The sequence below is a fragment of the Pseudonocardia sp. ZF1 genome (assembly GCF_056835605.1).
Map to the genome: position 1 here is coordinate 4430491 of NZ_JAJNBY010000001.1, position 56224 is coordinate 4486714.

Consider the following 56224-nt stretch of genomic DNA (forward strand, 5'->3'; position numbering starts at 1 on the left):
GGCGGTCACGCTGGCCAACGACGTGAGCTACGGGCTCAGCGGGTCGGTGTGGAGCGGCGACATCGAGCGCGCGCAGGAGATCGCCGACCGGCTCGAGGTGGGCATGGCCTACGTCAACGAGCACGGAACGACGCTGCCCGGGCTGCCGTTCGGCGGGGTGAAGCGCTCCGGCTTCGGTCGCGAGCTGGGCCGCTGGGGCATGGGCGAGTTCGTCAACACCCGGCTGCGTCGCACGGCGAAGCCCCGGGGCTGAGGCTCCGGCCCTCGCCGGGATCAGCCGCGGCGGGCCGTGACGAGCAGGTCACCCAGCTCGTCGAGGGCCGCGGCGGCGACCCGGACCATCGAGGCGACCCGGTCGGGCTCCTGGTGGTCGGCGGCGAACGGCAGGTACTGCACGTGCGCCGCCGCCCGCGCCCACGCCGTCTCCACCGCGACCATCGCGGGCGGGTCCGGCGCGCCGAGCGCGGTGTGCAGGGTGTCCCGGTAGACCGCGGGCACCGGCGACGACGGCGCGTCGGCCGGGCCGTCGGACGGCGGCGCGGCCAGCACCACGACGTCGAGCGACCCCACCGCGACGCGGGCGTTGCCCCAGTCCAGCAGCACCGCACCGGCCGGACCGGCGACGACGTTGCCGCGGTGGGCGTCGCCGTGGCACAGGGTGCGGGGCAGGGCGCGCAGCGCGGTGCGGGCGCGGTCGTCCCCGGCCCAGGCCACGACGGACGCGGCAGCGGTGTCGTGCCCGGCCGCCCTCAGCCGGTCCGCGGCGTGCCCGCACAGCCGCGCCCACCAGGCGTCGTCGACGACGGGGACGCCGCGCGGCCGGTTGCGCCGCCAGTGCGCGTGGACCAGCGCGAGGGTGCGCCACACGTCGTCGGGTACCGGGGCCCCGGCCGGCAGCGGCGCGCCGGGCTCGTGATCGAGCAGCACCCAGCCGTCGCCGGAACCGAGCATCCGGGGCAGCCGGACGGGCCCGTTCACCACCGCGACCGCACGCAGCGCGGCCGTCTCCACCGCCCCGGTCCGCTTCAGGACGACCGCGGTGCCGTCGTCGAGGTCGATCCGCTCGGCCCCGCCGGAGGCGTACCCGCCGGTCAGCGGCGTGCGTGCCCGCACCCCGAGGTCGCGACGGCGGCGCCTTGCGAGCGGGCGCAGCCAGACGTCGTCGGCAGGGGTCACCGGCGCAGCACGAACAGGACCAGCAGTGCCACCGCGACCGCGACCAGCAGCGACAGCACCGACCACGGCAGCGGGCGTCGCTGGTAGGTACGCCCGGCGTCGAGGGCGATCCGCCCGGCCCCGGCGAACACCAGCGCCGCGGCCCCGGCACCGAGCAGCAGGTCCAGCTCCAGGGAGTTCGCGCCGTCCGAGGCGAACAGCGGCACCGACAGGGCCGGCACCAGCGCCACCACCACGGCGACGCCCTTCGTCGCGAGCAGGCCCGCCGCGGCGAACGGCGTCAGCAGCCCCAGCACGAGCAGCACGCCGAGGACCAGCTGGCCGACCGCGAGCACCCAGGCCAGCGGGCCGGCGAAGGACGTGAACCCGGCGTCGGCGAGCGCGGTCGCGCTGGCGTCGAGGCCGATCCCGCCCGCGACGCCGAACAGCGTGCGTGCGCCCGCCGCGGCGAAGGACGCCCCGACGACCAGCCGCAGCACGAGCAGCCCGATGTCGGAGGAGAGGTGGGCGGGGACCGGCATGCGCTCCGGGCGGGTCTTCTCCGCCGGTTCGTCGCCGGAGATGTTGCCCCAGTCGTACTGCTGCGTGGGCCCGCTCATGGTCGGCGACAGTACCGGCGCGCGCCTAGTAGGCGCCGGTCACGAGGTTCGGCGGCGCGTCACCGGCGGCGAACGCCGCGAGCTGCTCGGCCGCGACGCCGTAGGCGCGACGCATCGCCAGCGGCACACTGCCGCCGACGTGCGGAGTGAGCAGCAACCCGGGCGCCGACCACAGCGGGTGGCCCGCGGGGAGCGGCTCGGGGTCGGTGACGTCGACGGCGGCCCGGATCCGTCCCGAGGTCAGCTCCGCGACCAGCGCGTCGGTGTCCACCACCGGCCCGCGGGCGCCGTTGACGAGCAGCGCCCCGTCGGGCATGGCGGCCAGGAAACCGGCGTCGACCATGCCGCGGGTCTCGTCGGTGAGCGGGACGATCAGCACGGTCGCGTCGTGGTGCGGCAGCAGCGCGGGCAGCTCGTCCCAGCCGTGGACGCCGTCGCGGGCGGTGCGCCCGACCAGCGCGGTCTCCACCTCGAAGGGCTCCAGACGGGCCCGGGTCTTCTGCCCGACGTCGCCCGCGCCGACGATGAGGATCTTCTTGCCGGCCAGCTCCTCGGTCTGGTGGTAGTCCCACTCGCCGCGGTCCTGGGCACGCACGAAGCGGTCCAGGTGCCGGTAGACGGCCAGCAGCACCGACACCACCCACTCGGCGGTGGCGCCGCCGTGCGCGCCGCGGCCGTCGGAGAGGCCGACGCCCTCCGGCAGCCGCCCGATCCACGTCTCGGCGCCCGCGGTGAGCAGCTGCACCAGCTCGAGGTTCGGGACCTGCTCGATGATCCCGACGGCGTCGGAACCCGCCAGGAACGGCGCGACCAGCACGCGGGCGTGGGCGGCCTCGTCGGGCAGCGGCTTCTCCGGGTCGTAGACGACCGGGTCCAGCCCGTCCACACCGGACAGGATCTCGGCTCCGACGGTGTGCGGCACCAGGACGGTCACGGGGCTGCTCATGACGCCCGACCGTACTCACCGGGCACTCACCTCGCGGGGCCTAGCCTGGTTCCTCGTGACCGCCCGGCTGCTGCTGATCGTCGCGACGCTCGTCGTGCTGCTGGGCGGCTGCGCCACCTTCCCCGACGCGGGCTCCCGCGACTGGCGCCCCCAGGCCGAAGGAGAGGGCGAGCTCGGCGGGCCGCCGCAGGTGGCGCCGGAGGAGCGGACACCGCCGCCGAGCGGAGCGCCGTCGCCGCAGCAGCAGCAGGGGGCCGCGCCGGCGCCGCAGCCGTGCGTCGACCCGGACCCGCAGGTCGTCGCCGCCTGTCTGGGGCCGGTCGGGGCGGTGGCGGTGCTCCCGCAGGGCGACCGCGCACTCGTCGCCGAGCGGCGGACCGGGCGCGTGCTCGAGGTCCGCCGCGACGCCACCCCGCAGCCGGTCGCGACCGTGCCGGTCGACCCGGCCGGCGGGCTGACCGGGCTGGTCCTGTCCCCCGGCTACGCCGAGGACCGGCTGCTCTACGCCCTGTCCGAGGGACGGGTCTGGCGGATCGCACCCGGTGAGGCGCCGAAGCCGGTGCTGGAGGGGCTGCCGCCCGGCGGGGCGCTGGCCGTCGACGCCGACGGCTCCTCGCTGCTCGTCGCCACGCCCGCCGGGGCGGGCCCGCTCGCCGGGGCGGTGCTGCGGATCGACACCCTGGGCCGTCCGGCCCCGGGCAACCCCGACCGTGCCTCGCCGGTCCTGGCCCGCGGGCTCACCGCGCCGGGCGGGGTGTGCGTCGACCCCGCGGCGCGGACCACCTGGGTCACCGACCGCACCCCGGGGCGTGACGTCCTGCACCGCGTCACGCCGGGCACGCTCGGCGCGCCCGCCTGGACCTGGCCGGACCGCCCGGGCGTCGCCGGGTGCACGGTGCTGCCGGGCGCGGTCGTCGTCGCGCAGAGCACCGGCAGGGCGCTGTTCGTGCTCAACCCGGGCGCCGAGGGCACCTTCACCGGCGACCCGAAGCCGGTCCTGGAGGGCACCTACGGCCGGATCGGCCCGGTCACCCTCGCCCCGGACGGCCTGCTGTGGCTGGGGACGGTCAACCGCGACGGCGGAGCCCCCGGCGCCACCGACGACCGGGTCGTACGCATCCAGCCGCCGACCGGCGGCGGTGCCAGCGCCATCTGACGCCGCCCGGTACCGATCCTGCATCCACCTGTCGCCCACTGTTGCCCGGTCTAATATATCAATGTTAGAACAGGCGCCGCGCTGTATGCCGGGACGTCCCGGCACGCGCCCGGACGGCGAAGGGGCCACATGATCGAGAAGCCGCGCAGGAGCCGTCGCCGGATCCTCGACACCGCGGTCGAGGACGAGGCCACCGTCCGCCGGGCCGCCACCGCGGCGTCGGTGGGCAACGTCGCCGAGTGGTACGACTTCGGGATCTACTCCTACCTGGCCGCGGTGGTGCTGAACCGGGTCCTCTTCCCGGACGCGGGCCGGTGGTCGCTGGTGCTGACCCTCGCCGCGTTCGCGGCGGCGTTCGTCGCCCGCCCGTTCGGCGGGTTCGTGTTCGGCCACCTCGGCGACCGGGTGGGCAGGCCGCGGGTGCTGGCCGCCACCGTGCTGCTGATGACCGTCGCGACGGTGCTGCTCGGGCTCGTCCCGTCGCACGGCACGATCGGCGTCGCGGCGCCGGTCCTGGTCGTGCTCATCCGGATGCTGCAGGGCTTCTCCGCGGGCGGCGAGTACACCGGCGCGCTCACGGTGGTCGCCGAGTACGCACCCGACCGGCGGCGCGGCTTCTTCGGCAGCTGGCTGGAGTTCGGCACGATCGTCGGCTACTCGCTCGGAGCCGGCGTCACCGCGGCGCTGGTGGCCCTGATGCCCGACGACGACCTGCTCGCCTGGGGCTGGCGGATCCCGTTCCTGCTGGCGCTCCCGCTCGGCATCGCCGGCGTCTACCTGCGGCTGCGCCTGGAGGACACGCCGGCGTTCCGCCAGCTCATGGAGCGCTCCCCCGCGCTGGTCACGATGACCCACGGCCGCGCGTTCGGGATCCTGGTGAAGCGCTACCGCTCCGCGGCGCTGGTCACCGCCGGCCTGGTGATCGCCTGGAACGTCACCAACTACGTGCTGACCGCGTACGTGCCGACCTACCTCACCGGCACCCTGCCCCGGTCCGGCGCGGCCGGCACCAGCCGGGAGGTCGCGACCCTGCTGCAGGTCGGGGTCACCGTGGTCGCGCTGGCCGCGGTGGTCGTCGTCGGGCGCTGGAGCGACCGGATCGGACGGCGCCCGCTGCTGGCGGCCGGGAGCATCGGGCTGGTCGTGCTCGGCCTGCCGATCGTGTGGCTGCTGCAGCTCGGGCTCGCCGGGCAGGCCACCGGCCTGGTCCTGCTGGCCGCGATCCTGGTCTGCTTCGCGGGCGTCTGCCCGTCGACGCTGCCCGCCCAGTTCCCCACCCTCATCCGCTACGCCGGACTCGGGCTGACGTTCAACCTGGCGGTGTCGCTGTTCGCCGGGACGGCGCCCGCGGTGATCGAGGCCGCGGTGACCGCCACCGGGAACCTGGACTGGCCGGGCTACTACCTGATCGGCGCCGGGCTGGTCGGGCTGGTCAGCGTGTGGTTCCTCGTCGAGCCCGCCGGGAGGCCGCTGCCGGGCGCCGCTCCGCTGGAGTTCACCGGGGACGTGCCCGAGGCACCCGGCGAGGACCCGGGCGCCGCCGGCCCCGACGCGACGGCGACCCGCGCCTCCGGCTGAGCGGCCTGGCCGCTCGGCCGAGCAGCGCGACGGTGGCCGCCGGAGCAGCCGCACGCGGCGAGCAGGCCCGCCGTGCCGACCGCAGCGAGGAACTGACGGCGGGTGGCGTTCTCAACGGCCGGGCCCCGGGCGGACGGTGTCCGGCCGCCCGGGGCCCGTGCGTGTGGTGCAGGGGGGTCAGGCCCCGACCCGCTCGACGATCAGCTCGCGGACCCGCTTGGCGTCGGCCTGGCCCTTCGTCGCCTTCATGACCGCGCCGACGATCGCCCCGGCGGCCTGGACCTTGCCGCCGCGGATCTTCTCCGCGACGTCGGGCTGCTCGGCCAGCGCCGCGTCGACGGCGGCGATCAGCGCGCCCTCGTCGGAGACGACCTTCAGCCCGCGGGCCGCGACGACCTCGTCCGGGCCGCCCTCACCGTCGAGCACGCCGTCGACGACCTGGCGGGCGAGCTTGTTGGTCAGCTCCCCCGTGGCGACCAGCTCGACCACCCGGGCGACCTGCTCCGGCGTGATCGCGAGGTCGACGAGCTCGACGGAGCGGGTGTTGGCCTGCTGGGCGAGGTAGGACACCCACCACGAGCGGGCCTCCTGCGTCGGCGCACCCGCCGCGACGGTGGCCTCGACCAGCTCCAGCGCCCCGCCGTTGACCAGGTCGCGGATCTCCTCGTCGGAGATGCCCCACTCGGTCTGGATGCGCTTGCGGCGCTCCCAGGGCAGCTCGGGCAGGGTGCCGCGCAGCTCCTCGACCCACTCGGCCGAGGGCGCGATCGGGACCAGGTCGGGCTCCGGGAAGTACCGGTAGTCCTCCGAGGTCTCCTTGCGCCGCCCGGCGCGGGTGTGGCCGGTGGACTCGTCGAAGTGCCGGGTCTCCTGCACGATCTCGCCGCCCGCGTCCAGCACGCCGGCCTGGCGGCCCATCTCGTGCCGGACCGCGCGCTCGACCGACCGCAGCGAGTTGACGTTCTTCGTCTCGGTGCGGGTGCCCAGCGCGCCGCCCTTCGGCGAGAGCGACAGGTTCACGTCGGCACGCATCGAGCCCTGGTCCATCCGGACGTCGGAGACGCCCAGGGACTGGATCAGGTCGCGCAGCGCGGTGACGTAGGCGCGTGCCACCTCCGGGGCGCGTGCCCCGGTGTCCGGGATCATCTTCGTGACGATCTCGATCAGCGGGACGCCCGCCCGGTTGTAGTCCAGCAGCGAGTGGTCCGCGCCGTGGATGCGACCGTCGGAGCCGCCCACGTGCAGCGACTTGCCGGTGTCCTCCTCCATGTGCGCGCGCTCGATGCCGATCCGGACGACCTCGCCGTCGTCCAGGGTCAGGTCCAGGAACCCGTCGACGGCGATCGGCTCGTCGTACTGGGAGGTCTGGAAGTTCTTCGGCATGTCCGGATAGAAGTAGTTCTTCCGGGCGAACCGGCCCCACGGCGCGATCGAGCAGTTCAGCGCCAGGCCGATCCGGATCGCCGACTCCACCGCGGCCCGGTTGACCACCGGCAGCGCGCCGGGCAGGCCCAGGCAGACCGGGCAGACCTGGGTGTTCGGCTCGGCGCCGAACTCCGTCGGGCAGCCGCAGAACATCTTGGTGTTCGTCGACAGCTCGACGTGCACCTCGATGCCCAGCACCGGGTCGTAACGAGCGACGACGTCGTCGAAGTCGACCAGCTCCACGGACGTGGTCATGCCCTCACCCCAGCAACCTCCGGGACACGGGCGATCAGCGGACCGCCCTCGTCGGCGTCGCGGGCGGCCTCGAACGCCGCCCCGACGCGGTACATGACGGCCTCGCCGAGCGCGGGCGCCATGATCTGCAGACCGGTCGGCAGCCCCTCGGAGATCCCGTTGGGCACCGACATGCCGGCGACCCCGGCCAGGTTGGTCGGAATGGTGGCCAGGTCGTTCAGGTACATGGCCAGCGGGTCGTCCACCTTGTCCCCGATCGGGAACGGCACGGTCGGCGCGGTCGGCGACACGAGCACGTCGGCCTGGGCGAACGCCGCGTCGAAGTCCCGGCTGATCAGCGTGCGGACCTTCTGCGCCTGCCCGTAGTAGGCGTCGTAGTAGCCGCTGGACAGCGCGTAGGTGCCGAGCATGATCCGCCGCTTGACCTCGGGCCCGAAGCCCTGCTCGCGCGTGTTGGCCATGACCTCCTCCGCGGAGCGGCCCTCGGCCGCGCGCAGGCCGTAGCGCATGGCGTCGAACCGGGCGAGGTTCGACGACACCTCGCTCGGCAGGATCAGGTAGTACGCGGCCATGCCGTACTCGAAGTGCGGGCAGGAGACCTCGACGATCTCGGCGCCCAGCTTCTCCAGGCTGCGCAGCGACGCGTCGAACGCCGACCGGACGCCGGGCTGGTAGCCCTCGCCCCCCAGCTCGCGCACGACGCCGACCTTCAGACCGGACAGGTCCCCGGTCGCGCCCTGGCGCGCCGCCTCGACGACGGCCGGGACCGGCCGGTCGATCGAGGTCGAGTCGCGCGGGTCGTGGCCGCCGATGACCTCGTGCAGCAGCGCCGCGTCCAGCACGGTGCGCGCGCACGGCCCGCCCTGGTCCAGCGACGACGCGCAGGCGACCAGCCCGTAGCGGGAGACCTGGCCGTAGGTGGGCTTGACGCCGACGGTGCCGGTGAACGCGGCGGGCTGGCGGATCGAGCCACCGGTGTCGGTGCCGATCGCCAGCGGCGCCTCGAACGCGGCCAGCGCGGCCGCCGAGCCGCCGCCGGAGCCACCCGGCACCCGGGAGGTGTCCCACGGGTTGCGGGTGACGCCGTACGCGGAGTGCTCGGTGGAGGAGCCCATCGCGAACTCGTCCATGTTGGTCTTGCCCAGGATCGTGATCCCGGCGGCGCGCAGGCGCGCGGTGACCGTCGCGTCGTAGGGCGGCTGCCAGCCCTCGAGGATCCGCGAGCCGCAGGTGGTGGGCATGTCGGAGGTGGTGAACACGTCCTTGAGCGCCAGCGGCACCCCGGCCAGCGGGGACTCCGGCGCCTCGCCCGCGGCGATCCGCTCGTCGACCAGCGCGGCGCAGGCCAGCGCGGACTCGGCTCCGACGTGCAGGAACGCGTGCACCTCGCCGTCGACGGCGGCGATCCGGTCGAGGTGGGCCTGCGCGGCCTCCACGGCGGAGACCTCACGGGAGTGGATCTTCTCGGCGAGCTCGGCGGCGGTCAGCCGGATCAGGTCGCTCACTGCTCCTCCCCCAGGATCCGCGGGACGCGGAAGCGCCCGTCCTCGGCGGCCGGGGCGCCGGCGAGCGCCTGCTCCTGGCTCAGGCCGGGGCGGCGCTCGTCCGGGCGGAAGACGTTCTCCAGCGGGACGGCGTGCGAGGTCGGCGGGATGTCGTCGGCGGCGACCTCCCCGACCCGGGCCACCGACCCGATGATGACGTCGAGCTGGGACGCGAAGGTGTCCAGCTCGGAGTCGGTGACGGCCAGGCGGGCCAGCCGGGCGAGGTGTGCGACCTCGTCCCGGGTGATGACCCCGCCCGTCCGCTCCGCGGAATCGGCGGTCATGCCCCTCCTCGGGATGGTGTCCGATGATGACGACGGCGGGTGGACGGTCGTGGCGGTGCCGTGGCAGCGGCGACGACGGTGCGACCGCCGGTCCGGCTGCCGACACGACCCGGACGCTCCCGCGCGCGCCGGTCTACCCGCCGAGTCTATTCCCGCCGGTCCACCGGCCGATCGCCCCCCGGTGACCGGGCGCGCACACCCCGCTGCGGGTGGCGGGTGACCGAGGCGCCCGTGGGTGGCAGGATCATCGTTCCCGCCCGGAACCGCTCCCCGCCGCTCCGGTGCGGTGCTTGCGCGTGCCGACGAGGCGCCCGCTGTCGAGGGAGAGGATCCACTCCGTGTCGTTCCTGCTCCGGGTCGTCCTCCCGGACAAGCCCGGCAATCTCGGCGCCGTCGCGTCCGCACTCGGCGGGGCCGGGGCGGACATCCTGAGTGTGGACGTCGTGGAGCGTGGCGACGGCCAGGCGGTCGACGACATCGCCGTCGAGCTGCCGACCAACCGGCCGCCGGACGTGCTCATCACCGCTGCCGAGTCGGTGCCCGGTGTGTCGGTGGAGTCGGTGCGCCCGCACACCGGGCAGCTGGACACCCATCGCGAGCTGGAGCTGCTCGACGAGATCGCCGGCGACCACGCGCACGGGCTCGACCTGCTCGCCGCCGAGGTGCCGAGACTGTTCCGCGCAGGGTGGGCGCTCGTCGCGGTCAGCGAGCACGGCCGCTCCTACCGGATCGCGGAGAGCTCCGCGGCGCCCGAGACCCGGTCCGGGGACCTGCCCTGGCTGCCGCTGGACCGGGCGATCGCCCTCGACGAGAGCCACTGGGTGCCCGAGCCCTGGCGGGCGATGGACACCGAGCTGGCCGCCGCGCCGTTCGGGACCGGGGCGCCACCGAAGACCCTGGTGGTCGGGCGGCCGGGTGGGCCGGTGTTCCGGCCGTCGGAGCTGGCGCGGCTGGCGCACCTGGCCGGGATCGTCGCGACGGTCCTGAAGGCCTGACCCGCCGCGCCACCGCCCCCCTCCCCCAGGCCCGGGGCTGCCCCCAGGGGAACGTTCGTAGCGCTCTAAGCCACGAGAGTTCCCCTGGGGGCAGCGCCGGGAGTGGACGAGCGGCCGGGGCGACGGCCCGGCGGGTCAGACCCGGATCGACAGGGCGGTGCGGACGAGGTCGTCGTTGCCGGTCGCGAGCCAGCCGTCGGGGCGGACCAGGACGTCCTCGAAGCCGATCCGGGTGTCGATGTTGACCCGGGTCGCGTACTCCAGCACCGGCCAGGCGCCCTCCTCCTCGCCGTGCAGCAGCACGGGGACGGGGGGCTGACCGAGGGCGCGCAGGATCCGGATGCCCTCGGCGACGGCGGTCTCGGGGTCGATCACCGTCGACTCCGCGATCACCCGCCGGGTCCCCGGGGGCAGCCCGTTCTGGCGGAGGGTGACGGCGTCGCCGCTGGTCCAGACGCCGAGCTCGACGGCGATGCCGACCGACCACGCGGCGTGGCAGACCTCGGTCCAGCCGAGCTCGTGCACGTTGACGCCGCACACGTCGGGCTTGCCGGAGCCGAGCCGGCCCCAGGACAGGACGGTCTCGACACGGTCCTTCGGGTCGGGCTGGATCCAGCGCCCGGTCGGGACCCCGATCTCGATGCCCGGGGCCTCCTGGCGGATCAGCGAGACGACGTCGCCGACCACGGCGGGCTCGATCGACTCGGCACCGCTGTCGTCGCGCGGGTGCACGTGCACCGAGGTGACGCCGAGCCGGGCGACGGCCCGGGCGTCGCGGGCGAGGTGGCGGGCCAGGGTCGGCAGCGCCGGGTGCGCGTCCGCCGGTCGTGAGCCGTTGAGCGCCGCCTGCAACACCGTGTGTTCCCCGATCCGAGTGGTCGTGCCCCCGCGGGAGGACCCCGCCATGCAACCGAGAGTAGGCGGTGATCGACCCGCGCCCGCGGCCGGGCGCGGGCGCGCCCGGGGGACGTCGACGTCCGGCCACCGGGCCGCGCCGGACGACGAACACGCCCGGTGAACGGTCGCTCACCGTCGGCGTGGCGCACGTCGTGTCGCCGGACGGCGTGGACCGGACGGCGCCGGTCCTGCGGTCAGGCGTCGGCGGCCTGCTCGCGCGCCGCATCGGGACCGCGGTCGAGCAGGACCGAGAACCCGGCCTCGTCCAGCACCGGCACCCCGAGCTCGACGGCCTTGTCGTACTTCGAGCCGGGCGCCTCCCCCGCGACGACGAACGCCGTCTTCTTCGACACCGACCCGGCCGCGCGCCCGCCGCGGGCCATGATCGCCTCCTTGGCCTCGTCGCGGGACCAGTTCTCCATTGAGCCGGTGATCACGATCGAGAGGCCCTCCAGGAAGCGGGGCACCGAGTCGTCGACCTCGTCCTCCATCGCGACGCCCGCCGCCCGCCACTTCTGCACGACCTCGCGGTGCCAGTCGACGGAGAACCAGTCCCGCACCGCCGCCGCGATGGTCGGGCCCACACCGTCGACCCCAGCGATCGGGGCGAGTGCCTCGGCCACCGCCTTCGCCCGGGCGCGCGCGGCCGCACGCTCCTGCTTCGCGGCCTCGGCGGCCGCGGCGTCCGCCTCGGCGGCGTTCTCGTCGGCCTTCTCCGCGCCGTCCACACCCTCGGCGCCGTCCACGGCCTGCGGGGGTTCCGCCGCCCCGGCGGCGGTCGCAGCCTCCGCCTCCGCGGTCTCGACGTCGCCGGCCGCCTCGGCGGCGGCGCCCTCGGCCGTCGGCGCCGCGGCCTCGGCCGCGGCGTCGTCCTCCCCCGCCGTCCCGTCGGAGACGATCGCGACCCCGGCCGCCTCGGTGTCCGCCCTCGCCTGCGCCGCGGCGCGTTCCAGGGCCTCCATCGACCCGAACTCGCGGCCCAGCGCCTGCGCGGCGGTCGGCCCGACGTGGCGGATCGACAGTCCCACCAGCACCCGCCACAGCGGCCGGTCCTTCGCCGCCTCCAGGTTCGTGAGCAGCTTGCGGCCGTTGACCGTCAGCTCGCCCTTCTGGTTGCGGAACAGCTCGGTCCGCAGCAGGTCGTCCTCGGTCAGGGCGAACACGTCACCCTCGTCGATCAGCACGCCCGAGGTCAGCAGCGCCACCGCGGCCTCGTAGCCGAGCCCCTCGATGTCGAACGCGCCGCGGCCCGCGACGTGGAACAGCCGCTCCCGCAGCTGAGCCGGGCAGGAGCGGGCGTTCGGACAGCGCCGGTCGACGTCGCCCGCCTTCTGCTGCACGAGCGCGGTGCCGCACTCGGGACAGTGCGTCGGCATCACGAACTCGCGCTCGGAGCCGTCGCGCACGTCGGTGACCGGGCCCAGCACCTCGGGGATCACGTCGCCCGCCTTGCGGATGACCACCCGGTCGCCGATCAGCACACCCTTGCGGCGCACCTCGTCGGCGTTGTGCAGGGTCGCCATCTCGACCGTGGACCCGGCGACCTTCACCGGCTCCATCACCGCGAACGGGGTGACCCGGCCGGTGCGCCCGACGTTGACCCGGATGTCGAGCAGCCGCGTGGTGGCCTGCTCCGGCGGGTACTTGTAGGCGATCGCCCAGCGCGGGAACCGGGAGGTCGCACCGAGTCTGCGCTGCAGCGCCACCTCGTCGACCTTCACGACGACGCCGTCGATCTCGTGCTCGACGTCGTGCCGGTGCTCGCCCCAGTGCTCGACGTACTCGATCACCTTCTCGATGCCCCGCAGCACGGTCGTGCGCGGGGAGATCGGCAGGCCCCAGGCGACCAGCGCGTCGTAGGCGTGGGACTGGGTGTCGGGGGTGAACCCCTCCCGCTTGCCCAGGCCGTGGCAGATCAGCCGCAGGTTGCGCGAGCCGGTGACCCGCGGGTCCTTCTGCCGCAGCGATCCGGCCGCGGTGTTGCGGGGGTTCGCGAACGGTTCCTTGCCCGCCTCGACCAGCGAGGCGTTGAGCCGCTCGAAGTCCTCCAGCCGGAAGTAGACCTCGCCCCGGACCTCGACGAGCCCCGGCACCGGGAACTCGTCGGTGCCGGTGAGCTGCTCGGGCACCTCGGCGAGGGTGCGCATGTTGAGCGTGATGTCCTCGCCGGTGCGCCCGTCACCGCGGGTCAGCGCGCGGGTGAGCCGCCCGTCGGTGTAGAGCAGGTTCACCGCCAGTCCGTCGATCTTGAGCTCGCACAGGTAGTGCAGGTCCTCGCCGACCTCCTTCGTCACCCGCTCCTGCCAGGTGCGCAGGTCCTCGGGCGAGAAGGCGTTGTCCAGCGACAGCATCCGCTCGAGATGGTCGTGCGCGGTGAAGTCGGTGGAGAACGTGCCGCCGACGCGCTGGCTCGGCGAGTCCGGCGTGACCAGCTCGGGGTGCGCCTTCTCCAGCGCGAGCAGCTCGTGCCACAGCTCGTCGAACTGGCCGTCGGAGACGACCGGCGCGTCCAGCACGTAGTACCGGAACTGGTGGTCGGCCACCTCGGCCGCCAGCTGCGCGTGGCGCTCGCGGGCCTGTGGGTCGTCGGACTGGGAGCTCACGACGCGCAGGTTAGCGGCGACCCCCGACAGCCACCCGGCGCCGAGGGTTCCCGGACGGGTGGCGGCCCGGGTCCGGTACCGCGGTCGCCGCCCGGCGGGGTGGCCGCGGCACCCCTACCGTGGCGGGGTGGACCAGGCCGCCGTGGAACTCGCGCACCGGATGTTCGACCTGGCCCGTGAGGGTGCGGCGGAGCAGCTGGCCGCCTACCTCGACGCGGGCGTCCCGGTCGGCCTGACCGACCCCAAGGGCGACACCCTGCTGATCCTCGCCGCCTACTACGGCCACGATGCCGTCGTCGCCGACCTGCTGGCCCGCGGCGCGGCGCCGGACCACACCAACGACCGCGGCCAGACCGCGCTCGCCGCCGCGCTGTTCGCCCGGTCGGCGCCGTCGGTGACCGCGCTGCTCGCCGCGGGGGCCGACCCGCACCACGGCAGCCCGTCGGCGTGGGCGACCGTCGAGCACTTCGACCTGCCCGACATGCGGGCGCTGCTGGAAGCGGGGGCCTGAGCAGTGCTGCGGCCGGGGTTCCCGGTCGTCGGCGTCGCCGACCTCGACCGGGCCGCCGCGTTCCGGGCCGCCGCGCTGCACCTGCAGGTCTCCGAGGAGTGGGCCAGCCCGTCCTGGCGCACCCTGACCGGCCCCGGCGGCGACCGGGTACTCGGCCTGGTGCGCAGTGCCTCCCCACCCGAGCCGAGGCCCCGCCTGCACCTGGACCTCCTGGTCGACACCACCGACGAGCAGGAGGCCGAGGTCGCGCGGCTCGGATCGCTGGGGGCGACCCTGCCCGACCGGGACGGCTACCCCGCCGAGCCCGACTTCGTCGTCCTGGCCGACCCCGACGGCAACGTGTTCTGCGTGGTCGACCTGAGCCGGGCGCCGTCGTCGGGGGCTGTCGGTGGCGGCGCCTAGAATGCGGGTGTGAGCACCACCGAGAGCGACGCCCGGCAGCCCGGATCCGCCACCGACGCACGCGTCGTCGGCGAGACCGCCCGCCGGCGCACGTTCGCGGTGATCTCCCACCCCGACGCGGGCAAGTCGACCCTGACCGAGGCGCTGGCGCTGCACGCCGAGGTCATCGACTCCGCCGGTGCGGTGCACGGCAAGTCCGGCCGCAAGGGCGTCACCTCGGACTGGATGGAGATGGAGCGCGCCCGCGGCATCTCGGTGTCCTCGGCGGTGCTGCAGTTCGCCTACCGCGACTGCGTGATCAACCTGCTCGACACCCCCGGCCACGGCGACTTCTCCGAGGACACCTACCGGGTGCTCGCCGCCGTCGACGCCGCGGTGATGCTGCTCGACGCCGCGAAGGGCCTCGAGCCGCAGACCCTCAAGCTGTTCGACGTCTGCCGCTCGCGCGGCGTCCCGATCGTCACCTTCGTCAACAAGTGGGACCGACCCGGCCGCGAGGCCCTGGAGCTGCTCGACGAGGTCGAGCAGACCATCGGCCTGCGCCCGATGCCGCTGACCTGGCCGCTGGGCATCGCCGGACAGTTCAAGGGCCTCATCGAGCGCACCACCGGCGAGTACACCGCGTTCACCCGGGCCGCCGGCGGCGCCACCAAGGCCACCGCGCAGGTCGTCGACGCCGAGACCATCGCCGCGCAGGAGCCGGAGTACTGGCAGAACGCGCAGGACGAGCTGGGCCTGCTCGACGAGATCGGCGCCGGGTTCGACGAGGAGGGCTTCCGCTCCGGCAAGGCGACCCCGGTGCTGTTCGGGTCGGCGCTGTCGAACATCGGCGTCGCCCGGCTGCTCGACTCCCTGGTCGACCTGGCCCCGCCGCCCGCCCCCCGCCCGGACGTGAAGGGCGACGACCGCCCGCTCGAGGCGCCCACCTCCGGACTGATCTTCAAGGTGCAGGCCGGCATGGACAAGGCGCACCGCGACCGGATGGCGTTCCTGCGGATCTGCTCGGGCCGGTTCGAGCGCGGCATGGTGCTCACCCACGCCGCGACCGGCAAGCCGTTCGCCACCAAGTACGCCCAGTCGGTGTTCGGCGCCGAGCGCAAGACCGTCGAGGAGGCGTTCCCCGGCGACATCGTCGGCCTGGTCAACGCCACCGCGCTGCGCCCCGGCGACACCCTCTACGCCGCCGACCCGGTCGAGTTCCCGTCGATCCCGGCGTTCGCCCCCGAGCACTTCGCGGTGATCCGCGCGAAGGACGCGGGCAAGTACAAGCAGTTCCGCAAGGGTATCGAGCAGCTCGGCAACGAGGCGGTCATCCAGATCCTGCGCTCGGACCTGCGCGGCGACCAGGCGCCGGTGCTCGCCGCGGTCGGGCCGCTGCAGTTCGACGTCGTCACCACGCGACTGGAGACCGAGTTCAACGCCCCGGTCACCCTGGACCGGCTGCCGTACCAGATCGCGCGCCTGGTCGACGCCGAGGCGGTCGAGAAGCTGGCCGGGCAGTCCGAGTGCGAGGTCCTGCGCCGCGACGCCGACGGTGAGCACCTCGCGCTGTTCACCAACAAGTGGCGGATGGACATCATCCAGCGCAAGTTCCCGGACATGCGGTTCGAGGCCATGCCCGCCGGATCGTCGATCTCCTGATCCGCTGAGCACCGTCGCCGCGGTCGGCGCCGCGCTGCTGTCGGCGCTGCTCTTCGCGCTCGCCGCCGTCGCCCAGCAGACCTCGGCGTCGGCGGACCCGCACGACCGCGGCACGGCGATGCTCGCCCGGCTGGTCCGCGACCCGCGCTGGCTGGCCGGGTCGCTCGGCGACACCGCCGCGTTCGCGATGCAGGCCGTCGCGCTCGGGTTCGGGTCGCTGCTGCTGGTGCAGCCGCTCATCGTGACCCAGCTGGTGTTCGCGCTGCCGCTGGCCGCGTGGTGGGCCGGGCGGCGCCCGTCGCGCCGCGAGCTGGTCTGGGCCGCGGTCCTGGTGGTGGCGCTGGTGCTGTTCGTGACCGTCGGCGAGCCGACCGCCGGGGTCGACCGGGCGGGCCTCGCGGCCTGGGCGCCGACCGGGTCGGTGCTGCTCGTGCTGTTCGCCGCGTGCCTCGTCGCGGCCCGGAGCGCGACCGGCACCGCCCGGGCGCTGCTGCTCGCCGCGGCGACCGGGATCGCCTACGGCGTCGTCGCCGCACTCACCCTCGGTGTGGTCGACACGCTGTCCGACGGGCTCGTCGCGCTGCTGACGTCGTGGGAGACCTGGGCGCTCGCGGTCGCCGTCGTCGGGGGCACGCTGCTGCAGCAGACCGCGTTCCAGGCCGGCGCGCTCGGGGCCTCGCTGCCGGCGGTGGTCGTCGGGGAACCGGTGGTCGCGGCGGTCGTCGGGGTGACCGTGCTCGACGAGCGGCTGGCCACCGGCGGGGCGGGGTGGCTGCTCGTCGCGGTCCTGGTGGTCGTGCTCGTGGTGGCGACGGTCGCGCTGGCGCGGGCGAGCGCCGAACCCGGCGAGCGGTCAGGGGTCCTCGACACCGGCGAGCAGGCGTCGTAGCAGCCCGTCGAGGAGGGCGCGGTCGTCCGGGCCGAGCGGGCCGAGGATCCGCCGCTCGTTGTCGACGTGGTCGGCGACGGCCCGGTCGACGAGCTCGCGGCCGGGGTCGGTGAGACGGACCAGGATGCTGCGGCGGTTCTCCGGGTCGAGGTTGCGCTCCACCCAGCCCGCGTCGTCGAGCCGGTCGAGCCGGTGGGTCGTCGCGGCCGGGGACAGCATGAGCGTGCGGCTGAGCCGGGTGGGGGTCAGCACGTACGGCGCACCGGCCCGGCGCAGCGCGGCGAGCACGTCGAACTCCCCGGTCCGCAGCCCGTGCGCGGCGAACACCCGCTCGACCCGGGGTGCGACGAGTGCCGCGAACCGGCCGAGCCGGCCGATGGTCGCCATCGCCGCCAGGCCGTCCGGAGAGAGGTCGGGGCGCTCGTGTCGCCACTGGTCGACGAGGTCGTCGACGGCATCGCGTTCGGGCACACCCCGATCGTAGGTCGCCGTCGAAAACATTGTTCTCAAACATTTCGACGCCGTACTGTTCGAGCATGACGACACTCACCGTCTCCGTTGCCACGACCGTCGCCGCACCGGCGGCCGACGCCTGGACCGTGCTCGCCGACTACGCCCGCGACCGGCAGTGGCGGGCGGGGGTGCGCTCGATGGTCCCCACCCCGCCGGGCCCGGTGGGGCCGGGTACGACCACCCGGGAGGTGCTGCGCGCCGCGGGCCGGACCACCCGCAACGACGGCGTGGTCACCGACGTGACCCCCGGCCGCAGGTTCGCCTGGCGGACCACGTCCGGCGTCGACGCCGACGGGTCGCGCGAGGTCGCGCCGCTGCCGGACGGCTCGTGCCGGGTCCGGCTGGAGCTGCGCGTCCGGCCGCCGGGTCTGCTGCGGCTCGTCCCCGGCCCGCTGCGGTGGCTGCTCGCCCGCGGGCTGCGCGGCGACCTCGACCGGCTCCGTGCGCTCGTCGAGACCGGCCGCGCGACCCGACCCGCCTGCGAGCGGTCGTGACGCCCCCCTGGCGAGCCACGAGCACGCGATCGGGGCCCATCGCCGCTACGGCGCCGGCCGGACCGTCGTCAGCTGGCCCGAGGTGGTCGTGCTGCCCGCAGCGCGCGGTTCGAGCAGGTGAGCTGCCCGCCGACGGTGGGGCTGCCGCCGCACACGCCGACCCTGCCGCAGGTGCGCCGACCCGTCCGGCCGACTCTCGGGACCCTCACCCCGCGGGCGCGGCACCGGCCGCCGCGACGGCCGCGGCGCTCGCGTAGGCCGCGGCGGCCGGGATCTGGTCGGCGCCGAACACGACGTGCCCGACGGCGGCGCGGTCCCCGACGGCCGCAGCGACGGCGGCGACGTCACCGCTGCCGAAGCCGCCGCACAGCTCGACCAGGGTGACCCGCTCGTCGCGGACCAGGGCGGCGGCGACGACGGGCGCGTCCGCGGTCGACGCGACGGCGACGACCATCGAGCGCTGCCCACCGGACTCGAGCACGAGGCGGTCACGGTCGGGCTCGGCGCCGGGGTGCTCGAACAGGTAGGCCCAGCGGGCCGGTTCGGTGGTCATGGGCCCATGCTCGGAGCTGAACCCCGCTCGAGGTCAAGCCCTGTTCGGGCACATCCGGCTCCGCCGAGGACCCCGCGCCCACCCACGGGCCCGGCGGGCGGGCGTCGTAGCGGGGCTACGAGGCGAGGTGGAAGAACTCCAGCGCGTTGCCGTCGGGGTCCTTGAACGACAGGGCCAGGCCGTAGTCGGCCTCGACGATCCCGTCGTGGGCGATCCCGACCGAATCCAGGTGGTCGCGCCACTGCTCGATCTCCGCCCGGTCCGCGACGCCGAACCCGACGTGGTCCATGCCCGGCCGGTCCGGGGCGAACGCGTCACCGGTGTCGACGGAGTCGTGCCGGGTCAGGCCCAGCAACTGGCCCGAGGGCAGCGCGAACACGCGGCGGTGGAACGGCCCGTCGGACAACGTCATCGCCGGCTCCGAGCCGATCAGCTTCGAGTACCAGGGCTCGCTGACCTCCAGGTCGGTGACCGAGAGGGCGAGGTGGTGGATGGCGGGGAACTCGGGCACGGGACGACCTCCGGATCGCATGGCGGGACGTGCATGTCCCGGGTTCCCGTTCCACCCGATGATCAATCGCGCACGACCGTTCTGCGGGCCGCGCCGCACCGGCTCCCGAACCGACGCGGCGCGTCCGCCCCGGCGCGGCGGGGTACGGCGGGCGGGGCACGACAGAGCAGGACGCCACAGGGCGGGGAGGGGGTCAGCCCGCAGCGTCGGCCGGGTCGCCGTGGCGCACGTCCACCGGCCACGCCCCGGCGGGCAGCCGGTGCAGCCGGGCGTAGTGCTCGGCGATGTCGTCCGGGTCGTAGGCGGTTCCCGGCGCGACCGGCCCGCACACGGTCACGGTCGCCGACCGCACCCCCCGCGGCCCGAACTCGGCGTCGAGCAGCTCGGCCAGCGCGCGCAGCCCGGCCTTGCCCAGCGACAGGCTCGTCAGCTGCGGGAGCGGGTGCGGCATGCCGGCCGTCATCAGGTAGCTGCCGCCGTCCCCGTCGGCCATCGCCGGCAGCAGCGCCGCGGCGGTGGTGACCGCGCCGCCGACGTTGACCGCCCAGGTGTCGAGCAACGTGGCCGCATCGAGCCCGGTGACGGTGTCGGTGCGGATCACCCCGGCGTTGTAGACGACGACCTCGGGCACCCCGAGCCGCTCGACCAGGCCGCCGAGGGCGGCGCGCAGCGCGGCCTCGTCGGCGACGTCGGCGGTGGCGCCGGCCGCCCCGTCGGGCAGGTCGGCGAGCAGACCGTCGACGGTGGACCACGAGCGGGCGAGCACCCCGACCGGGTGCCCGGAGCCGGCGAAGCGGCGGGCGACGGAGCGGCCGATGCCCGGCCCCGCGCCGACGACGAACACGGCGGCCATCAGGCGGGCCGTTCCGAGGCGGACCGCATCCCGGTCACCGCGACCGAGTCCGCACCGCCGCACCGCGCGGCGAGCTCGTCGCAGGCGCGGAGCCGGTCCACCGGTCCCGTCGGGCGGTGCACGGCGAGCCCGTGCCACGGCCGGAACGCGATCGGGTCGTCGGCGGACACCCGGCGCGACGGCGCGTGGGCGTGCTGCGGCAGGAACGTCGGCGTCGCGCCGGTGACAGTGGTCGCGGGCGCGGCGGAGGCGCCCGGCCCGGGCACGTCGGGCTGCCGCCGTGCGACGACGTCGGTGCGGGGAGTCGGTGGCACACCACCGGTTACCCCGTGATCAGGTCGCCCATCCCCCGGCACCGGCACGGGCGGCCCGTCACGTCGTCGCCGGCCACCGACGATAGCGCGAGGGCGAGCTCGGCGCCGTGCTCGCGCATCGAGGCCCTCACCTCCGCCGGGCGACGCCCCCTGCCGACCGTGCCGCGCGGGCCCCGCGGTGATCGGGCCGGGCGGTCGGCCCGCATGTCAGTGGACGTGGCAGACGTCCGGCGCACAGGCCGGTGTGGTGTCGGGACCGTCGAGCGGGGCGGGGCCCGGCCCGGTGACGGCGAGGATCACGAAGGCGGCCAGCCAGATCAGCCCGCCGGCCAGCCCGGCGATCGACAGCCCCGCGGCGGAGATCGCGGTGCGGGACCGGCCCGGGCAGGCGCGGACCGCGCCCAGGGTGCCGAGCACCAGACCACCGATCGTCAGGACCACCCCGGCGGAGGCGAGGGCGAGACCGGCGACGGTCAGCGGCGACACCGCGGACAGCGCGATGGCGGCGGCGACGAACACCGAGCCCAGTGCTCCCAGGACGAGCGCGGACGACCCGAGGCCACCCCGCGGGGCGGTCGGGTGTCGGGTATCGGGCCGGTCTCGGAGCACGGCACCAGAATCGGGGTCGGACGGCCCCACCGCTGTCAGGGACACGACAGATCCCCAGTTCTGGGTACGCGGCGGCGGTCCCGGAACCGCCCTACGGTGACCCCATGACCTCCACCGCCGAGAAGGCCACGAAGCTGCAGGAACTGCACGCCGCGCCCGAGCTGCTGCTCGTCGTCAACGTCTGGGACGCGATCACCGCGAAGGTCGTCGCCGAGACGCCGGGCACGAAGGCCCTGGCCACCGCCAGCCACGGCATCGCCGCCTCCCGCGGCTACGAGGACGGCGAGAACATCCCGCGCGACCTGATGATCGCCGAGGTCGGGCTGATCGCGAAGGTCGCGGGCGACCTGCCGGTCACCGCGGACCTGGAGGCCGGCTACGGCGACCCGGGCGGCACCGTGGCCCGCGCGATCGACGTCGGCATCGTCGGGGCGAACCTGGAGGACCAGGTCAAGCCGCTCGCCGACGCCGTGAAGGCGGTCGAGGCGGCCGTCGCCGCGGCGGAGTCGGCGGGCGTGGACTTCGTGCTGAACGCCCGCACCGACGCGTTCCTCAAGGCCGGCGACAAGGACCCCGAGGCGGTGCTGGCCGGCGCGATCGAGCGCGGGAAGGCCTACCTCGACGCCGGCGCGTCGAACTTCTTCGTGCCGGGCAAGCTCGACGAGACCCAGGTCGGACGCCTGGTCGAGGCGCTCGGTGAGCGCCGGGTCAACCTGATCGGCATCCCCGGGTCGATCCCGCTGAAGCGCGCGCAGGAGCTGGGCGTCGCCCGCGTGTCCTACGGCCCGTGGAGCCAGAACGTGGCGCTGACCGCGCTGGAGGACCTCGCCACCGACGTCTACGCCGGTGGTGGCCTGCCCGAGGGCACCCGCAAGCTGAACTGAGCGGCGACCGGGCCGGCGCCACGCTGCGCCCGCGGGTCCCTCCCCGCCGCGCAGTGATCCCTCCGCCGCGCGGTGATCCACTCGGCGCGCCGTGATCCGTTGGGCGCGCGCTGATCCGTGGGACGCGCGCGTCCGGACACGCGCGCGGCGCGGATCACTGCGCGCCGAGTGGATCAGCTCGCGCGGAGTGGGTCAGCTCGCGGGGGTCGGTGCATCGCAGGGCGGGCAGCGCGTACGAGGGCTCAGCGCTCGTCGGCGGGCGGGACCTCGTCGGGGTCGGCGAAGGCCTTCCCCAGCTCCCGGGACAGGGCGAGGGCGCGGTGCGCCCAGGCCGGGGTCGCCCCGGCGAGCCCGCAGGCGGGCGTCGGGACGGCGAGCCGGGCCAGCCGCGGACGGTCGAAGCCCAGCCGGTCGGCGAGGTCGTAGCCGATGCGGGCGAGATCGCCGACCGCCGGTTCGCGGGCCGGCGCGGTGCCGGGCAGCAGCCCGAGGAACAGCGGGACACCGCTGTCCCAGGTCTCGCCGATCGCGTCGAGCGCGCGCGGCTCGGCGGTGGCCCCGGCGAACGCCGGCCGGGTCGCGTCGATCCCGACCGCGGCCGCACCGGTCCCGGCGAGCAGCCGGATCGGCGGGCGGTCCGCGCAGCAGTGCACGACGACCGGGGCGTCGATGCCGGCGATCAGGTCCCGGAGCAGGTCCTGGGCGTCCGGCGCGGCGATCGAGCGGACGGTGCCGTAGCCGGACGCGGTCGGCAGCGACCCGGCGAGCACGGCGGGCAGGCCGGGCTCGTCGAGCTGGACGACGACCGTCGCCCCGGTCCGCTGCGCCACCTCGGCGACGTGGGCGCGCAGCCCCTCGGTCAGGCTGGCGGCGAACTCGCGGACGGCGCCGCGGTCGGTGAGCACCCGGTGCCCGGCGGCGAGCTCGACCGAGGCGGCGAGCGTCCACGGGCCGGCGACCTGCACCTTCACCCAGGACGGGCGGATGCGGTCGCAGGCGTCGTCGAAGGCGTCCAGGTCGCCGGACATCAGGTCGCGGGCCCGGCGCAGGTCGCGCCCGGGGTGGGCGGCGACCCGCCAGCCGGTCGGCACGACCTCGACGGCCAGGTCCACGAGCAGCCCGGCCGTGCGGCCGACGATGTCCGCGCCGACACCGCGGGCGGGCAGCTCGGGCAGCGCCGGGAACTCCGGGGTCTCGCCGGTGACCAGCGCACACGCCTCGCGGACGTCGGTGCCGGGCAGCGAGCCGATGCCGGTGCCGACGCCCGCGGGCCACAGGGCGCGGGGCGCGGCGGGCTCGGCAGGGGCGTCGTCGACGACCTCGATGCGCGGCGGGGGCGGGAGGGTCTCACCGGGACGCACGTCGCCGAGTCCGGCGGCGGCGAGCGCGGCGGCCAGCGGGTCGGTGGGGTCCGGGACGGTCACATCCCCCAGTCTCCCCCCGTCACTCCGGACCGCCGCGGCCGACCCCGGGCCCGCGGGGCGGCGCAGGATGGGCGGACATGATCGGCGGGAGTGGAGTGCAGGACACAGTGCTCTGCACTCCACGCTCCACTTTCGGCGATCACCACCGGGGCGGCGCCGGACGGGGACCACAGGATGGACACCGCACGGGCGGCACGGGGCCGGCGCTGCGGGCGGTCGGTCCGCAGGGGCCGGAACAGGGCCGTCGGGCCGCGAGGTCAGAGCTCAGGCGGCCGGTGCAGCGCGAAGACAGGGTGCCGCCGAGCCGCGACGGCGAACTCGGCGTCGGTGGAGGCGGGACCGACGTCGTCGAACAGCATCCCGGCGACCCGGCCGAGTCCGCGCACGTAGGCGCGCAGCACGGGGACGGCCGCCGCGGCGTCGAGCTCGGTGGCCGACACCGGCTCCGCTCCCCCACGACCGCGCAGCTCGGCGCTCCCGCCGGCCGCGCGCAGGTTGAGGACCCAGTCGGTCTCACCGCGCGGCGAGATGAGGTGGCGGGTCCCGCCGAGCAGGACCGGGGTCAGCGGGACGGTGCGGACCGTGCCGCTGCGCCGGCCGCGGACGGCGAGCACGGCGGTGTCACCCGGGGTGATGCCCCGCTGGGCCAGGGCCCCGACCAGCGGGTTGAGGACCCGGCGCACCAGCATGCCGGGTGCTCGGTAGTCACGGTCGCTCATCGCGACAGCCTCTCACCGATCACGTCGTCCGTCGCTCCGGTGATCCCTCCTCCCGGAGCCCACGGCGACCGAGGGGGGCGCTCCCGGCTCCGCGGAGAAGGATCATGCGGCCAGGACGAAGATGGGGTGGCGGTGGGCGACGGCGGCGAGCTCGGCGTCGGACGAGGAGGCGTCGACACCGTCGAAGAACGCCCCGACCTCCCAGGCCCAGCGACGCAGGTACTCCCGCAGCACCGGGACGACGGCGGCCGGCTCGGTCAGCTCGGTCGCGGCCACCCGCTCGGTGCGACGGCCGACGGTCAGCTCCGCCTCCCCCGCGACGCGCAGGTTGCGCACCCACTGGGTCTCACCGCGCGCGGCGACGAGGTAGCGGGCGCCGTCGTGGCGCAGCGGGTTGACCGGCGTGGTGCGGACCTCGCCGGAGCGGCGGCCGCGGACGCCGAGCACCGCGGAGCCGGCGAGCGGGAGGCCGAGCCGGGTCAGCCCGGCGACCAGGGGGTTCATCAGCCGGCGGGTGATGCGGCCGGGGGCGAGGTAGTGGGACTGAGAGCGCTGATTCGTCATGAGAGCAGTGTTCACTATCCGTCGCACGAAAGCAAGAGCAGTGCTCTCGTCGGGTCGGTGCGACGGGCAGGTTGCACCGAGATGCAGGTCAGCGGGCTCGAACGGCTCCGCGCAGCCCGCTGGAGTGCATCTCGGCGCAGAGGCGATGCCGGACCAGGCCGCTCGCGGCGCCGGCGGACGCGGTGTGCTCCGGGGCAGGCGGCCGCGGCCGGCCGGGCCCGGTCCCCGTTCACGCGGTCCCGGCCCGGGCTGACGCGATCAGGCGGAGGCGGGTCGGGAAGGCCGCGACCGGACGGGCCCGGGGCCGGTCAGGCGCCGCCGGGTGACCTCGGTCAGGCCGTCCCGGTGATCGTCGCCGACCCCAGGACGACGTCGCCGTCGTCGTCGGGGCGGTAGAAGGCGACGGCCTGCCCCGGGGCGACACCGCGCAGCGGTTCGGACAGCTCCACCTGCACGGCGGAGTCGAGCGGGGTGACGGTGGCGGGTGCGGTGCCGCCGTGCGCACGGACCTGCACGACGCAGCCGAACGGTGCGTCCGGCGCCGCGCCCGAGGTCCACACGGGGGTGCGCGCGGTGATCGCGGTGACGTCGAGCGCGGCCTCCGGCCCGACCCGCACGGTGCCGCTGACCGGCTCGATGCCGAGCACGTAGCGGGGGCGGCCGTCGGCGGCCGGCCGGTCGATCCCGAGGCCCTTGCGCTGCCCGACGGTGAAGCCGTGCACGCCGTCGTGGGTGCCGAGGGTCTCGCCGGAGGCGGCGTCGACCAGCGCGCCGGGAGTGGTGCCCAGGCGGTCGGCCAGGAAGCCGCGGGTGTCGCCGGTGGGGATGAAGCAGATGTCGTGGCTGTCGGGCTTCCCGGCGACGCGCAGCCCGAGCCGGGCGGCCTCGGCCCGGATCTCCGGCTTGGGGGTGTCGCCGACCGGGAACATCGCGTGCCGCAGCTGGTCGGCGCGCAGCACCGCCAGGACGTAGGACTGGTCCTTGCCCGCGTCGGCCGAGCGGCGCAGTACCGGCCCGGCCGGGTCCAGCCGCGCGTAGTGGCCGGTGCAGACGGCGTCGAAGCCGAGGGCGAGCGCCCGGTCCAGCACGGCCGCGAACTTGATCTTCTCGTTGCAGCGCAGGCAGGGGTTCGGGGTCTCCCCGGCGGCGTAGGCGGCGACGAAGTCGTCCACGACGTCGCGGGTGAACTCCTCGGACAGGTCCCAGACGTAGTACGGGATGCCGAGGACGTCCGCGGCGCGGGCGGCGTCGCCCGCGTCCTCCTTGGAACAGCAGCCCCGTGACCCGGAGCGCATGGCGTCCCGGGTGCGCGACAACGCGAGGTGCACCCCGACGACGTCGTGTCCGGCGGCGACCGCCCGCGCGGCGGCCACCGCGGAGTCGACGCCGCCGCTCATCGCAGCGAGGACCCGCACGGCTCAGCCCGTGACCGAGGCGGGGGTGCGACGGCTCGCGTTGCGGGCGCGCTCCACGACCGACCCGATGGCCCCGGCGACCGCGGCCACGTCGGCGGAGGTGCTGGTGTGCCCCAGGGAGAAGCGCAGCGACCCGCGGGCGGTGCACTCGTCGGCGCCCATCGCCAGCAGCACGTGGCTGGGCTGGGCGACGCCCGCGGTGCAGGCCGACCCGGTCGAGCAGTCGATGCCGTGGGCGTCGAGCAGCATGAGCAGGCTGTCGCCTTCGCAGCCGGGGAACGACAGGTGCGCATTGCCGGGCAGCCTGCCGGGACCGCCGTCGACCCGGGAGTCGGTGGTGTCGCCGTTCAGGACCGCGTCGGGCACCTCGGTGCGCACGACGCGGACCAGCTCGTCGCGCAGCCCGGCCAGGTGCACGCGGCGGCGCGGCGCGGCGGCCACCGACTCGACGACGGCCGTCGCCAGCCCGGCCAGCGACGGCACGTCCAGGGTGCCGGAGCGGACGTCGCGCTCCTGGCCGCCGCCGTGCAGCAGCGGGGTGCAGGTGACCTCGCGGCCGAGCAGCAGCGCGCCCGCGCCGTAGGGGCCGCCGAGCTTGTGCCCGGTGAGGGTGAGGGCGTCGGCGCCGCTCGCGGCGAAGTCGACGTCGAGGACGCCGACGGCCTGCACGGCGTCGGTGTGGAACGGCACCCCGAACTCGTGGGCGACGGCGGCGAGCTCGCGCACCGGGTTGACGGTGCCGACCTCGTTGTTGGCCCACATGACCGAGACCAGGGCGTTCCCGTCCGGGTCCTCGGCGAGCGCGGCGCGCAGCGTCTCCGGGTGGACGCGGCCGGTCGCGTCGACCTCGAGCATCCGCAGCCGGGCGCCCTCGTGGGTGGCCAGCCACTCCGCCGCGTCGACGACCGCGTGGTGCTCGACGGCCGAGACCAGCACCCGGGTGCGGCGCGGGTCCGCGGCCCGGCGGGCCCAGAACAGGCCCTTGACCGCGAGGTTGTCGCTCTCGGTGCCGCCGGTCGTGAACACGACCTCGGACGGGCGCGCCCCGACCGCCTCGGCGATCCGCTCGCGCCCCTCCTCGACCGCGCGCCGGGCGCGGCGGCCCGACGAGTGCAGCGACGACGCGTTGCCGGTGCGGCCGAGCGCGTCGCTCATGGCGGCGACGGCAGCCGGCAGCATCGGTGTGGTCGCCGCGTGGTCCAGGTACGTCATCGGCCTCCAGGGTAGACCCCGTCGTGACAGCGGTGCGTGCCGAACCCGTCGTGGACGACCGTCCGTCTCACACGGCCGTGGCGGTCGCGGCCGGTCGCGGGTGACGGACCCGGTCGCGGGCACGGGCGGCCAGCGCGCGCCGGTCGGTGTGCGGGCCCGGCTCGACGAGCTCGCCCACGGTGACCTCGCAGACCAGGCCGGGCAGCCGCAGCACCCGGCCGACGGTGTCACCGAGGGTCTGCTCGCCGACGAACGCGGCGGCCGTCGTCGGCCGCCCGTCCGGGGTGGTGATCGCGACGGTGACCGGACGGACCGGGGCACCCGCGTCGATCGCGGCCTGGAACGGGGCCCGCCGGTAGTCCCCGGAGATCGCGCCGCACCACGTCGTCGCCTCGGGGAAGACACCGACCAGCGTGCCGTCCCGCAGCGCGTCGGCGCAGGTCGCGACGGTGCCGGGGAGTCGGGACAGGCCCTCGCGGTGCACGAACAGGGTCCCGATGCGGGCCGCGAGCGCGCCGATCAGCGGCCAGTCCCGGACCTCCCGCTTGGCGAGCATGGTGACCGGGCCGATCGCACCGAGCGCCGGGATGTCGATCCACGACGTGTGGTCGGCCACGACCAGCGCGCCCCGCCCGTCCGCGGGCGCGAGCGGCCCGCCGCGCACGACGAGCCCGACCCCGGCGGCGCGGAGCACCGCGCGGTGCAGCGCCCGCAGGACCGGGTCCAGTGCCCGGGCGCCGAGCAGCGCGGCGGCCGGGACGACGGTCACGGCCACCGCCAGCACCGAGAGCAGCGCCGCGGTACGGCGGGCCAGGCGCAGCGTGCCGGTCGTACCGCGCGGGGGCAGGCACTCCTGCGGGGTGCACGGCGACCAGGCCGCCCACGGCCCGCCGGGACGCCGCGACGCGGGCGGTGCCGGCGGGTGCGTGGGGTGGTCGACGAGCGGGTGCACCGGGGTCCGCAGGGCGGCGCGGGCCGGGTGGTGCACGGCGCCACGGGGGTCCCCCACGACAGCCGGGACGACCGGGGCGGCCGGGGCTCCTGGCGGAGCGGACGACAGCACCGCGGCCCCGGCGGACGGGACGGGGACGGTGGAGGCACGGCCGCGCGGCCGGAACCGGCGGCGCGGGCGGAGGGGCGCGCCGGCGTCGCCCTCCGGCCCGGCGGCGACGGTCATGCGCCCGTCACCCCGGCGGCGTCCTCGCCCAGGAAGAAGCGCAGGTAGCGCTGGTCGATGTGGTCCATCCCCAGCAGCACCGGGAAGTCCGCGACGCCGAAGTCCGGGTCGTGCGCGGGCGGCCCGCACACCCAGGTGTTCAGGCGCAGGTAGCCGCGCAGCAGCGGCGGGATGCCGCCGCCCCGGCCCGCGGGGGCGCCGGTCGGGTCCCAGGGGCGGTGCGGGACGGTGCGGTACTCCTCGGGCGCGAGGTGCTTCGCGCGGACCCGGTCCCAGACCGCGGCGGCCTGGGTGCCGCCGTCGGCGAGGGAGACGCTGGCGCAGCCGATCAGCCAGCGGTGCCCGGTGAGCAGCATGTAGCGGGCGAGCCCGGCCCACACCAGCCCGACGACGGCGCCGCCGCGGTGGTCGGGGTGCACGCAGGAGCGCCCGGTCTCGACGATGCCGGGGCGCAGCGGGTCGAGGTTGGTGAGGTCGAACTCGCCGTCGGCGTAGAGGCCGCCCGCGGCGCGCGCCCGCTGCGGCGGGAGCATCCGGTAGGTGCCGACGATCTCGCCGGTGGCGTCCTCGCGGACCACGAGGTGGTCGCAGTGGGCGTCGAAGCGGTCGACGTCGCGGCCGGGGACGGGGCTGTCGAGCCGGGCGCCCAGCTCACCCGCGAACACCCGGTGCCGCAGCGCCTGCGCCGCGGCGACGTCGCCGTCGTCGGTCGTGAGGAGCAGGGAGTACCGCCGGGCCGCGGTCTCCGGGGTCGAGACGATCACCTGGTTCACACCCGGCTTGGTACCGGCCGGGTGCGACACCCGGGCGGTTGCGGACCGACACGCCGGTGGCGTCGGGGTGAACGGACCCGGACAGGTGTCGTCGCAGGCAGGAGCGGGTGAACAGGCCCCGCACACACGACGACGCCCGGGTGCGGGCGGCACCCGGGCGTCGACGCGGTGGAGGACCGGAAGGGGTCAGCCCTTGCGCTTGGCCACTTCCTCCTGCAGCTGCGGCGCGACCTTGAACAGGTCGCCGACGATGCCGAAGTCGGCGATCTCGAAGATCGGCGCCTCCTCGTCCTTGTTCACCGCGACGATCGTCTTCGACGTCTGCATGCCGGCGCGGTGCTGGATCGCGCCGGAGATGCCGAGGGCGATGTAGAGCTGCGGCGAGACCGACTTGCCGGTCTGGCCGACCTGGAACTGCGGCGGGTAGTAGCCGGAGTCGACCGCGGCGCGCGAGGCACCGACGGCGGCACCGAGGGAGTCCGCCAGTCCCTCGACGACGGTGAAGTCGTCGGCCGAGCCCACGCCGCGCCCACCGGAGACGATCACGGTCGCCTCGGTCAGCTCCGGACGGGACCCGCCCTGGATCGGCTCGCGGCCGGTCACGGTCGCGGCACGCCCGGACGGGGCCGGGACCTCGACGGTCTCGCGGGCACCCGCACCTGCGGCGGCCTCGATCTCGATCGAGCCCGGACGCACGGTGATGACCGGGTGCTCGGTGTTCGACTTCGCCTCGGCGGTGTAGGCACCACCGAAGATCGAGTGCGACACACCGTCGGCCGAGACGCCGACGACGTCGGACAGCAGCCCGGAGTTCGTCCGGACGGCGAGCCGACCGGCGACCTCCTTGCCGTTGCCGGTGGCCGCGAGCAGCACCGCGGCCGGGGACGCCGACCCGATGAGCGACTCCAGGACCGTCGTCTCCGGGGAGAGGAAGTCGGTGGAGTCGGTCTCGGCGACGTAGATCTTCTCGGCGCCGTGCTCGGTCAGGCCGTCGGCCAGCTTGTCCGCGGTGCCCGCGGGACCGACGACGACCGCCGACGGCTCGCCCAGCGCGCGGGCGGCGGTCAGCAGCTCGTATGTGGTCTTCTTGATGTCGCCGTCGACGTGGTCGACGAGGACCAGAACCTCAGCCATGATTCTCTATCTCCAAACGAAGAGGGAAGCCAGGAAGAACCGGGGTCAGATCAGCTTCTGGCCGACCAGGAACTCGGCGATCCTCGCGCCGCCGTCGCCCTCGTCGGTGACCTTCTCGCCGGCCTGCTTCGGCGGCTTCGGCGACGCGGAGACGACCGAGGTCAGGGCGTTGGCCAGACCGACCTCGGAGGCGTCGATCCCGGCGCCGGCCAGGTCCAGGGTCTGCACCGGCTTCTTCTTCGCCGCCATGATCCCCTTGAACGAGGGGTAGCGCGGCTCGTTGGACTTCTCCCCGATCGACACCACGACCGGAAGCTCCGCGGTCAGGTGGGTGACGCCCTCGTCGGTCTCCCGCTTGGCCGTCACCGTGGCGCCCTCGACCGAGAGCTCGTTGGCGTGGGTCAGCGACGGCACACCGAGCAGCTCGGCGATCATCGCCGGGACCGCGCCGATCTGGCCGTCGGACGCCGAGTTGCCCGCGATGACCATGTCCCAGCCGTCCACGGTGCCGATCAGCTTCGTCAGCGCCTTCGCGGTCTGCACCGCGCACGAGCCGTGGACGGCCTCGTCCGACAGGTGCACCGCGGAGTCCGCGCCCATCGACAGGGCCTTGCGGATCGCGTCGGTGGCCCGGTCCGGGCCCATGCACACGACGACGACCTCGGAGCCGTCGTGCGCCTCCTTCAGCAGCAGAGCCTGCTCCACCGCGCGCTCGTTGATCTCGTCGATCACCGCCTCGGCACCCTCACGGTCGAGGGTGTGGTCGGAGTCGGACAGCTTCCGCTCCGAGTAGGTGTCGGCCACCTGCTTCACCAGGGTCACGATCTTCATAGGACCTCTTCGACCTCCTGCCGCGGCGGCCTGCGCCCACGCGCACACCGCGTCGTCCTTCGTCGCGTTCCGGTCCCGGTCGTCCCGGGTCCGGATCGTCTCGCGTCACCGTGACGGTGCTGCGCCGCGCGCTCTCGGTCGGAGCGGGGGTGGGCCGCGGCGTCTCGCCCGTCGTAGCCGGTGACTCTGCCATTGCTCGTGCCGTAACGGCACGCCGTGCCACTGTGACGTTCATTGTTACCAGCGAGTAGCGTCCCGGCAAACCGGGGCAGGTCGTGACCGTACTCACGCGCGGCCCTCCTCACCTGGTGCGCGCACGAGGTCACACGCCGCAACCCCTGATCGGGGGTCCGGTTTCGCTACCGTCGGCACCTCGCGCACTCGGCAGGAGGGAGCCGTCGTGCAGGTGACGGGGTTCGACGACCGTCTGGGGACCGGCTACGTGCTCAGCACGGGGCCGCACGCCGACGAGGACGTACCGGGCAGCCGGACCGTCGAGCACGGCGGTCGCACCGTCCGGGCCACCGACGGTCTGGCCGCGATGCTGGAGGACGCGCTGGTCCACCGGCCGACCACACGTCTGGGGTGGGGCGGGCCGGAGGTCCCGCTGACCCTGGACGACGCGACGCTGCTGGCGTGGCTGCGCCAGGACATCGGCGGGGTGGTGGCCGTCAGCGGGGAGCCCGAACCCGTCTGAGCCGCCCTCAGCGGCCCAGGTGGGCGAGCGCGCGACGCGCGGCGTGCGCGCCGCACATCCCGTGCGCACCCGGGCCGGGTGGCGTCGCGGCCGAGCAGAGGAAGTGGCCCGGCGCCCCCGTGTCGTAGGGCTGCAGCGTCGTGCGCGGCCCGAGCAGCAGCTGCCGCAGGTCCTTGGACCCGGTCAGGATGTTCCCGCCGACGAAGTTCGGGTTGCCCGCGAACGCGGCCGGGTCGGTGACCATCGTGCCCACGACCCGCTCCCGGAACCCGGGCGCGAACCGTTCGATCTGCGCGGTGACCGCCTCGGTGGCGTCGCCGGTGTACCCGCGGGGGACGTGCGCGTAGGCCCACACGGGGTGGACGTCGCCCGCCGACCGGGACGGGTCGGCCAGGTACTGCTGCCCGACCAGGACGAACGGCCGCTCCGGCATCCGGCCCGCGTGCACCTCGCGCTCGACGAGTGCGTTCTCCGCCGCCGACCCGACGACGTGCAGCGTCCCGGCCCGTCGCGCGTCGGGATGCGTCCAGGGCACGCCGCCCGCCACCGCGTAGTCGACCTTGAACGCGGCCGGGCCGTGACGGAAGCGCCGGTAGGCCCGCGCGACCCGGGCCGGCAGCCGGTCTCCCAGCAGGGCGGGCAGCCGGTCCGGGCCGACGTCCCACACCACGACGTCCGACGGCGGCAGCTCGTCCGCCGTCCGCACGCGCACCCCGGTCTCGACCTTCGCCCCGTGCTCGGCGAGCACCGCGGCGAGCGCGTCGGAGATCGCCCGCGACCCGCCCTCGGCGACGCCCCAGCCGTGCCGGTGCCCGGCGGTGAACAGGCCGAGCCCGATCGCCGAGGACAGCGGCCGGTTCAGCGGCCGGAACGCGTGCGACGCCGACCCCAGGAACAGCGCCCGTCCGCGCTCGGTGCGGAACGCCCTGGCCAGCACCTCCGCCGGGAGCACGGTGGGGGCACCGAACCGGGCCAGCAGCAGCGGGTGACGCGGGATCCGCACCAGCGGGCCGAGGAAGTCCGGGGAGAAGGTGTCGTAGTCGCGCACCGGTCCGGTGAACAGCGCACGCCACAGTGCGCCGTCGGCCCCGAGGCCGGCCGCGGTGCCGGCGACCGAGCGGACCAGGACGCCGGCGTCGCCGCCGTCCAGCGGGTGGGCGCAGTCGACCTCCGGCAGCCGCCACCGCAGCCCGTACCGGTCCAGGCCCAGCTCCTCGAGCACCGGCGAGCCGACGGCCATCGGGTGCACCGCCGAGCAGTGGTCGACCAGCAGCCCCGGGACGATCGCCTCCACCGTGCGGGTGCCGCCACCGATCTCGTCGGCGGCCTCCAGCACGGTGACCGCCACCCCGGCGCGGGCCAGCAGGGCCGCGGCCACGAGCCCGTTCGGCCCGGATCCGACGACGGTCGCGGTGGTCATGGCGTCCTCCTGGGGTACCGGGTCGGAGCAGCGACGCGTCGAGGCCGCCGTCGAGGACGAGCCTGCCGGCGGCGTCGTCGCTGCTGCGGGGACGACTGCAGTCCCGCCGCCTCCGCTCAGCTCACGCGGCGGCCGGGCGGGGGCTCGGCGTGGACGCGGTCCTCCTCGGGCACGACCATCGACAGCACCTCGCCGAGTGCCTCGTCGTCCATCGCGCGCGGCTCGACCGGCTCGTCGCCGAGCACACCCGACACCACCCAGGACCCGGACCGCCCGGTGATGGTGAGCGACAGCGTCTCGTTCTCGTCCGCCGGATCGTTCATCCTGGGCTCCTCTCGGCACGACGCCGTCGGCGTCATCCCTGGCCCGCACGGGCCCGGGGTACGGCGGATACCCGTCGGTGGGCGGTTGATACCCGTCCGGGGACCGACCGCACGCCGACCGGCACGAACCGTGCGCCGACCGCGAATCGGACGTGCGCGACCGGACCGCGGCTCAGCCCGGGTGACGGCGACCGGGCGCGGGGGCCGGGTACGCGGGCCCGTGCGCGGCCGACGGTGCCACCGGCAGCATCGCCCACAGCATCTCGGCGAGCGCGCCGTCGTCCAACCCCTTGAGCGGCAGCGGTTCCCGGCCGAGCACACCCGACACCAGCCAGGATCCGCTACGGCCGGTGATGGTCAGCGTCACCGTGTCCTCGTCGGTCGCGATGTCGGTCATGTGTCCCCCTCCGTCGTGCCTGGCGGGATGTCGGTCGGGCTCCACGTCGTCAGACGTCCGTGGTGACACTGCGTTGCTCCGCGTCGACGAGCGGTAGCGCACGCGAGGGGACCGGTGCGAACTCCCCCCGACGGGCGTGGTGAAGTCGGTGGGTGACCAGCAGCCTGCCCCTCACCGGAGAGCGCACCGTCCCGGGCATCAGCCACGAGAACTACTGGTTCCGCCGCCACGAGGTGGTCTACGCGGCCATCGCCGCCGACTGCTCGGGCGTCGCCGTGCTGGAGGCCGGCTGCGGCGAGGGCTACGGCGCCGACCTGCTCGCCGGGGCCGCCCGCTCGGTGCTGGCGCTGGACTACGACGCGACGACCGTGGCCCACGTCCGGGCCCGCTACCCGCGGGTGGACGTGGCCCGGGCCAACCTGGTGGCGCTGCCGGTGCCCGACGGCAGCGTCGACGTCGTCGTGTCGTTGCAGGTCATCGAGCACCTGTGGGAGCAGGAGCGGTTCCTGCGCGAGTGCAGGCGGGTGCTGCGTCCCGGCGGGCGGCTCATGGTGTCGACGCCGAACCGGATCACCTTCTCCCCCGGTCGGGACACCCCGCTCAACCCGTTCCACACCCGTGAGCTCGACCCGCGCGAGCTGGCCGGCCTGGTCGACGACGCCGGGTTCGGCCGTGTCGTCGTGCAGGGGCTGCACCACGGTCCGCGGCTGCGCGAGCTCGACGCCCGCCACGGTGGCCTGATCGAGGCGCAGACCCGGCTGGCGCTGTCCGGGGAGCCGTGGCCGCAGGCGCTGGCCGTCGACGTCGCCGGGGTGCGGTGCTCGGACTTCGTGCTGCGCACCGGCGACCACACCGACCTCGACGCCTCGCTCGACCTGCTGGTCACGGCGACCCGGCCGTGAGCCGCGCGCCCGTCGGGACGTTCTGCCTCGTCCTGCACTCGCACCTGCCGCTGCTGGCCCGGCACGGCCGGTGGCCGGTCGGCGAGGAGTGGCTCTACCAGTCCTGGGCGCACTCCTACCTGCCCGTCGTCGCGACGCTGCGGGAGCTGGCCGAGGAGGGCCGCACCGGCCTGGCCACCCTCGGGGTGACGCCGGTGCTGGCCGCACAGCTCGACGACCCGCACTGCCTGCGCGGGGTGCACGACTGGCTCGGCGGGTGGACGCTGCGCGCGCACTCGGCGGCGGGCCGGCTGCCGGACCTGGCCGCGCACGAGCACCGGGTGTCGACGGCGGCGACGGCGGAGTTCGAGCGGCACTGGCGCCACGGCGGGTCGCCCGCGCTACGCGGTCTGCGCGACTCCGGCGCCGTCGAGCTGCTGGGTGGGCCGGCCGCGCACCCGTTCCAGCCGCTGCTCGACCCGCGGGTGCGGGCGTTCTCGCTGCGCGCCGGGCTCGACGACCACGCCCTGCGACTGGGCGCCCGGCCGGCCGGGATCTGGGCGCCCGAGTGCGGCTTCGCCCCCGGGATGGAGCACGGCTACGCCGCCGCCGGGGTGCGCCGCTTCCTCGTCGACGGTCCCGCGCTGCGCGGCGACACCGCGTTCGCCCGGCCGGTCGGGACCTCCGACGTCGTGTGCGTCGGCCGCGACCTGGAGGTCACCTACCGGGTGTGGTCGCCCCGCAAGGGCTACCCCGGCTCGGCCGAGTACCGCGACTTCCACACCTGGGACCACGAGTCCGGCCTCAAGCCGGCGCGGGTCACCGGACGGCGGGTACCGACCGAGCGGAAGAGGCCCTACGACCCCGCGCTCGCCGCCCGCGCCGTCTCCCGCGACGCCGACGACTTCGTCGACACCGTGGTCGCACGGCTGACCGCGCTGCGCGCCGAGCGCGGCCGCCCGGCGCTGACCGTCGCCGCGTTCGACACCGAGCTGTTCGGGCACTGGTGGCACGAGGGACCCGCCTGGCTGGCGGCGGTGCTGCGCAGGCTGCCCGAGGCCGGGGTCGCCGTGCGCACCCTCGGCGACGCCGTCGACGACGGTCTGGTCGGCGACCCCGTCGACCTGCGGGAGTCGTCCTGGGGCTCGGGCAAGGACTGGCGGGTCTGGGCCGGGCCGCAGGTCGCCGACCTGGTCGCGCGGAACGCCGAGGTCCAGTCCGACCTGCTCGCCGCCCCGCTGCCCGGCCCCCTCCGGGACCCGCTGGCCGACCTGCTCGCCGACCAGGCGCTGCACGCCCTGTCCAGCGACTGGGCGTTCATGGTCAGCAAGGACTCCGCCGCCGGGTACGCCCGCTCCCGCGCCGACCTGCACGCCGGACGGGTGGCGGAGCTGTCCGGGCTGCTGCGCGCCGGGCGACGGCGGGCCGCACAGCGCCGGGTCGCGGCCTGGGCGGACGCGCCGCTGCCGACCTTCGGGCACGTGGACGCCCGGGACCTGGGACGGGTCTGACCGCGAACTCCCTTACCGGGTAAGCGGATTCGGCGGGGTCGGGGTCGGTGGGGCACCGGCCCGGACGCCTCGGGCCCCGGCCGCCCGGGCCACCGATCCTGTTCCGCCGGGCGCGGCGCAGCGATCGCACGGTGTGGCGACCTGTCGCCCGGCGCGACGATCGCCGCGCGGGGTGCCGCGCAACGGGGCGGGGTGCCGCGCGACGTGGCGGGTAGCCACGCGACGGACCCCACCCACGCCCCGTGCCACGTCCCACCGACCGGCCGATGGACGCGTCCGCGTCCGGAGAACGCGCTCCCGATCGGACGCGCGTTCTCCCGACCCCCGCGCGTCGCCGGTTCGGCGCGGGACACCGGCGCGCGACAGGGATCGGGCACGGCGGAGCGGAGTCGACGCGGTGGGCACGGTGGGCACGGTGCCCCGGGGGTTACCGCCGGTCCGGTGTTTGTCAGGATCTAGCGATGCGGGTGCTGATGGTCAGCTGGGAGTTCCCGCCGGTCGTCGTCGGCGGGCTGGGCCGGCACGTGCACGCGCTGTCCCGCGAGCTCGTCGCGGCCGGGCACGAGGTCGTCGTGCTGTCCCGGGCCCCCACCGGCACCGACGCCGAGACCCACCCGACCCGCACCGGGACCGTCGACGGGGTGCGGGTGCTGCGGGTGGCCGAGGACCCGCCGGAGCTGGAGTTCGGCACCGACCTGGTCGCGTGGACGCTCGCGATGGGGCACGCGATGCTGCGCCACGCGCTGACCGCGCTGCTGCCGGGCTGGCGGCCGGACGTCGTGCACGCCCACGACTGGCTCGTCGCGCACCCGTCGATCGCGCTCGCCGACGTCCTCGGGGTCCCGCTGGTCGCGACCGTGCACGCCACCGAGGCGGGCCGGCACTCCGGCTGGCTGCCGGGGCCGCTGAACCGGCAGGTGCACTCCACCGAGTGGTGGCTCGCGCAGCGCGCGGACGAGGTCATCACCTGCTCCGGCGCGATGCGCACCGAGGTGTCGGCGCTGCACGACCTCGACCCGGCCGCCGTCCACGTGGTGCACAACGGCATCGACCCGCGTCGCTGGCGGTCCCGCGCCGCCGCTCCCGCGCACGCCGGCGACGGGCCGCGGATCGTCTACTTCGGACGCCTGGAGTACGAGAAGGGCGTCCAGGACCTGATCGCGGCACTGCCCCGGATCCGGCGGCGGCACCGCGGGACCCGGCTGCTCGTCGCCGGGGGCGGGACGCAGCAGGAGATGCTGGCCGAGCGCGCGGCGCGGCACCGGGTGACGCGCTCGGTGACCTTCCTCGGCCACCTGCCCGACGCCGAGCTGACCGCCCTGCTGCGCGGCGCGGACGCCGTCGTGCTGCCGAGCCGCTACGAGCCGTTCGGGATCGTCGCGCTGGAGGCCGCCGCGGTGGGAGCGACCCTCGTCGCCTCGACCGCGGGCGGGCTCGGCGAGCTGGTCCGCGACGGCGAGACCGGCCTCGGGTTCGCCCCCGGCGACGTCCCCGGGATCGCCGACGCCGTCGACCGCGCGCTGGCCGACCCGGCCGCCGCCCGCCGCCGGGCCCGCGCGGCCCGGGCCCGGCTGCGCACCGAGTTCGCCTGGCCGGTCATCGCCGGGCACACCGCCCGCATCTACGCCGGCGCCACCGCGGCCGGGCCCCGGGAGCTCCCCCGCCCCAAGATCCCCACCGGGAACCTGTTCGACGCCTGAGCCGCCGGCTCAGGCCCGGTCGAGCCGGGCCTGCAGGGCCCGGTCGGCCTTGCGTGCCATGTCCGCGACCGCGGCGCGCTCGGCGGCGGCGGCCTCGTAGTCGGCCCGCCGGTCGCGCACCACCCGGGCCGGGGTCCCGACGGCGATCGACTCCGCGGGGATGTCCCCCCGCGCGACCGCGTGCGCCCCGAGCACGCTGCCCGGGCCGATCCGGGTGCCGCGCAGCACCGAGGTCTTCACCCCGAGCCAGCAGCCCTCGCCGATCCGGACCGGCGACTTCACGATGCCCTGGTCCTTGATCGGGCGCCGGACGTCGGAGGTGCGGTGGTCGAAGTCGGTGACGTAGACCCAGTCGGCGACGAGCGTCGTCGCGCCGATCTCGACGTCGAGGTAGCAGTTGACGGTGTTGTCCCGGCCGAACACGACCTTGTCGCCGATCCGCATCGAACCCTCGTGGCAGCGCAGGGCGGTGCCGTCGCCGATGTGCACCCAGCGGCCGATCTCGAGCCGCCCGAATCCGGGTCGGGCCTCGATCGTCACGTCCCGGCCCAGGAACACCATGCCGCGCAGTACGACGTGCGGGTGCCGCAGTCGCAGCTTCGCCAGCCGCCAGTACCGCCGCAGGTACCAGGGGCTGTACGCGCGGTGGCGCAGGATCCAGCGCAGCGAGGTGAGGCTGAACAGCTTCGCCTGCTCCGGGTCGGCGTCGGGGATCGGCGGACGTCGCACCCGGCAGAGACTAGGCGTGTGCACCCCACCGGCGACGGGTACCTCCGGCGAGTACCCGTACCCCACCCGAGAGGTCCGCTTGTGAGCGAGCACCGCCAGCCCGACGACGGCACCGACGTCGGCACCGACGAGCTGACCTCCGGAGGAGGCGGCACCTCCCGCGTCGACACGGACAAGGCAGGCAACCCGCGGCCCGACGCGACGACCGACGACTCCGGGGCCACCGGGGCGGCCGCCCGCGAGGTCGAGGCGGACAACGAGGACGAGCCCACCCGCAGCGAGTGATCACCCCGGCGGGCCGGTCGTAGGCTCGCCGGTGTGCCCCGCCCCCTGATCATCTCGACCGATCCCGGCGTCGACGACGCCGTCGCGCTCGTGCTGGCCCTGCGCAGCCCCGAGGTGGACGTCCGGGCCGTCGTCGCCACCTTCGGCAACGTCGGACTGGACGCCACCCTGCCCAACGCGGGTCGCCTGCTCGCCCTCGCCGGGCGCCCGGACGTCCCGCTGGGGGTCGGCGCGGCGCGGCCGCTGGTGCACCGGCTCGAGCGGCGGGCCGGGCACGTGCACGGCTCCGACGGGCTCGGCGGGCGCGCTGCGTCGCTGCCCGGCCCCGCCGCACCGATGCCCGGGTCCGGGGCCGCGTTGATGGCGCGGGTCCTCGAGGAGGCGACCGAGCCGGTCACGATCGCCTCGATCGGCCCGCTCACCGACACCGCGATCCTGCTGGCCGCCCGCCCGGATCTGGTGGGGCGGATCGAGCGGGTCGTCGTCATGGGCGGGGCGATCGGCGGCGGGAACGTCACCGGTGCCGCCGAGTTCAACGTCCACGCCGACCCGGAGGCCGCCCACCGTGTCCTGGCCCAGGACCCCGGCGAGGGCTCCGTGCCGGTCGCGCTGGTGCCCCTGGAGACCACGCTGGGCTGTGCCGCGGGCCCGGAGTGGGTCGCCGCACTGGGCGACGCCGACCCGGTCGGCGCCGAGCTGGCCGCGATGATCGCCCCGTACATGCGGTTCTACCGGGAACGCTACGGCCGCGACGCGGTCGCCCTGCACGACGCGACGGCGCTGCTGGAGTGCGTCGCACCCGGGTCGCTGACGCCGACGCCGACGGCGCTGACCGTGGACACCGGGTTCGGCCCCGCCCGCGGGGCGACCGTGCCCGCCGGACCCGGCACCCGCCCGGTGGACGTGCTGTCCGCGCCGGACGTGCCGGCCGTCCTCGACGCGGCGCTGGCCCGGCTCACGTCGCGTCCGTAGCCGCGCACTCCCCGAGGCGCACCATCGCGCCCCGCGGCCACCGCCCGTCTCAGCCCGCCCACACCGCGACGGCCACGAGCAGCACCGAGAACCCGAGCCCGGCCCACGCCGTGACGGCGTGCCCGGGCCGGCACAGCGGCAGCGTGCGGCCCCGCACCACGGCGACCGCCAGCGCGGCCGCGGCCGGAGCGAGGACGAGACCCCACACCCAACCGCCGACCGAGGACCACGGGCCCCGGTTCCACAGCAGCACCAGCCCGAACACCGCGGTCAGCAGGCCGTCGGCGATCGGCAGCAGCGCACCTTCCCGCAGCGCACGGCGCAGCGCGAGCAGCGAGAACAGTGCCGCGATCGCGGCCGGCGCCCACGCGAACAGGTCCGCGCCGTCGTCGGACGGGGGTGTGCCGAACAGCAGGGTGCGGGCGACGGGTTCGACCCCGGCGGTGGTGTCGCCGAGCACGACGACCGCCCGCCCGCCCTCGCGGTCGAGGGCCAGCATGCTGCTGAACCCGGCGGTGCCCCCGTTGTGCCAGACGTAGGGGTACCGGGCGTCGTCGGCGCCGGTGGCCCCGCTGGTGACCCATATCCAGCCGATCGACGTGCCGGGGTCGTCCTGCGCGGTCGGGGTCAGCGCCCCGGTCCCCGGTGCGACGCCGGTGAGCTGGGCCTGTGCCCAGCGCGCGAGGTCGTCGACGGTCGAGAACGTCGAGCTCCCGGCGGGCAGGTAGCCCTCACCCGCCCAGCGGGGCGCGGGGCGGCCGTTGTCGCGGTGCCCGGGGACCGCGGTGTCCGGGACCTGCGCGTCGGTGGCGGCGAAGGTCGTCGAGGCCATGCCGAGGGGGCCGGTGATCCGGTCCGCGACCAGCTGCGGGTAGCCGTCGGCGCCGGCAGCGCGGACGACCGCGGTCCCGAGCAGCGCGACACCGAAGTTGGAGTACGTCGGCGGCTGCTGCGGGTCGACCGCGGCGGTGCGGGCGTCGTCGAGGAGCTGCGCGGTGGTCGTCGTCGAGTAGGGGTTCAGGTTCACCGCCGTGGCCAGGGCCCGGGCGGCGGCGGTCGCCCCCAGCGCCGGCAGCCCGGAGCGGTGCTGGGCGAGCGAGGCGAGCGTGACCGCGCCCGCCGGGGTGCCCGCCAGCTCCGGCAGTGCGCGCTCGAGCGGGTCGTCGGGGCGCACCTCGCCGCGGGTCACGGCGTCGGCGAACAGCGCGGCGGTGAAGGTCTTGGTGACCGACCCGATCTCGAAGGGGGCCGCGGCGTCGGCGGGGCCGAGCCCGGCGGTGGTGACCGTCGTCGGCGTGACCTCGGCGACGGCGAGCGACCGCAGGCCGCCGAGCGGCCCGGCGGCGGCCCGGACCCGGTCCGCCAGGGCCGGGTCCCCGGCGTCCTGCGGGCCGAGCCGCTGGCGCTCCGGGCCGGCGAGTGCCCCCACGAGCACGGCCAGCACGGCGACGACGGCCGCGACGATCCCGATCCGGTGCCCGGTGACGGAGGTGGTCATGACGGTTCCCCTCATCGGTGCGCGGCCAGGACGGTGACGAGCAGCGGGACGACCCGGGCGGCCGGGACCTCGTAGTGGCCGCGCCGGGTCGAGGCCAGCCAGCCGGCGGCGACGAGCTGGCGCAGGTGGTGGTGCAGCTGCCCGGTCGTGCCCACCGAGGGCTGTTCCAGCAGCTCGGCGGTGCTGTGCACGCCCCCCAGCACGTGCTGCAGGATCGCGAGCCGCGCGGGATGGGCGAGCGCGTCGAGGGTCGCGCTCAGCTCGGGCCAGTCGGCGTCGAGCAGGACCTCGCCCGGGCGGGCGTACTGCCAGCGGACGGTGCCCTCGTCGCCGGGGAGCCCCACGCTGCCGGCCATCAGCACCGCGCCGGGGCTGCGGGCCTCCAGCCCGGTCAGCGCCCACAGCGCGTCGTCGTCGGGGACGGCGGTGTCCGCGGACCCGACGGCGTCCGGCCGGGCGGCGGCCCGCCGGGCCTCCTGCAGCTCCACGACGGCCTGTTCGACGGCGCGCAGCCGCTCCTCGATCTCGCTCACGCACCCAAAGTACGGAAGTACGTGAAAACGCACAAACGACGTTCAGGCGAGTCCGTACTCGATGGCGTGCCGGACGAGGGCCGCACGGCCGGGCACCTCGAACTTGCGCAGCAGCCGCTGCACGTGGTTCTCGACCGTGCGCGGGGACAGCACGAGGCGGGCTGCGATCTGCCTGGCGGTGAGCCCCTCGACCACCAGCCGCAGCACCTCGGACTCGCGCGGGCTGAGCTCCGGTACCGCGTGCGTGGGGGCCGCGACCGACTCCAGGACGACGTCGGCCAGCCCCGGGGAGAACGCGGGACGCCCGGCGGCGGCCGCGGCGGCGACGGCGGCCAGCTCCCGGGGGTCCGCACCGGTCGCGACGCCGGTCGCCCCGGCCCGTACCGCGTCGAGGACCCGGGCGTGGTCGGCGACCGCACCGGCGACCGCGAGCACCGCCGCGTCCGGCACGCGGGCGAGCACGGCGGCGATCACCGCGGGCGCCACACCCTCGGGGCCGGTCAGGTCGACCAGGACCAGACCGGGCCGGGCGCGGTCGACCGCGGCCGCGGCCCCCTCCGCGGGCACGGGCGGCACGTGGGCCACGACCTCGACCCCCGGCGGCACCACCGGCCGCCCCACCGCCACCGCCGAGACCCGGTCGCCGTCGTCGTGCACGTCCTCAGTTCTCCCCGCCCCGTTCGTCCGGACGGCCCAGCTTGCCATGTGCCGCAGCACAGTAGGCCGTCCGAACGGCGCGGAACCCGCCGGTTCGGCGCGAACGGGTCGGGCGGGCGTCAGACCGCGACGACGGGACGGCGCAGCCGCAACAGCGCCCTGGCCGCGGCCACCGCGGAGGCGACGAGCGCCGCGAGGACGACCCCGGCGAGCACCGACATCAGCGGGTCGCCGCGCGTGATCGGCCCGACCAGGACGCCGATGCCGGTCATCCAGGTGCTCCACACCAGGGCGCTCGCGACGGTCGCGGGCAGGAACGCGCGCAGCGGCAGCCGGACCCGGCCGGCCGCGGACACGCTCGCCAGCCGTCCGCCGGGCAGCAGCCGGGTCGCGACCAGCGCGGCGACCGGTCGGCGGTGCAGGTGGCGGCGGACCCAGGCGCCGGTCCCGTCGCCGCGACGGGCGCCCCGGACGACCGAGTGGGAGCTGCGTCCGGCGCCGTAGAGCACCGCGTCGCCGAGCAGCGACCCGACCACCGCGGCACCGAACAGGGCCACGATCCGCCACCGGTCGCCGTCCGCCAGCGCAGCGGCCGTGGCGCTGAACAGCACCGGCTCGCTCGGCAGGAACGGGAGCGGCCCGTCGCACATCACGGCGACGGCGAGCAGGGGCACCAGCCAGGGGCTCTGGAGCAGGTACCCGATCAGGGCGCTCGGGTCGGTCACGGGCTCTCCGGAGGTCGAGCGTCGGGGGCGGAGCCGAGTCTGCCCGGTCCCGTGACCTGTTCGTGATGGGGGTGGCCCCCGTTACGGGTTCACTCCGCTCACCGCAGGGAACGCACCGCCCCGCCCGCTCAGTCCGCGAGGCCCTGCTCGATGGCGTACCGGACGAGCTGGCTGCGGTTGTGCAGCTGCAGCTTGCGCAGGGTGTTCTGCACGTGGCTCTCGACGGTCCGGTGCGAGACGACGAGCTTCGCCGCGATCTGCTTGGCCGTCATGCCCTTCGCGACCAGGCGCAGCACCTCGGTCTCGCGGTCGGTGAGCGCCGGGGCGGCGGGCGCGCCGTCGGCGGGACGCGGGGCGTCGGCGAGCCGCCGGTACTCCCCCAGCACCAGCCCGGCCAGCCCCGGGGTGAACACGGCGACGCCGTCGGCGGTGCGCCGGATCGCCTCCAGCAGCTCGTCGACCCCGGCGGACTTCACCAGGTAGCCGAGCGCACCGGCCTTGACCGCCTCCAGGACGTCGGCGTGCTCACCGGAGGCCGACAGCACCAGTACGCGGCTGTCCGGGCTCTGCTGCCCGATCGCGGCGATCGCGTCCACGCCGGAGGTCACGCCCAGGTTGAGGTCCATGAGGATCACGTCCGGCCGCACGGCCGTCGCGATCCGGACGGCCGCGGGCGCGTCCGGGGCCGTCGCGACGACGTCGAGGCCGCGCTCGGCGAGGTCGCGGGCCACGCCCTCGCGCCAGATCGGGTGGTCGTCGACGACCATCACCCGGATGCTCATGTGTCCTCCCTGGGGACCCGGATGACCCATTCGGTCCCGATGTCCGGTCCGGTGTCCAGCGTCAGTGTCCCGCCGACGTCGCCGACGCGGCCACGGATGGAGCGGGACACCCCCATCCGGCCCTGCGCCTCGGCCTCGGCGAGGCGGCCCTCGGGGATGCCGGGGCCGTCGTCGCGGACGCTGACCTCGACCGCCCCGGGCAGCTCCTCGACCAGCACCCACGCGCGCGCGTCCGGGCCGGCGTGCAGCGCGACGTTCGCGAGCGCGGCCCGCACCGCGCCCTCCACCTCGTCGACGACCGGCCCGCCCAGCTCGACCGGACGTCCGGGGGCCGAGACGGTGACCCGGTCCGAGGCGAGGATCCGCAGCGCGGCGGCGAGGTCGCGGTACCCGGACGCGTCGGTGGTCCCCGGCCCGGACAGCAGCGCACGCAGCGCGGTCTCCTGCTCTCCGGCGAGCACGCCGAGCTCGGTCGCCCCGCCGCCCAGCTCGGCGCCGCGGCGCTGGACGTGCGCCAGCACCTGCAGGACTCCGTCGTGCACGGCCCGGGTGAGCCGCTCGCGTTCGGCGGCGGCGGCCTGTTCGGCGACGAGGCGGCGCAGCCGGGCGGCGGTGCGGTCGAGCACGTGCGCGGCGAACCCGACGGTCAGCCCGGCCAGTCCGAGCAGCTGCATGTCGCCCAGCTCCAGCACCCCGAACCGCTGCTTGGACAGCACCAGCGCCGCCGAGATCACGGCCGCGGCGAGCACCCCGCCGGTGATCCGGAACGCGACCGCGCAGGCCAGCACCGCGCCGGAGGTCCAGATCGACCCCATGCCGGGGCCGCCCTCGTCGAGGTGGGCGACCCGGACGACCAGCGGCGTGGTCGCCATGATCGCGACGCAGACGCCGAGGTCGGCCAGGGCGAGCAGGCCGCGGCGGTCCGGGGCGCCGGGCAGCCCGCCGAGGTAGCCCCAGGACGTCACGGCCGTCCACACCGCCATCACGACGAGCACGCCGACCGCGGCCGGCGGACGTTCGTAGCCGGTGCGCAGGTGGTAGAGCGTCACGCCGACGACGGTCAGCAGCGTGAGCAGGCGGTAGGCGATGACGCCGCGCCAGAACGGCTCCAGCGGGTGCTCCACGTCGTCCATGCTGACCGACAGCGCGCCGCGCCGGGGCCGATCGCTCATCTCGGCTTGGTACCGGTGATCAGGGCGTTGTAGAACCAGCTGCGCGGCACGACCCGGTTCAGGACGTGCTCGTCGAGCCAGGACAGCCGCTGCCAGCCGTGGTAGGCGAACATCGCCCAGTTCCAGCCGAGCTTGCCGGGCGGGACGGCGGCCTCGAAGGTCCGCACCGGCCAGCCCAGCATGGCGGCGGCGAACTCCTCGGTGGAGGCCCGCACCCCCTCGGCCCCGGCCCGGGTCGCGGTGTGCTCCAGGTCGGCCGGGTCGAAGGTGTGGATGTCGACGACCGACTCCAGCGCGGCGGCGCGGGAGGACTCGTCGAGCTCGTGCTGGGGGCGGCGCCAGCCCTGCAGCGGGCCGAGCCGCGTCAGGGTGGTGGTGGCCTTCCACGTCCACTGCCCGAGCTTGCGGGCGTAGGCGTCGCCGACGGTGGTGGGCTCGCCCGCGAACACGAACCGCCCGCCCGGCTCCAGCACCCGCAGGACCTCACGGAACGCGGCCTCGACGTCGGGGATGTGGTGCAGCACCGCGTGCCCGACGACGAGGTCGAAGCTGTCGTCGGGGAACGGGATGTGCTCGCCGTCGACGACGGCGCCCTCCACCTCCAGCCCGAGGTGCTCGGCGTTGCGGGTGGCGGCGGCGACCATGCCCGGGGACAGGTCGGTGACGACGCCCCGCTCGGCGACGCCGGCCTGCATCAGGTTCAGCAGGAAGAACCCGGTGCCGCTGCCCAGCTCCAGGGCGCGCAGGTAGGGGCGGCCGTCCCACGGGGCCGCGGCGCGGAAGCGGCCCGCGGCGTAGTCGATGCAGCGCTCGTCGTAGCTGATCGACCACTTCTCGTCGTAGGTGCCCGCCTCCCAGTCGTGGTAGAGCACGTTGGCGAGCTTCGGGTCGTGCCAGGCCGCCTCGACCTGCTCGGCGGTGGCGTGCGGGGTGGGCGCCGGGTCCGAACTCATGAGTAGGAGTTTCGCAGAACACGGCCGCCGACCTGCTCCCCGCCCGGGCGCGTCGCGCGGCCGGGCGGGGGCGGGACGGCTCAGCGGCCGGTGAAGGTGGCCTTGCCGGGGCCGTTCTCGACGAAGCTGGCCATGCCGGCCTTCGCGTCGTCGGTGGCGAACACGCCCGCGAACAGCTCGGACTCGATGTCCAGGCCGGTGCGCAGGTCGGTGTCGAGGCCGTTGTCGATCGCCTTCTTGGCGGCGGCGTAGGCCAGGGCGGGGCCCGCGGTGAACTGCTGCGCCCAGGCGACGGCGCGGGTGTAGACCTCGTCGGCCGGGACGACCTCGTCGACCAGCCCGATCGCCAGCGCCTCGTCGGCCTTCACCATGCGGCCGGTGTAGATCAGGTCCTTGGTGCGCGACGGCCCGATCAGCCGCGCGGCGCGCTGGGTGCCGCCGCCACCCGGGAAGATGCCGAGCAGTATCTCGGGGAAGCCGAGCTTGACGTTGTCGCCGGCGATGCGCCGGTCGGCCCCGAGCACGACCTCCAGGCCGCCGCCGAGGGCGTACCCGGTCACCGCGGCGACGGTCGGCTTGGGGATGGTGGAGATCGCGCCCAGCCCGGCGGACAGCCGCCGCGCCTGCGGCGCCATGTCCGAGTAGGACATCGACGCCATCTCCTTGACGTCCGCACCCGCGGCGAAGGTCTTCTCCCCGCCGTACACGACGACCGCACGCACGTCGGCGCGGGTGGCGGCCTCGTCGGCCACCTCCAGCAGCTCACCCTGGATCTGGCGGTTCAGGGCGTTCATCGGCGGGCGGTCGATCCGGATCGTCCCGACGCCCTCGTCCACGGACAGGCTCACGAATTCGGTCACGTCTGCGGACCCTAGTCGCCTCCGGCGCCCCGGAGCGCGCAGTGATCCGACCCGGCCGCCTCGGCCGGCGTGGCGTCCCGTCCCGGTTCGCGGCGACCCGCGCGACGGTCGCCCCACGCGGGTGCGGGCACCGGCGCCCGGCGGCGGATCAGTCGCGCCGGTGGGCGGTGAACCGTCCGTTGCCGCGGCGCTCGACGGTCAGCGGCAGCCCGAACGTCTCCGACAGCGGCTCGGAGGTCATGACCTCGTCCAGGAGCCCCGCGGCGACCACACGCCCTTCACGCAGCAGCAGCCCGTGGCTGTAGTTCGGCGGGATCTCCTCGACGTGGTGGGTGACCAGCACCGACGCCGGGGCGTACGGGTCGTCGGCGAGGTCGGCGAGCCGGGTGACGAGGTCCTCGCGGCCGCCGAGGTCCAGCCCGGCGGCGGGCTCGTCGAGCAGCAGCAGTTCCGGGTCGGTCATCAGCGCGCGGGCGATCAGGGTCCGCTTGCGCTCGCCCTCGGACAGCGTGCCGTACGCGCGCCCGGCGAACCCCGCCATGCCGAGCTGGCCCAGCAGCTGCTCGGCGCGGCCGGTGTCGTCGCGCTCGTACTCCTCGCGCCAGCGCCCGAGGACCGCGTAGCCCGCGGAGACGACGACGTCGGAGACGATCTCGTCGCCCGGGATCCGGACGCCCAGGTTCGCCGAGGTGAGACCGATCCGGGTGCGGAGCTCGAAGACGTTGACCCGGCCCATGCGCTCGCCGAGCACGTGGACGGTGCCGGAGGTCGGGTGCAGCTCGGCACCGGCGAGGCGGAGCAGGGTCGTCTTGCCGGCGCCGTTCGGGCCGAGGACGACCCAGCGCTCGTCGAGTTCCACCCGCCAGTCGACGGCATCGAGCAGGGTGGTGTCGCCGCGGCGGACGGTGGCGCCGTCCATCCCGACGACCACGTCCTCGTCGTCGATCGGGGTGGAAACGGGTGTGACACCGGGCGCGGACGGGGTTCGGGGCGAAGTCACCCCCCTATCCTGGCCGATCGTGCGTGTCTTCCCCCTCGGTGCCCACCCCGACGACCACGGGACCCGCTTCGCGGTCGCCACCACCAGCGCCGAGACCGTCGAGGTGTGCCTGATCGACGGCGCCGCCGACGGTGAGGGCGGTGGTCTCACCGAGCGGCGCGTCGAGCTGCGCGAGCACACCTTCGGCGTGTGGCACGGCCACGTGCCCGGGGTGCGGCCCGGGCAGCGCTACGGCTACCGGGTACACGGCCCCTACCGGCCGTTCGAGGGACTCCGCGCGAACCCGCACAAGATCCTCGTCGACCCCTACGCGGCCCGGATCACCGGCCTGGTGACCGACGTCGTCGCCGCCCGCGGGTGGGACGGCGACCCGATGTCCGGGCGGCCCAGCACCGTCGACTCGCTCGGCTCGGTACCGCTGTCGGTCGTCACCGCCACCGACGCCGCGCCGCGCCCGCCCCGCCCGGACGTGCCGTGGTCGGAGACGGTGATCTCGGAGATCCACGTGCGCGGCTGGACGAAGCTCCACCCCGAGGTGCCCGAGGCCCACCGTGGCACCTACCTGGGGCTGGCCCACCCGGCGGTGATCGCGCAGCTGCAGCGGACCGGGGTGACGGCCGTCGAGCTGCTCCCGGTGCAGGCCAACGCCCCCGAGCCGCCGCTGCTGGAGCGCGGCGCGTCGAACTACTGGGGCTACGCCACGCTGGGCTTCCTCGCCCCGCACGCCGGCTACGCCTCGGACCCCGGCAACGAGGTCGCCGAGTTCCGCTACCTCGTCGACACCCTGCACGCGGCCGGGATCGAGGTCATCCTCGACATCGTCCCCAACCACACCTGCGAGGGCGGGGTCGGCGGCACCACCCTGTCCTACCGCGGCCTCGACGCGCCGGCGTACTACTCGCTCGGCGGGTCCGGGCACGACGCCGACATCACCGGCACCGGCAACACCCTCGACGCCGGCTCCCCCACGGTGATCCGGTTGGTCTGCGACGCCATGCGGCACTGGGTGCACGCCTACGGCGTCGACGGGTTCCGGATCGACCTCGCCTCGGTGCTCGGCCGCCCGCGGTCGGGCCCGTTCTCCCCGGACTCCGCGCTGCTCACCGCGATCGCCCAGGACCCGACCCTGTCGACGACCAAGTTGATCGCCGAGCCGTGGGACGCGACCGGCGAGGGCTACCGCGTCGGCGGGTTCGGTGTGGCGTGGTCGGAGTGGAACGGCCGTTACCGCGACGCGGTGCGCGACTTCTGGCGCGGCCACGGCGGCGTCGCCGAGCTGGCGTCGCGACTGACCGGCAGCTCCGACATCTACCAGCTCTCCGGGCGTCGCCCGTGGGCCTCGGTCAACTTCGTCACCGCCCACGACGGATTCACCCTGCGCGACCTCGTGTCCTACGAGCGCAAGCACAACGAGGGCAACGGCGAGAACAACCGCGACGGCACCGACGACAACCGCTCGCAGAACCACGGCGCCGAGGGCCCGACCGACGACGCCGGCATCCGCGCCGCCCGGCAGGCCACGGCCCGGGCGATGATGGCGACGCTGCTGCTGTCGATCGGCACCCCGATGATCACCGGCGGCGACGAGCGCTGGCGCACCCAGGGCGGCAACAACAACGCCTACTGCCGCGACGACGAGACCTCCTGGGTCGACTGGACCCGCACCGACGAGACCGCGGCGATGGAGGCCTTCACCGGCCGCGTCGCCGCGCTGCGCCGCGAGTCCCCGGTGCTGCACCGCGACCAGTTCTACGTCGACGGCGAGGTGCTCTGGTGGGACCCGTCCGGGCGCCCGATGGAGCCCGGCGACTGGCACGACGGCGGCCGGCGCACCCTGGTCGTGCTGCTCGCCGACTACTGGCTGCTGGCGCTGCACGCCGGGGACGAGCCCACCGACTGCGTGCTGCCCAGCGACCACGGCTTCGACCCGGTCCTGGACTCGACGACGCCCGACGGCACCCCCGCCGACACCACCCCGCTCGACGCCGGGGCGACGGTCGTCCTGCCGCCCCGCTCGGTACGCCTGCTGCGCAGCCGCTGACCGGCCCCGTCCCGCCGGGTTCCGGGAGCTGGGTCCGGCGGGCCGGGCGGCGTAGGCTCCGCGCATGCCGCGCTACGAGTTCCGGTGCCGCGAGTGCGCCACGACGTTCGAGGTCGACCGGCCGATGGCCGCGTCGTCGGACCCGGCGGACTGCCCGCACGGGCACGCGGACACCGTCAAGCTGCTCTCGACGATCGCGCTCGGCGGCCGCTCCGGCGGCGGTGCACCCGCGATGGCCCCGGCCGGTGGCGGCGGTGGCTGCTGCGGCGGCGGGTGCTGCGGCGGCTGACCCGTGCCGCCGACGGGTCCCGCCCCCTCGGACCGCGGTCCGGCGGGCGGAGGTCCGGCGGGCGGTGGGACGTCGGGGGCGGCCCGGCGCGTGGTGCTCGCGAGGTCCCCGGTGCCCACACCCCGCTGCCCGTCTGCGGCGACTGACCGCCACACCATTGCTGGGCCGAACGGGCGTATTCCGCTCCATCGTGTGACGCACGTCAACACTGCTCCGATACGCCGAGAGCATCTGTCCCCGTGGAACGGGAGTCCACGTGCCCCGAGCGCTCCCCCGTCTTCTCCGTGCCGCCACCGTCGTCGCCGCCGTGGCCACCACCGCTCTGCTCACGACGCCGGCGATCCCCGCCCCGCCGTCGCCGCCGGCCGAGGCGCTCCCGGCGCCCGGCCCGGTGCAGGCCCTGCAGGTCTCCCCCGTACCCGGCGGCGGCGCCCGCGGCCTCGGCCTGCAGGTGTCCTGGTCGCCGCCCGTCCGGAACGAGGGCGCCCTGCGCACCCACTACGACGTCGAGGTCCGCGACCACGCGGGCGCCGTCCTCCACTCCGCCTCGACCGAGACCACCACCAGCGCCCCGGTGTACGGCGACTACTGCCTCGCGCCGTTCACGGTGTCGGTGCGCGCGGTGACCCGCGACGTCGACGAGAGCCGGTCCGAGCCGGGGCCCGCCGTCCTCACCACGTTCGGCGAGCAGGCCCCGTGCGCCCTCACGATGTCGATCACCGCGGCCCGCGCCGCCGACGGCACCGTGCACGTGCGCGCCGACCGCGAGGCCCCGGTCGACCCGTACGTCTCCGGGCCCTGCACGCTCGCGACGGCCGGCCGGGTGCTCTGGTCGGGCACCTGCGGCGGCTACGCCACCACCCGGGACATCGTGGTCGGCGCGCTGCCCCCGGGACCGCGGGAGCTCGCGCTGACCACCGTCGCCCCGCGGGGTGAGCACACCACGAGCCGGACCACGCTGCGCTAGCCCGCCAGGACGATCCGCCCCAGCTCGACCGAGGACGCCAGGTGCGGGTGGTGCGGCAGCACCCGCACCGTGTACCCGGTCAGCCCCGCGTGCGGCAGCGGCACGGCGACCTCCCAGGACCCGTCGCCGCGGTGCTCCATCGCGACGGTCACGGGGTCCGCCAGCTCGTCGGAGGAGTCGACCCGCCCGACGACGGCCTCGACCGTCACGTCCGACGGGTCCAGCCCGGCCAGGTCCACCCCCGCCCGGACCGTTATCGGCGACCCCACGACCGGGGTGTCGGGCAGCCCGGACGCGTCCACACCGGTGATCCGGACGTGGTTCCACGCCTTGTTCAGCCGGGCCCGGAACTGCGCGATGTCGCGGGCGACGGCGTAGTCCGACGCGGCCGCGTCCGCGGCGGCGCGGGCCGCCGGGGTGTACCAATCCTGCACGTACTCCCGCACCATCCGGGTGGCCTGCACCTTCGGCCGCAGGGTGGTGAGGGTGTGGCGGACCATCTCGACCCAGCGGTGCGGGACACCGTCGACGCGGTCGTAGAACGCCGGGCCGACCTGGGTGGCGATGAGCTCGTAGAGGGCGTTGGCCTCGAGGTCGTCACGCCGGGTCGGGTCCTCGACGCCGTCGGCGGTGGGGATGGCCCAGCCGTTGGCGCCGTCGTAGAACTCGTCCCACCAGCCGTCGCGGATGGACAGGTTCAGCCCGCCGTTGAGCGCGGACTTCATGCCGGAGGTGCCGCAGGCCTCCAGCGGGCGCAGCGGGTTGTTCAGCCAGACGTCGCAGCCCCAGTAGAGGTAGCGGGCCATCGACATGTCGTAGTCGGGCAGGAAGACGATGCGGTGGCGCACGCCGGCGTCGTCGGCGAAGCGCACGATCTGCTGGATCAGCGCCTTGCCGCCGTCGTCGGCGGGGTGCGACTTCCCCGCGACGACGAGCTGCACCGGCCGGTGCGGGTCGAGCAGCAGGCTGCGGAGCCGGTCGGCGTCGCGCAGCATCAGCGTGAGCCGCTTGTAGGTCGGGACCCGGCGGGCGAAGCCGACCGTGAGCACGTCGCGGTCGAAGACGTGGTCGGTCCAGCCCAGCTCCGGCTCGGACGCACCCCGCTCCAGCCACGCGGCGCGCACCCGGCGGCGGACCTCGTCGACCAGCCGGGACCGCAGCGTGTTGCGCAGGCCCCACACGTCGGCGTCGGACACCTCGGCGGTGCTGCCGCCGGGCTCCCCGAGCAGCTCGGTGACCTGGTGGGCCTCCCAGGTGGGGCCGTGCACGCCGTTGGTGACCGAGCCGATCGGTACCTCCTCGCGGTCGAACCCGGCCCACAGCCCGCCGAACATCTCCCGCGACACCGTCCCGTGCAGCCGGGAGACACCGTTGGCGCGCTGGGCCAGGCGCAGACCCATGTGCGCCATGTTGAACGTCTCCGGATCCTCCTCGGCGCCGAGCGCGAGGAGCCGGTCGGTCGGCAGGCCCGGCAGCAGCCGGTCGGTGAGGTAGTGCCGCACGAGGTCCAGGCCGAACCGGTCGATCCCGGCGGGCACCGGGGTGTGGGTGGTGAACACCGTGCCCGCGCGGACGGCGGCGAGCGCCTCGTCGAAGTCCAGCCCGCCGGACGACGCGGACGCGGTCGCCGGTCCCGCGCCGTTGGACGACACCGCCGAGCCGGTGCACAGCTCGCGGATCCGCTCGCAGCCGAGGAACCCGGCGTGGCCCTCGTTGGTGTGGAAGACCTCCGGCGTCGGGTGCCCGGTGAGCCGGCAGAACGCGCGGACCGCGCGGACCCCGCCGACACCGATCAGGATCTCCTGCTGGATGCGGTGGTTCTGGTCGCCGCCGTAGAGCCGGTCGGTGACCCCGCGCAGGTCGGCCCCGCCGTCGGAACCGGCGTTCTCCTCGATGTCGGTGTCGAGCAGCAGCAGCGGGACCCGCCCGACCGCGGCCTGCCAGATCCGCGCGTGCAGCGTGCGGTCCCCCGGCATCGCGACCTCGACGAGCTCCGGCTCGCCGGAGGCGTCGGTGAGCAGCTGCAGCGGCAACCCCTGTGGGTCGATCGCCGGGTAGTGCTCGAGCTGCCAGCCGTCGAGCGACAGGGACTGACGGAAGTACCCCGACCGGTACAGCAGCCCCACCGCGACGAGCGGGACGCCCAGGTCCGAGGCGGCCTTCAGGTGGTCGCCGGCGAGCACGCCGAGACCGCCGGAGTAGTTGGGCAGCACCTCCGAGACGCCGAACTCCATCGAGAAGTAGGCGACGGCCGACGGCCTGCCGGCGCCGTCGGCCTCGTCGTACCAGCGCGGCTCGGACAGGTAGGTCTCCAGCTCCGCGGCCCGCTCGGCGACCTCGGCGGCGACCGCGTCGTCCGCGGCGAGCTCGGCGAGCCGCCCGGTGGGGATCTCGCCGAGCAGGCGGACCGGGTCCTGCCCGCTCGCGTCCCAGGCGGCGGGGTCGAGGGAGGCGAACAGGTCCCGGGTCGGCGCGTGCCAGGTCCACCGCAGGTTCGTCGCCAGTGTCTGCAGCGGCGCGAGCGGAGCGGGGAGCTGGGCACGGACGGTGAAACGACGGAGGGCTCTCACGGCCGCGAGGGTAGCCGGGAACACCGACACGCACGCGGTGTCCCGCCCGGCCGGGACGGGGTCCCACCGGTAGGGTCGCACTGCCACGGGACCGGTGGGTCCGTGCACGTCGAATCGGTTCCGTCCACATCCGTTCCGATCCGTTCACGCCGATGGTCCCGCGGGTGTGGCGACAGGTGACGTGGTGGCGTCAGACTGGCCGTCTCGACTCTGGTGGGACTTCTACCGACGGTGACAATTTCCTGGGGGTGCAGCCGATGACCGGTCGGCTCGGAATCGACGACGTGACCCCGTTCGTGGAGAGCGGAGACCCGGCCAAGGCCGTGGTCGGCGAGGTCGTCCCGATCCGGGCGACCGTGTGGCGGGAGGGACACGACGCCGTCGCGGCGAACGTCGTGTTCACCCCGCTGTCGGCCGACGGGACGCCGGGCGACGCGCAGTACGTGCGGATGCAGCCCGACGGGCTGGGCACCGACCGCTTCGTGGCCTGGGTCCGCCCCGACGCCGAGGGTCGCTGGACCTTCCGCGTCGACGCGTGGAGCGACCCGTGGGCGACCTGGCGCTCGGCCGTGGAGAAGAAGATCGCCGCGGGCCAGACGGCCGAGGAGCTGGCCAACGACCTCGAGGTCGGCGCCCGGCTGCTCGCCAGGGTGGGGCGTCGCCCGGCCGAGAAGGACAGCCGCGACCTGCTGCTCGGCGCCGCGAACACGCTGCGGGACACCGCGCTGCCGTTGCGCGCGCGGGTCGCCCCCGCCCTGTTCGACGCCGTCGTCGCGATCATGGTCGAGCGTCCCGTCCGGGAGCTCATCACCCGCGGCCCGGAGCGGACGATCTTCGTCGACCGGCCCCGCGCGCTGTACGGGTCCTGGTACGAGTTCTTCCCCCGCTCCACCGGCGGGCGCGACGAGACCGGCCGCCCGGTGCACGGCACGTTCGCGACGTCGTCGAAGGAGCTCGACCGCGTCGCGCGGATGGGCTTCGACGTCGTCTACCTGCCGCCGATCCACCCGGTCGGCACGGTGCACCGCAAGGGCCGCAACAACTCCACCCACGCCGAGCCGGGCGACGTCGGCTCCCCGTGGGCGATCGGCTCCGCCGCGGGCGGGCACGACGCGATCGACCCGGAGCTGGGCGACTTCGACGACTTCGACGCGTTCGTCGCGCGGGCGAACGAGCTCGGCATGGAGATCGCGCTCGACCTGGCGCTGCAGTGCGCGCCCGACCACCCCTGGGTCACCGAGCACCCGGAGTGGTTCACCGTGCGCCCGGACGGGACGATCGCCTACGCGGAGAACCCGCCGAAGCGCTACCAGGACATCTACCCGCTGAACTTCGACCGCGACCCGGCCGGCATCTACGCCGAGTGCCTGCGCGTGGTCCTGAAGTGGGTCGAGCACGGGGTGACGATCTTCCGGGTCGACAACCCGCACACCAAGCCGCCGAACTTCTGGCACTGGCTGATCTGGGAGGTCAAGCGGACCCACCCGGAGGTGCTGTTCCTGGCCGAGGCGTTCACCCGCCCGGCCCGGCTGTTCGGGCTGGCACGGCTGGGCTTCACCCAGTCCTACACGTACTTCACGTGGCGGACCGAGGCCGAGGAGCTCGCCGACTTCGCGACGATGCACGCCGAGCACGCCGACGAGTGCCGCCCCAACCTGTTCACCAACACCCCGGACATCCTCCACGAGTCGCTGCAGACCGGCGGCCCGGCGATGTTCGCGATCCGGGCGACCCTGGCCGCGACGATGTCGCCCACCTGGGGCGTCTACTCCGGCTTCGAGCTGTACGAGGGCACTCCGGTCAAGCCGGGCAGCGAGGAGTACCTGGACTCGGAGAAGTACGAGCTGCGTCCGCGGGACTTCGAGTCCGCCCTGAACCAGGGGCGCTCGCTGGAGCCGTACGTGACCCGGCTCAACGAGATCCGCCGCGCCCACCCGGCGCTCCAGCAGCTGCGCGAGATCCACTTCCACGAGGTGGACAACACGAACATCATCGCGTACTCGAAGCTGGACCCGTCCACCGGCGACCAGGTGCTCGTGGTCTGCACGCTGGACCCGGCGGCCCCGCAGCAGGGCACCCTCAAGCTGGACATGCCGGCGCTGGGGCTGCGGTACACCGACGTCGTCGAGGTGCACGACGAGGTGTCGGGCGAGACCTACCGCTGGGGCGAGTACAACTTCGTGCGGCTGGTTCCGACCGACCACGTCGCGCACGTGATCGCGCTGCCGGCGCAGCCCCCGCTGCTCTGAGCCCCACCCCTCGTCGCATGAACGGGCCCCTCGTACGAGGGGCCCGTTCATGCGGTAGGGCTCAGGCGGCTCCCGCGTCCTCGGCCGGGGGCTCCAGGACCACGGCGGTCGCCCGGAACGGGGCCATCCCGA

Annotated in this window: 57 protein-coding genes and 1 pseudogene (2 of these 58 running past the window's edge); 20 read left to right on the forward strand and 38 right to left on the reverse strand. The window is 75.3% G+C overall.

From position 1 onward, the window contains the following. Positions 1-253, forward strand: partial view of an NAD-dependent succinate-semialdehyde dehydrogenase gene (locus ZF1_RS21340; RefSeq protein ID WP_073578435.1) — the final stretch only. 1130 nt of this gene lie to the left of the window's left edge; the window shows 253 of its 1383 coding nt (coding positions 1131-1383); its start codon lies beyond the left edge, outside the window; the stop codon is at positions 251-253. 20 nt (positions 254-273) lie between these two features. On the opposite strand, the gene ZF1_RS21345 is transcribed toward ZF1_RS21340, so the two are convergent. The 3 genes from ZF1_RS21345 to ZF1_RS21355 are packed head-to-tail and all read right to left on the reverse strand — an operon-like array spanning position 274 to position 2721. Beyond that, positions 274-1176 (reverse strand): phosphotransferase, encoded by a 903-nt coding sequence (locus ZF1_RS21345; RefSeq protein ID WP_482638190.1) that lies wholly within the window; start codon positions 1174-1176, stop codon positions 274-276. Further along, positions 1173-1775, reverse strand: coding sequence for a DoxX family membrane protein (locus ZF1_RS21350; protein ID WP_350589524.1), 603 nt, complete (start codon positions 1773-1775; stop codon positions 1173-1175). The genes ZF1_RS21345 and ZF1_RS21350 overlap by 4 nt, the downstream gene beginning before the upstream one ends. Before the next feature lie 25 nt (positions 1776-1800). Further along, positions 1801-2721 (reverse strand): 2-hydroxyacid dehydrogenase, encoded by a 921-nt coding sequence (locus ZF1_RS21355; protein WP_062397171.1) that lies wholly within the window; start codon positions 2719-2721, stop codon positions 1801-1803. Between the two features lie 55 nt (positions 2722-2776). Here ZF1_RS21355 and ZF1_RS21360 point away from each other — a divergent pair, with 55 nt between their 5' ends. Beyond that, a complete protein-coding gene (locus ZF1_RS21360; RefSeq protein WP_482638191.1) occupies positions 2777-3877 on the forward strand; it encodes a PQQ-dependent sugar dehydrogenase in 1101 nt (366 codons plus the stop codon). A 129-nt stretch (positions 3878-4006) separates the two neighbouring features. After that, a complete protein-coding gene (locus ZF1_RS21365) occupies positions 4007-5455 on the forward strand; it encodes an MFS transporter (protein ID WP_482638192.1) in 1449 nt (482 codons plus the stop codon). A 177-nt stretch (positions 5456-5632) separates the two neighbouring features. On the opposite strand, the gene gatB is transcribed toward ZF1_RS21365, so the two are convergent. Genes gatB through gatC form a run of 3 tightly spaced genes read right to left on the reverse strand, consistent with a single transcriptional unit; the run spans position 5633 to position 8963 of the window. Then, positions 5633-7135 (reverse strand): Asp-tRNA(Asn)/Glu-tRNA(Gln) amidotransferase subunit GatB, encoded by a 1503-nt coding sequence (gene gatB / locus ZF1_RS21370; protein ID WP_482638193.1) that lies wholly within the window; start codon positions 7133-7135, stop codon positions 5633-5635. After that, the gene (gene gatA, locus ZF1_RS21375) at positions 7132-8640 is read right to left on the reverse strand and encodes an Asp-tRNA(Asn)/Glu-tRNA(Gln) amidotransferase subunit GatA (protein ID WP_482638194.1); all 1509 of its coding nucleotides are present in this window, start codon (positions 8638-8640) and stop codon (positions 7132-7134) included. Before gatA ends, gatB begins: the two co-directional genes overlap by 4 nt. After that, the gene (gene gatC, locus ZF1_RS21380; protein WP_020622204.1) at positions 8637-8963 is read right to left on the reverse strand and encodes an Asp-tRNA(Asn)/Glu-tRNA(Gln) amidotransferase subunit GatC; all 327 of its coding nucleotides are present in this window, start codon (positions 8961-8963) and stop codon (positions 8637-8639) included. The genes gatA and gatC overlap by 4 nt, the downstream gene beginning before the upstream one ends. A gap of 338 nt (positions 8964-9301) precedes the next feature. Between gatC and ZF1_RS21385 the strand changes: the two genes are divergently transcribed. Continuing rightward, entirely contained in the window at positions 9302-9958 is a 657-nt protein-coding gene (locus tag ZF1_RS21385; RefSeq protein ID WP_251783996.1) for an ACT domain-containing protein, read from the forward strand. Positions 9959-10093: 135 nt separating this feature from the next. Here ZF1_RS21385 and ZF1_RS21390 read toward each other — a convergent pair whose 3' ends face one another. Both ZF1_RS21390 and ligA read right to left on the reverse strand, forming a co-directional pair. Beyond that, positions 10094-10864, reverse strand: a complete 771-nt coding sequence (locus ZF1_RS21390; protein WP_482638195.1) for a 3-keto-5-aminohexanoate cleavage protein — start codon at positions 10862-10864, stop codon at positions 10094-10096. 185 nt (positions 10865-11049) lie between these two features. Then, positions 11050-13428, reverse strand: a pseudogene (gene ligA / locus ZF1_RS21395) (NAD-dependent DNA ligase LigA); the annotation flags it as partial. Between the two features lie 157 nt (positions 13429-13585). On the opposite strand from ligA, the gene ZF1_RS21400 reads away from it, so the two are divergent. From ZF1_RS21400 to ZF1_RS21415, 4 genes are read left to right on the forward strand one after another with little or no spacing between them, the layout of a single operon-like run. Next, entirely contained in the window at positions 13586-13969 is a 384-nt protein-coding gene (locus ZF1_RS21400) for an ankyrin repeat domain-containing protein (RefSeq protein WP_226369678.1), read from the forward strand. Between the two features lie 3 nt (positions 13970-13972). Continuing rightward, a complete protein-coding gene (locus tag ZF1_RS21405) occupies positions 13973-14371 on the forward strand; it encodes a VOC family protein (RefSeq protein ID WP_405415503.1) in 399 nt (132 codons plus the stop codon). Between the two features lie 9 nt (positions 14372-14380). Beyond that, positions 14381-16012, forward strand: coding sequence for a peptide chain release factor 3 (locus tag ZF1_RS21410; RefSeq protein WP_062397186.1), 1632 nt, complete (start codon positions 14381-14383; stop codon positions 16010-16012). A 37-nt stretch (positions 16013-16049) separates the two neighbouring features. After that, a complete protein-coding gene (locus tag ZF1_RS21415) occupies positions 16050-16901 on the forward strand; it encodes a DMT family transporter (protein ID WP_357546930.1) in 852 nt (283 codons plus the stop codon). Here the strand turns inward: ZF1_RS21415 and ZF1_RS21420 are convergent. Next, a complete protein-coding gene (locus tag ZF1_RS21420) occupies positions 16866-17372 on the reverse strand; it encodes a MarR family winged helix-turn-helix transcriptional regulator (RefSeq protein WP_482638196.1) in 507 nt (168 codons plus the stop codon). The genes ZF1_RS21415 and ZF1_RS21420 overlap by 36 nt on opposite strands. Positions 17373-17437: 65 nt before the next feature. On the opposite strand from ZF1_RS21420, the gene ZF1_RS21425 reads away from it, so the two are divergent. Then, positions 17438-17908 carry an SRPBCC family protein gene (locus ZF1_RS21425; protein WP_482638197.1) on the forward strand — a complete coding sequence of 157 codons (471 nt, stop codon included), beginning with the start codon at positions 17438-17440 and terminating at the stop codon, positions 17906-17908. A gap of 205 nt (positions 17909-18113) precedes the next feature. Here ZF1_RS21425 and ZF1_RS21430 read toward each other — a convergent pair whose 3' ends face one another. From ZF1_RS21430 to ZF1_RS21450, 5 genes are all read right to left on the reverse strand, one after another. Next, entirely contained in the window at positions 18114-18461 is a 348-nt protein-coding gene (locus tag ZF1_RS21430; RefSeq protein WP_482638198.1) for a DUF6506 family protein, read from the reverse strand. Between the two features lie 115 nt (positions 18462-18576). Further along, positions 18577-18972 (reverse strand): VOC family protein, encoded by a 396-nt coding sequence (locus ZF1_RS21435; RefSeq protein ID WP_208822591.1) that lies wholly within the window; start codon positions 18970-18972, stop codon positions 18577-18579. A 193-nt stretch (positions 18973-19165) separates the two neighbouring features. Then, positions 19166-19825 (reverse strand): SDR family oxidoreductase, encoded by a 660-nt coding sequence (locus ZF1_RS21440; RefSeq protein WP_482638199.1) that lies wholly within the window; start codon positions 19823-19825, stop codon positions 19166-19168. Continuing rightward, positions 19825-20139: a hypothetical protein gene (locus tag ZF1_RS21445; protein ID WP_482638200.1), complete on the reverse strand. Its 315-nt coding sequence runs from the start codon at positions 20137-20139 to the stop codon at positions 19825-19827. The genes ZF1_RS21440 and ZF1_RS21445 overlap by 1 nt, the downstream gene beginning before the upstream one ends. 207 nt (positions 20140-20346) lie before the next feature. Further along, positions 20347-20748 (reverse strand): hypothetical protein, encoded by a 402-nt coding sequence (locus ZF1_RS21450; RefSeq protein WP_476652409.1) that lies wholly within the window; start codon positions 20746-20748, stop codon positions 20347-20349. Positions 20749-20852: 104 nt separating this feature from the next. Between ZF1_RS21450 and ZF1_RS21455 the strand changes: the two genes are divergently transcribed. Next, positions 20853-21632 carry an isocitrate lyase/PEP mutase family protein gene (locus ZF1_RS21455; RefSeq protein ID WP_482638201.1) on the forward strand — a complete coding sequence of 260 codons (780 nt, stop codon included), beginning with the start codon at positions 20853-20855 and terminating at the stop codon, positions 21630-21632. Positions 21633-21874: 242 nt separating this feature from the next. Here the strand turns inward: ZF1_RS21455 and ZF1_RS21460 are convergent, their stop codons facing one another. The 9 genes from ZF1_RS21460 to ZF1_RS21500 form a co-directional block, all read right to left on the reverse strand. Then, positions 21875-22909 (reverse strand): uroporphyrinogen decarboxylase/cobalamine-independent methonine synthase family protein, encoded by a 1035-nt coding sequence (locus ZF1_RS21460; protein ID WP_482638738.1) that lies wholly within the window; start codon positions 22907-22909, stop codon positions 21875-21877. 404 nt (positions 22910-23313) lie between these two features. After that, complete coding sequence (locus ZF1_RS21465; RefSeq protein ID WP_476652411.1) at positions 23314-23775, reverse strand: nitroreductase/quinone reductase family protein; 462 nt, start codon at positions 23773-23775, stop codon at positions 23314-23316. Between the two features lie 102 nt (positions 23776-23877). After that, positions 23878-24339 (reverse strand): nitroreductase family deazaflavin-dependent oxidoreductase, encoded by a 462-nt coding sequence (locus ZF1_RS21470; protein WP_405415482.1) that lies wholly within the window; start codon positions 24337-24339, stop codon positions 23878-23880. A gap of 332 nt (positions 24340-24671) precedes the next feature. Next, positions 24672-25754, reverse strand: coding sequence for a tRNA 2-thiouridine(34) synthase MnmA (gene mnmA / locus ZF1_RS21475; RefSeq protein WP_226350163.1), 1083 nt, complete (start codon positions 25752-25754; stop codon positions 24672-24674). Between the two features lie 3 nt (positions 25755-25757). Beyond that, positions 25758-26966: a cysteine desulfurase family protein gene (locus ZF1_RS21480; RefSeq protein WP_251784014.1), complete on the reverse strand. Its 1209-nt coding sequence runs from the start codon at positions 26964-26966 to the stop codon at positions 25758-25760. Between the two features lie 67 nt (positions 26967-27033). Beyond that, positions 27034-28143, reverse strand: a complete 1110-nt coding sequence (locus ZF1_RS21485) for a lysophospholipid acyltransferase family protein (protein ID WP_482638202.1) — start codon at positions 28141-28143, stop codon at positions 27034-27036. After that, the gene (locus ZF1_RS21490) at positions 28140-28916 is read right to left on the reverse strand and encodes a GNAT family N-acetyltransferase (RefSeq protein ID WP_374210290.1); all 777 of its coding nucleotides are present in this window, start codon (positions 28914-28916) and stop codon (positions 28140-28142) included. Before ZF1_RS21490 ends, ZF1_RS21485 begins: the two co-directional genes overlap by 4 nt. A gap of 186 nt (positions 28917-29102) precedes the next feature. Continuing rightward, positions 29103-30050 (reverse strand): electron transfer flavoprotein subunit alpha/FixB family protein, encoded by a 948-nt coding sequence (locus ZF1_RS21495; protein ID WP_224401611.1) that lies wholly within the window; start codon positions 30048-30050, stop codon positions 29103-29105. 45 nt (positions 30051-30095) lie between these two features. Beyond that, the gene (locus ZF1_RS21500) at positions 30096-30881 is read right to left on the reverse strand and encodes an electron transfer flavoprotein subunit beta/FixA family protein (protein ID WP_482638203.1); all 786 of its coding nucleotides are present in this window, start codon (positions 30879-30881) and stop codon (positions 30096-30098) included. A 400-nt stretch (positions 30882-31281) separates the two neighbouring features. Between ZF1_RS21500 and ZF1_RS21505 the strand changes: the two genes are divergently transcribed. Beyond that, positions 31282-31578 carry a hypothetical protein gene (locus tag ZF1_RS21505; RefSeq protein WP_161152870.1) on the forward strand — a complete coding sequence of 99 codons (297 nt, stop codon included), beginning with the start codon at positions 31282-31284 and terminating at the stop codon, positions 31576-31578. Between the two features lie 7 nt (positions 31579-31585). Here ZF1_RS21505 and ZF1_RS21510 read toward each other — a convergent pair whose 3' ends face one another. The 3 genes from ZF1_RS21510 to ZF1_RS21520 form a co-directional block, all read right to left on the reverse strand. Continuing rightward, on the reverse strand, positions 31586-32998 hold the full coding sequence (locus tag ZF1_RS21510; RefSeq protein ID WP_482638204.1) for a phytoene desaturase family protein: 1413 nt from the start codon (positions 32996-32998) through the stop codon (positions 31586-31588). A 116-nt stretch (positions 32999-33114) separates the two neighbouring features. Beyond that, positions 33115-33321: a hypothetical protein gene (locus ZF1_RS21515; protein ID WP_062397236.1), complete on the reverse strand. Its 207-nt coding sequence runs from the start codon at positions 33319-33321 to the stop codon at positions 33115-33117. A 172-nt stretch (positions 33322-33493) separates the two neighbouring features. Further along, complete coding sequence (locus ZF1_RS21520) at positions 33494-33718, reverse strand: hypothetical protein (RefSeq protein ID WP_062397238.1); 225 nt, start codon at positions 33716-33718, stop codon at positions 33494-33496. A gap of 152 nt (positions 33719-33870) precedes the next feature. Between ZF1_RS21520 and ZF1_RS21525 the strand changes: the two genes are divergently transcribed. From ZF1_RS21525 to ZF1_RS21535, 3 genes are all read left to right on the forward strand, one after another. Continuing rightward, positions 33871-34620 carry a class I SAM-dependent methyltransferase gene (locus tag ZF1_RS21525; protein ID WP_062397239.1) on the forward strand — a complete coding sequence of 250 codons (750 nt, stop codon included), beginning with the start codon at positions 33871-33873 and terminating at the stop codon, positions 34618-34620. After that, a complete protein-coding gene (locus ZF1_RS21530; RefSeq protein ID WP_405415464.1) occupies positions 34617-36110 on the forward strand; it encodes a 1,4-alpha-glucan branching protein domain-containing protein in 1494 nt (497 codons plus the stop codon). The genes ZF1_RS21525 and ZF1_RS21530 overlap by 4 nt, the downstream gene beginning before the upstream one ends. A gap of 461 nt (positions 36111-36571) precedes the next feature. Beyond that, the gene (locus ZF1_RS21535; protein WP_482638205.1) at positions 36572-37810 is read left to right on the forward strand and encodes a glycosyltransferase family 4 protein; all 1239 of its coding nucleotides are present in this window, start codon (positions 36572-36574) and stop codon (positions 37808-37810) included. 9 nt (positions 37811-37819) lie between these two features. Here ZF1_RS21535 and ZF1_RS21540 read toward each other — a convergent pair whose 3' ends face one another. Further along, a complete protein-coding gene (locus tag ZF1_RS21540; protein ID WP_301548989.1) occupies positions 37820-38539 on the reverse strand; it encodes an acyltransferase in 720 nt (239 codons plus the stop codon). A gap of 81 nt (positions 38540-38620) precedes the next feature. Here ZF1_RS21540 and ZF1_RS21545 point away from each other — a divergent pair, with 81 nt between their 5' ends. Both ZF1_RS21545 and ZF1_RS21550 read left to right on the forward strand, forming a co-directional pair. Then, positions 38621-38824, forward strand: a complete 204-nt coding sequence (locus tag ZF1_RS21545; protein WP_073578469.1) for a hypothetical protein — start codon at positions 38621-38623, stop codon at positions 38822-38824. A 33-nt stretch (positions 38825-38857) separates the two neighbouring features. After that, positions 38858-39796: a nucleoside hydrolase gene (locus tag ZF1_RS21550; RefSeq protein ID WP_482638206.1), complete on the forward strand. Its 939-nt coding sequence runs from the start codon at positions 38858-38860 to the stop codon at positions 39794-39796. Between the two features lie 49 nt (positions 39797-39845). Here ZF1_RS21550 and ZF1_RS21555 read toward each other — a convergent pair whose 3' ends face one another. The 9 genes from ZF1_RS21555 to ZF1_RS21595 form a co-directional block, all read right to left on the reverse strand. Then, a complete protein-coding gene (locus ZF1_RS21555; RefSeq protein WP_482638207.1) occupies positions 39846-41294 on the reverse strand; it encodes a serine hydrolase domain-containing protein in 1449 nt (482 codons plus the stop codon). Positions 41295-41305: 11 nt separating this feature from the next. Beyond that, the gene (locus ZF1_RS21560) at positions 41306-41827 is read right to left on the reverse strand and encodes an ArsR/SmtB family transcription factor (RefSeq protein ID WP_346105527.1); all 522 of its coding nucleotides are present in this window, start codon (positions 41825-41827) and stop codon (positions 41306-41308) included. 42 nt (positions 41828-41869) lie between these two features. After that, the gene (locus ZF1_RS21565) at positions 41870-42532 is read right to left on the reverse strand and encodes a LuxR C-terminal-related transcriptional regulator (protein ID WP_482638208.1); all 663 of its coding nucleotides are present in this window, start codon (positions 42530-42532) and stop codon (positions 41870-41872) included. Positions 42533-42603: 71 nt separating this feature from the next. Beyond that, the gene (locus tag ZF1_RS21570; RefSeq protein ID WP_405415449.1) at positions 42604-43209 is read right to left on the reverse strand and encodes a DedA family protein; all 606 of its coding nucleotides are present in this window, start codon (positions 43207-43209) and stop codon (positions 42604-42606) included. A gap of 128 nt (positions 43210-43337) precedes the next feature. Then, a complete protein-coding gene (locus ZF1_RS21575; RefSeq protein WP_482638209.1) occupies positions 43338-43991 on the reverse strand; it encodes a response regulator in 654 nt (217 codons plus the stop codon). Next, a complete protein-coding gene (gene macS / locus ZF1_RS21580) occupies positions 43988-45163 on the reverse strand; it encodes a MacS family sensor histidine kinase (RefSeq protein WP_251784031.1) in 1176 nt (391 codons plus the stop codon). Before macS ends, ZF1_RS21575 begins: the two co-directional genes overlap by 4 nt. Continuing rightward, positions 45160-46116, reverse strand: a complete 957-nt coding sequence (locus tag ZF1_RS21585) for a class I SAM-dependent methyltransferase (RefSeq protein ID WP_405415445.1) — start codon at positions 46114-46116, stop codon at positions 45160-45162. The genes macS and ZF1_RS21585 overlap by 4 nt, the downstream gene beginning before the upstream one ends. A gap of 80 nt (positions 46117-46196) precedes the next feature. Further along, positions 46197-46976, reverse strand: a complete 780-nt coding sequence (locus ZF1_RS21590; RefSeq protein WP_062397269.1) for an enoyl-CoA hydratase/isomerase family protein — start codon at positions 46974-46976, stop codon at positions 46197-46199. 148 nt (positions 46977-47124) lie between these two features. Continuing rightward, positions 47125-47895, reverse strand: coding sequence for an ABC transporter ATP-binding protein (locus ZF1_RS21595; RefSeq protein WP_482638739.1), 771 nt, complete (start codon positions 47893-47895; stop codon positions 47125-47127). A gap of 100 nt (positions 47896-47995) precedes the next feature. Here ZF1_RS21595 and glgX point away from each other — a divergent pair, with 100 nt between their 5' ends. The 3 genes from glgX to ZF1_RS21610 all read left to right on the forward strand — a co-directional run bounded on the left by glgX (position 47996) and on the right by ZF1_RS21610 (position 51273). Beyond that, positions 47996-50017, forward strand: a complete 2022-nt coding sequence (gene glgX, locus ZF1_RS21600; RefSeq protein ID WP_482638210.1) for a glycogen debranching protein GlgX — start codon at positions 47996-47998, stop codon at positions 50015-50017. Between the two features lie 64 nt (positions 50018-50081). Then, positions 50082-50306, forward strand: coding sequence for a zinc ribbon domain-containing protein (locus ZF1_RS21605; protein ID WP_476652430.1), 225 nt, complete (start codon positions 50082-50084; stop codon positions 50304-50306). Between the two features lie 307 nt (positions 50307-50613). Next, a complete protein-coding gene (locus tag ZF1_RS21610) occupies positions 50614-51273 on the forward strand; it encodes a hypothetical protein (RefSeq protein WP_482638211.1) in 660 nt (219 codons plus the stop codon). Here ZF1_RS21610 and glgP read toward each other — a convergent pair. After that, positions 51270-53843, reverse strand: coding sequence for an alpha-glucan family phosphorylase (gene glgP, locus ZF1_RS21615; protein WP_482638212.1), 2574 nt, complete (start codon positions 53841-53843; stop codon positions 51270-51272). The genes ZF1_RS21610 and glgP overlap by 4 nt on opposite strands. A gap of 257 nt (positions 53844-54100) precedes the next feature. Here glgP and ZF1_RS21620 point away from each other — a divergent pair, with 257 nt between their 5' ends. After that, complete coding sequence (locus ZF1_RS21620; protein ID WP_482638213.1) at positions 54101-56092, forward strand: alpha-1,4-glucan--maltose-1-phosphate maltosyltransferase; 1992 nt, start codon at positions 54101-54103, stop codon at positions 56090-56092. A gap of 61 nt (positions 56093-56153) precedes the next feature. On the opposite strand, the gene treS is transcribed toward ZF1_RS21620, so the two are convergent. Beyond that, positions 56154-56224: the 3' portion of a maltose alpha-D-glucosyltransferase gene (treS, locus tag ZF1_RS21625; RefSeq protein ID WP_346105505.1), read on the reverse strand. Its footprint extends 2248 nt past the window's final position; the window shows 71 of its 2319 coding nt (coding positions 2249-2319); its start codon lies off the right edge, out of view — the gene reads right to left on this strand; its stop codon occupies positions 56154-56156.

Bases quoted from the DNA above. Each gene is read 5' to 3' on its own strand.
- ZF1_RS21350 (WP_350589524.1), bottom strand. From the start codon at position 1,775: ATGAGCGGGCCCACGCAGCAGTACGACTGGGGCAACATCTCCGGCGAC.
- ZF1_RS21355 (WP_062397171.1), bottom strand. From the start codon at position 2,721: ATGAGCAGCCCCGTGACCGTCCTGGTGCCGCACACCGTCGGAGCCGAG.
- ZF1_RS21365 (WP_482638192.1), top strand. From the start codon at position 4,007: ATGATCGAGAAGCCGCGCAGGAGCCGTCGCCGGATCCTCGACACCGCG.
- gatB (WP_482638193.1), bottom strand. From the start codon at position 7,135: ATGACCACGTCCGTGGAGCTGGTCGACTTCGACGACGTCGTCGCTCGT.
- gatC (WP_020622204.1), bottom strand. From the start codon at position 8,963: ATGACCGCCGATTCCGCGGAGCGGACGGGCGGGGTCATCACCCGGGAC.
- ZF1_RS21390 (WP_482638195.1), bottom strand. From the start codon at position 10,864: ATGGCGGGGTCCTCCCGCGGGGGCACGACCACTCGGATCGGGGAACAC.
- ZF1_RS21425 (WP_482638197.1), top strand. From the start codon at position 17,438: ATGACGACACTCACCGTCTCCGTTGCCACGACCGTCGCCGCACCGGCG.
- ZF1_RS21430 (WP_482638198.1), bottom strand. From the start codon at position 18,461: ATGACCACCGAACCGGCCCGCTGGGCCTACCTGTTCGAGCACCCCGGC.
- ZF1_RS21440 (WP_482638199.1), bottom strand. From the start codon at position 19,825: ATGGCCGCCGTGTTCGTCGTCGGCGCGGGGCCGGGCATCGGCCGCTCC.
- ZF1_RS21455 (WP_482638201.1), top strand. From the start codon at position 20,853: ATGACCTCCACCGCCGAGAAGGCCACGAAGCTGCAGGAACTGCACGCC.
- ZF1_RS21465 (WP_476652411.1), bottom strand. From the start codon at position 23,775: ATGAGCGACCGTGACTACCGAGCACCCGGCATGCTGGTGCGCCGGGTC.
- ZF1_RS21470 (WP_405415482.1), bottom strand. From the start codon at position 24,339: ATGACGAATCAGCGCTCTCAGTCCCACTACCTCGCCCCCGGCCGCATC.
- ZF1_RS21480 (WP_251784014.1), bottom strand. From the start codon at position 26,966: ATGACGTACCTGGACCACGCGGCGACCACACCGATGCTGCCGGCTGCC.
- ZF1_RS21485 (WP_482638202.1), bottom strand. From the start codon at position 28,143: ATGACCGTCGCCGCCGGGCCGGAGGGCGACGCCGGCGCGCCCCTCCGC.
- ZF1_RS21495 (WP_224401611.1), bottom strand. From the start codon at position 30,050: ATGGCTGAGGTTCTGGTCCTCGTCGACCACGTCGACGGCGACATCAAG.
- ZF1_RS21500 (WP_482638203.1), bottom strand. From the start codon at position 30,881: ATGAAGATCGTGACCCTGGTGAAGCAGGTGGCCGACACCTACTCGGAG.
- ZF1_RS21510 (WP_482638204.1), bottom strand. From the start codon at position 32,998: ATGACCACCGCGACCGTCGTCGGATCCGGGCCGAACGGGCTCGTGGCC.
- ZF1_RS21515 (WP_062397236.1), bottom strand. From the start codon at position 33,321: ATGAACGATCCGGCGGACGAGAACGAGACGCTGTCGCTCACCATCACC.
- ZF1_RS21520 (WP_062397238.1), bottom strand. From the start codon at position 33,718: ATGACCGACATCGCGACCGACGAGGACACGGTGACGCTGACCATCACC.
- ZF1_RS21535 (WP_482638205.1), top strand. From the start codon at position 36,572: ATGCGGGTGCTGATGGTCAGCTGGGAGTTCCCGCCGGTCGTCGTCGGC.
- ZF1_RS21555 (WP_482638207.1), bottom strand. From the start codon at position 41,294: ATGACCACCTCCGTCACCGGGCACCGGATCGGGATCGTCGCGGCCGTC.
- ZF1_RS21565 (WP_482638208.1), bottom strand. From the start codon at position 42,532: ATGGCAAGCTGGGCCGTCCGGACGAACGGGGCGGGGAGAACTGAGGAC.
- ZF1_RS21575 (WP_482638209.1), bottom strand. From the start codon at position 43,991: ATGAGCATCCGGGTGATGGTCGTCGACGACCACCCGATCTGGCGCGAG.
- macS (WP_251784031.1), bottom strand. From the start codon at position 45,163: ATGAGCGATCGGCCCCGGCGCGGCGCGCTGTCGGTCAGCATGGACGAC.
- ZF1_RS21585 (WP_405415445.1), bottom strand. From the start codon at position 46,116: ATGAGTTCGGACCCGGCGCCCACCCCGCACGCCACCGCCGAGCAGGTC.
- ZF1_RS21595 (WP_482638739.1), bottom strand. From the start codon at position 47,895: ATGGACGGCGCCACCGTCCGCCGCGGCGACACCACCCTGCTCGATGCC.
- ZF1_RS21605 (WP_476652430.1), top strand. From the start codon at position 50,082: ATGCCGCGCTACGAGTTCCGGTGCCGCGAGTGCGCCACGACGTTCGAG.
- ZF1_RS21620 (WP_482638213.1), top strand. From the start codon at position 54,101: ATGACCGGTCGGCTCGGAATCGACGACGTGACCCCGTTCGTGGAGAGC.